A 57,671-nucleotide genomic window follows, 5' to 3' on the forward strand; every position below is an offset into this window, starting at 1 on the left:
AGCAGGCGCAACTCGCCGTCGTCCCCCAGCAGCAGGTTCTCCGGTTTGATATCGCGATGCAGAATCTGCCGTCGATGCAGGATGCCGACAGCCCGCAGCAAGCGTTCGGCCAGGTCCTGCCATTGCGCCAGTGGCAGCGTTGTGACGCGTTCATGCAACTCAGCCAGGGTCGACCCGGAATATTCACGCATCACGTAATACAAATGCTGACGCTGACTGGCGGCATGGACTTCAGGGAAATGCCGACCGGCCACGCGCTTGAGAAACCATTCCTCCGACAACAATGCCTGCCCGGCCTGGTGATCGTCACGCAGAGCAGCGGGCAAGGTTTTCAGCAACCAGCGCTGTTGTTGTGCATCGCGCACCCGGTAGAGCAGCGATTGCTGGCTCTGGCCGAGAATCCCTTCGACCTGCCAGCCTTCGAAGGTCTGGCCCGGTTTCAGTGCAGGCGGCAGAGGCCATTGCTGCAGGTGAATCAGTGCATCGCCAATGCTGGTTTCGCCAAGGGCATCGACCCGCACCAGCAGGGCGCTGGCATTGTCCTGACTGCCGGCCAGGTGCGCGGCGCTGACCAAGGTCTGCGCGGCACTGTTGAGGTCAGGTTGATCGCGCAGAATCGCCGCGATGGCGGTGTCGCCCAGCACGGCCCAGATGCCGTCGCTGAGCAGCACGAAACTCTCGTTCAGGCGCAATTCGCCGTCCAGAAAGTCCAGCACCAGATGTTGATCCAGCCCCAGGGCCCGCTTGAGCACATGCTGCATGCCCGGCTGGTCCCAGACGTGATCCTCGCTCACCCGTTGCAAGGTGTCGGCGTGCCAGCGGTAAACCCGGCAATCGCCGACATGCGCCAAAGTGAAACGCCTGCCGCGCATCACCAAGGCACTGACCGTGGTCAGCAGCGGTTGCCCGCCGCCGTTGGCCTGCAACCAGCGGTTTTGCGCCAGCAGCAGGCGATCCAGCGCCTGGGCGACACCCCAGGTTTCCGGTGTGGCGTAATAATCCAGCGCCAAAGCCTGCAAGGTCGAACGGGCCGCGAGACCGCCGTCGGCGCATTGGCTGACGCCGTCGGCGATGGCGAACAGGTAACCCTTGCTCGCCGCCAGTGCCGGGGCCGGAGTGACCAGGCGCAGAGCGTCCTGGTTCTCTTCGCGAGGCCCGATGGCGCTGGCTTCGGCAAAACTCAGTTGCAGGCTCATTCAATCCTCACACGCGAGCAGCGGTGACGGCTGCCGAACCCCAAGTGGTTCTCCAGCGACGTTTCACCCCGTGCAGACCGAACCAGGCGAGTACGCCGAGGCTGGCGAACAACCACAAGGCCATTTGATAGCTGCCGGTACTTTGCTTGATCGCGCCCATGCCGGCCGCCAGTGCGAAGCCACCGATGCCGCCGGCCATGCCGATCAAACCGGTCATCACACCAATCTCCCGACGAAAACGCTGCGGCACCAACTGGAACACGGCACCGTTACCTGCACCTAAACCGAGCATAGTGCAGACGAAAAGCGCCAACGCTGCGTAGGAACTCGGCAGATTGAAACCCACTGTCGCAATGCAGATCGCTGCCACGGTGTACATCACCAACAGGGTGCGAATCCCGCCGAAGCGATCCGCCAGCGCGCCGCCCAGCGGACGCATCAGGCTGCCACCGAACACGCAAGCAGCGGTGTAGTAACCGGCGGTCACCGGGCTAAGGCCGTACTGGTCGTTGAAGTAGCCGGGCAGGGCGCTGGCCAGGCCGATGAAGCCGCCGAAGGTCACGCTGTAGAAAAACATGAACCACCAGCTGTCGCGGTCACCCAGGGCCTTGAGGTAGTCGGCCATGGACTTGGCTTTCGGCCGCTCAGGGGCATTCTTGGCCAGCCAGGCGAAGACGATCAGGGTCAGGATCAACGGGATCAGGGCGAAGCCGAACACGTTGCTCCAGCCAAACGCGGCGGCCAGCACCGGGGCGATCAGGGCGGCCAGCACGGTGCCCGAGTTACCGGCACCGGCGATGCCCATGGCTTTGCCTTGGTGCTGCGGCGGATACCATTGCGAGGCCAGTGGCAGGGCGACGGCGAAGGATGCACCGGCCATGCCGAGGAACAGGCCCAGCAACAGCGCTTGCTCGTAACTGTGGATGCCGACTTTCCAGGCAACGAGCAGGGCGCTGATAACGATTATCTGGCCGATGATCCCGGCGGTTTTTGGCGACAGGCGATCAGCCAGCAGGCCCATCGCAAAGCGCAATACGGCGCCGGCCAGAATCGGCGTGGCCACTACCAGCCCGCGCTGTTGGGTGGTCAGGTGCAGGTCAGCGGCGATCTGCACCGCCAGAGGGCCGAGCAGGTACCAGACCATGAAGCTCAGATCGAAATAGAGGAAGGCTGCGAACAGTGTCGGGGTATGGCCGGATTTCCAGAAGCTTGAATTCATCGCGCACCTCAGCTGTCAGGCGTATCAAGAAGGAGTCATGAGCTTGCAGGTGGGGCGCCGCAACGGCCGCACCACCAGCCCCGGTCTCTGGGGCCAAAACGGAAAAACGCCGCTACCTGATTCGCAAAAGGGGGCGAATGAGGTGAGCGACGTCTTTGTCGTAGGTGGGGCAACCGCCGTTGGTTACCTTGCAGGGATTACTTAGCGAGATCTGTGCCAACACGTGAGATCGAGGCTTGCCCGCGATAGCGTCCTTCAGCCAAGCAACTCACTCATGGCAATGATTTGCTCCGCCACCTGTATCAGTTTTTGCTGGCGGCTCATGGCCTGGCGGCGCATCAGGGTGTAGGCCTCTTCTTCGTTGCAGTCCTTCATCTTCATCAGCAGCCCCTTGGCCAGCTCAATGCGCTTGCGCTCGGCCAGTTGCTGGTCGCGGGCGTGCAGTTGGGCGCGCAGGGCCTGGTCGCTTTCAAAGCGCGCCATGGCCACATCGAGAATCGGCTGCAAGCGTTGTGCGTGAATACCTTCAACGATGTAGGCACTGACGCCGGACTTGATTGCCTGGCGCATTACGCCGGGGTCGTGCTCGTCGGTGAACATCACGATTGGCCGTGGTTGGTCGCGGGTCACCAGCACCACTTGCTCCATCACATCGCGGCTCGGTGACTCGGTATCGATCAGGATCACGTCCGGACGCACCGTTTCGACGCGCGCGGGCAGGTCGATGGTCAGGCCAGACTCGTCGATGACCTCGAACCCGGCTTCGGTCAGAGCCGCCTTCAGACGCCCGACTTTTTTTGCGGTGTCATTGATCAGCAGGATACGCAACATATTCGTAGGCTCCTGTCAGCGGCTGGCGAGAAGGGGGGCGTTGTCGCTCATGGCGTGCAGCGTAAAACTGCGGGCATAGCCGGCCGGGTCCGAACCGTCCCAGATCTTGCCGTCGATCAGTTGGCTGCTGCGCATTTCCTGAGTCCGGGCGGGCACGCCGACAGCGGTGGCGGCCTCACGGTATAAGTCTAGTTGCTGGACTTGGCGGGCCACGCCGAGGTAATCCGGGTCGTCACGCAGCAAACCCCAGCGACGGAACTGGGTCATGAACCACATGCCGTCGGACAAGTACGGCAGATTGACCTCGCCGCCACCGTGGAAACGCATCGCGTGCGGGTCTTGCCAGCGATTGCCCAAGCCGTCGGCGTAGTCACCGAGCAAGCGCGGTTCGATGCAATCGAGCGGGGCATCGAGGTATTCGGGGGCGCTCAACAGTTGCGCGGTGCTGCGGCGATTTTCGCGGCTGGCTTCGATGAAGCGGCTGGCCTCGAGGATCGCCATCACCAAGGCCCGGGCGGTATTGGGGTATTGCTCGACGAAGGCGCGGGTGCAGCCGAGGACTTTTTCCGGGTGGTCGGGCCAGATGGTCTGGGTGGTGGCCATGGTGAAACCGAGATTCTGTTGCACCGCACTGGCAGCCCACGGTTCGCCGACGCAGAAACCGTCGATGCGCCCGGCTTGCAGGTGCGCGATCATTTGCGGCGGGGGGACGACCACGCTGTCGACATCCTGCAACGGATGAATGCCCTGGCTCGCCAGCCAGTAATACAGCCACATGGCGTGGGTGCCCGTGGGAAATGTCTGGGCGAAGGTCAGTTTTGGGCGACTTTGGTGCACGTGATGGTCCAGTGCTTCAGGACTGGTCACGCCCAGGGCTTGCAAACCGTGGGAGAGGTTGATGCTCTGGCCGTTCTGGTTCAGGCCCATGAGCACGGCCATATCGGTGGAGGCTACGCCGCCGATGCCCAGATGCACGGCGTAAATCAGGCCGTACAGGCTGTGGGCGGCGTCGAGTTCGCCGCTGACCAGTTTGTCTCGCAGGTTGGCCCAGGACGACTGGCGCTTGAGGTTCAGGGTCAGGCCGTAAGGCTGGGCGAAGCCCTGGGTGGCGGCGACCACCACTGAGGCGCAGTCGCTCAGAGCCATGAAGCCAAGGTTGATTTCGGTTTTTTCCGGGGCATCGCTGCCGTTGACCCAGGCCAGTGGGCCGGCTGATGGTTCATTCATCGATTTGCACCTTCCAAAAAAAACGTCGCCCCATGGCCTCTGCGCGAGCAGAGCCGGTGACGACGCCATTGTCCTGCCACTCATTCCGTCGTTGGCATGAGTGCTGATGACCATGTTGGTGCAAGGCATATGCCATCGCTGGCTGATTTTGTCGTGCGCCTCGCCTGTGGACTCGATGCGCGGCTATAATCGCCGCCTCTCATCGCCACCCGAGTCAAGCCTGCCCATGTACACCCTGGCCCGTCAGCTGCTGTTCAAACTTTCCCCGGAAACCTCCCACGATCTGTCCCTGGACCTGATCGGCGCGGGCGGGCGTTTGGGCCTCAACGGCTTGCTGTGCAAGGCACCGGCGAAAATGCCGGTGACGGTCATGGGCCTGGAGTTCCCGAACCCGGTGGGTCTGGCGGCCGGTCTGGACAAGAACGGCGCGGCGATCGACGGATTTGCCCAACTGGGTTTCGGTTTCGTCGAAATCGGCACCATCACCCCGCGCCCGCAACCGGGTAATCCGAAACCACGGATTTTCCGCTTGCCGCAAGCCGAGGCGATCATCAACCGCATGGGTTTCAACAACCTTGGCGTCGATCACTTGCTCGCTCGCGTGGCCGCGGCCAAGTACAAGGGCGTGCTGGGTATCAACATCGGCAAGAACTTCGATACGCCGGTTGAACGTGCGGTCGACGATTACCTGATCTGCCTGGACAAGGTTTACGCCCACGCCAGCTACGTGACCGTCAACGTCAGCTCACCGAATACGCCGGGCCTGCGCAGCCTGCAATTCGGCGACTCGCTCAAGCAATTGCTCGCCGACCTGGCCACGCGCCGGGCGGAATTGGCCCTGCGCCACGGCAAACATGTGCCGCTGGCGATCAAGATCGCACCGGACATGAGCGATGAAGAAACCGCGCAGGTGGCCCAGGCACTGATCGAAACCGGGATGGATGCGGTGATCGCCACCAACACCACCCTGAGCCGCGTCGGTGTCGAAGGCCTGGAGCACGGTGACGAGGCGGGCGGTTTGTCTGGCGCACCGGTTCGCGACAAGAGCACCCACACCGTGAAGGTGCTGGCGGCAGAACTGGCCGGTCGCTTGCCGATCATCGCCGTGGGCGGTATCACCGAAGGCAAGCACGCAGCTGAGAAAATCACCGCGGGTGCGAGCCTGGTGCAGATTTACTCCGGCTTCATCTACAAAGGCCCGGCGTTGATTCGTGAGTCGGTAGACGCCATCGCCGCGCTGCGCTGAAGGCAGTGTAGGGACCTTGTGCTGAGGGCTTTTGTGGCGAGGGGGCTTGCCCCCGTTCGGCTGCGAAGCAGTCGTAAACCCTGTGTCCGTGTTCTCTCTGATTCACCGCGTTGCCTGGTTTTGGGGCCGCTTCGCAGCCCAACGGGGGCAAGCCCCCTCGCCACAATGGTTTCTTCGCTGAATTTGGAGCAGGCATAAAAAAGGGCTCCCCGAAGGAGCCCCTGGGCCGAAGCCCGCCGTCCGGATAGGACGTGCGTGGTTAAGTCGTAGCGTAATCAGATTGTCGTGTCGGAGTGTGTGCCCTGTATTAGCCGACGGCGTGAAGTTCGTTGAGTCTGTGGATTCCCGCAGTGCCGGTCATACCGTCCCAATTGTCGCCGCGTCCTTCTCGCCAGCCATTGATCCAGGCTTGGCGTACCGACGGTAGAGTAAAAGGGCAAAGCTCACGGGATTTACCACCAACGCCATATTGATATCCGCGCAAAAATGCTCTTTCCAACGGATCACGCTTAAGTCTTCTCATAGGGTGTTTCCCTCACTTGTTGACTGTATGTATCGCGTCGACCTCAATCGAGGTCAGGCAGAAAAATTCTGCCGTTGGTGGCTCGCTGCCGGCGTCGCGAGCCAAGGTGTTGACGCCGTTGCGACGTCAACCTGAGTTGAGTTCTAACCAATGCGTCACATCGAGGGAATGACCGTTTTGTCATAAGAACGTAACCATAAAGATGCTATGGCCATAAGTAACACGATATTTGTGCCGTGTTGATTGGCCAAAGCCCGGTATGATCGGCCCTCCGCTGGATGCTGGGGGTTGTGCCTTAACGAGAATGACACCCGTTGCTCTTGGGTATTATTCGACGAAGGGTCGACTTATGACATTTTGTTTCATCAACTTTTTTATCTGCCCTGGCATCTAAGCTCTTTTAACCCGAGCAGTCAGGGTGGGACGGCACACCTTCGTGCCACGCGGGCGTTCTGTTAGAAAAACGCCTGATTGAAAACCGGATCGGCAACGCGTTGCCGGTTCACTTAGCTAAAGGCTCTGGAATTACCATGTCCGATCGTTTCGAACTCTTCCTCACTTGCCCCAAAGGCCTTGAAGGTCTGCTCATCGAGGAAGCCGTCGGGCTTGGCCTTGAGGAAGCACGCGAGCACACCTCGGCTGTGCGCGGCATGGCCACCATGGAAACCGCTTATCGCTTGTGCCTGTGGTCGCGTCTGGCGAACCGGGTGCTGTTGGTGCTCAAGCGCTTCCCGATGAAGGACGCCGAAGACCTCTATCACGGCGTGCTGGATATCGATTGGCAAGACCACATGCTCAACGACGGCACCCTGGCCGTCGAATTCAGCGGTCACGGCTCTGGCATCGACAACACGCACTTTGGCGCCTTGAAGGTCAAGGATGCCATCGTCGACAAACTGCGCACCCCGCAAGGCGATCGTCCGTCCATCGACAAGCTCAACCCGGACCTGCGCGTTCACCTGCGTCTGGACCGTGGCGAAGCCATCCTGTCCCTCGACCTGTCCGGGCACAGCCTGCACCAGCGCGGTTATCGCTTGCAGCAAGGCGCGGCGCCGTTGAAGGAAAACCTCGCGGCAGCGATTCTGATCCGTGCCGGCTGGCCGCGCATTGCCGCCGATGGTGGCGCGCTGGCTGACCCGATGTGCGGTGTCGGCACGTTCCTGGTGGAAGCCGCCATGATCGCCGCCGACATGGCACCGAACCTGCGCCGCGAGCAGTGGGGCTTCACCGCCTGGCTCGGGCACGTGCCGGCGTTGTGGAAAAAGCTCCACGAAGAGGCCACCGAACGCGCCGCGGCCGGCCTGGCCAAGCCACCGCTGTGGATTCGTGGTTACGAAGCCGACCCACGCCTGATTCAACCGGGCCGCAACAACGTCGAGCGTGCCGGCCTGAGCGAGTGGATCAAGATCTACCAGGGCGAAGTGGCAACGTTCGAGCCGCGTCCGGACCAGAACCAGAAAGGCCTGGTGATCTGCAACCCTCCGTATGGCGAGCGTCTGGGCGATGAGGCGAGCCTGCTCTACCTCTACCAGAACCTCGGCGAGCGTCTGCGTCAGGCGTGCTTGAACTGGGAGGCGGCGGTGTTCACCGGCGCCCCGGACCTGGGCAAGCGCATGGGCATCCGCAGCCACAAACAGTATTCGTTCTGGAACGGCGCATTGCCGTGCAAATTGCTGCTGATCAAGGTCACGCCAGACCAGTTTGTCACCGGCGAGCGTCGCACCCCGGAACAGCGTCAGGCCGAGCGTGAACAGGCGGCCTATGATGAAGCACCGAGTGAGCCGCAAGAGCGCAAGTACAACAAGAACGGCAATCCGATCAAACCGGCTCCGGCACCCGCCCCGGTGATCGAGCAGCCGCGCCTGAGTGAAGGCGGGCAGATGTTTGCCAATCGTCTGCAAAAGAACGTCAAGGCGCTGGGCAAGTGGGTCAAGCGTGAAGGCATCGACTGCTACCGCGTCTACGATGCCGACATGCCGGAATATTCCATGGCCATCGACCTGTATCACGACTGGGTCCACGTTCAGGAATACGCCGCGCCGAAATCCATCGATCCGGAAAAAGCCTCGGCGCGGATGTTCGATGCCCTGGCCGCAATCCCGCAGGCGTTGAACATCGACAAGAGCCGCGTGGTGGTCAAGCGTCGCGAACGTCAGAGCGGCACCAAGCAGTACGAACGCCAGAGCGCCCAGGGCAAGTTCAACGAGGTCAACGAAGGCGGCGTGAAGCTGCTGGTGAACCTCACTGACTACCTCGATACCGGGCTGTTCCTCGACCACCGGCCGATGCGCATGCGGATTCAGAAAGAGGCGGCCGGCAAACGCTTCCTCAACCTGTATTGCTACACCGCGACTGCCAGCGTGCATGCGGCCAAGGGCGGTGCGCGCAGCACCACCAGCGTCGACCTGTCGAAAACCTACCTGGATTGGGCGCGTCGCAACCTGTCGCTGAACGGTTTCTCTGACAAGAACCGTCTGGAGCAGGGCGATGTGATGGCTTGGCTCGACGCCTGCCGTGACGAGTACGACTTGATCTTCATCGATCCGCCGACCTTCTCCAACTCCAAGCGCATGGAAGGGATCTTCGACGTGCAGCGTGATCAGGTGCAGTTGATCGACCTGGCGATGGCGCGTCTCGCGCCGGGCGGGGTGTTGTACTTCTCCAACAACTTCCGCAAGTTCCAGCTCGAGGAAAACCTCACCGAGCGTTATGCCGTTGAAGAAATCACGGCCCAGACCATCGATCCGGATTTCGCCCGTAATGGCAAGATCCACCGTGCCTGGAAGATCACTGCTCGCTGACACTTGAGCCTGATTGGATCCACAGAGCCTTGATTTTTAAAGGCTCTTTGGTTCTTTCAGTGCTGGTCAAATTAGTGGCTAATAGCTATAACTCAACTCATGGCCAATGGGCTTTCCGGCACCTGGCGTTATGAGTTGCGTTTATGTCGTTACACGCCGTGCGCCCCAAGATCCTGGGTTTTATCAGCGAAGATGTCTCGGCCTGGCTGGTCGCGCTGCTGGTATTGCTCGTCGGCGGGATTCTTACGGGGTTACTGGCCTGGGCCACGCTCAATCAGTTTCATCAGCAAATGCGGCAACGTTTCCAACTGCTCGCCAGTGAACGCTACAGCCGTATCGAAGAACGTTTCGAAGATCAGGAGCAGCGCCTCGATGGCCTGCGCCGGTTCTTTGCCAATTCCGAGTCGGTGTCCCGCGAGGAATTCGACGGTTACGCCAAACCTCTTCTGCGGCGCACCCAAGCCTATTCCTGGGCACCACGGGTTTCCCGCGCCGAACGCCCCTTGCTTGAACGCTTCGTGCATGACGAAGGCTTGAGCAATTTCACCTTTCGCGAACTCACCGCCGACGGCCAGTTGCAACCGGCCGCGGAACGGGACGAGTACGTGCCGGTGCTCTATACCCAAACCCAGAGCCGACTGCCCACGCCGCTGGGTTACGACCTGCTGGCTCAGCCCCTGCGCCGTTCGACCCTGGAGCGTGCCGATCGAACTGGCCGCATGGCTGTCTCGCAACCATTGCATCTGGTAGGCATTGAGCCTGCCTATTCACGGGGGGTGTTGCTGGTGGCCCCCGTCAGCCGTCAGCACCTGCCGGACACCACGCCCGTCGGGTATGTGATGGCGGTGATCAGCATGCGCCAGCTGCTGGCGGACGGGCTGCCGGAAGAGAATCATGATTCTCTCTCGGTGCGCATTCTCGACTTGTCCACCGATGACCAACACGAAGTGCTGTACGAGTCGACCAACCCGGCGGGGGCCAGTGACTTGTCCTCCACGCGCTTGCTGCGCCTGGCCGACCACGATTATCAAGTGGATATGCGCCCCAGTGCTGCGTTCCTGCAAGCCAACCATTCCTCAGTGACCAGCCAGGTGGTGCTGGGTGGTTTACTCAGCTTGTTGCTCAGTGTGTTTCTCTATGTGTTGGTCAGCCAGCGGCAACGGGCGCTGAAAATGGTCGAGCAACGGACCGAGGAACTGCACGCCCGTGAGCAAGAGCTGCGCGGCACGCATGGCCAATTGCGCGGCGTGCTGGATGCTGCGACTCAGGTGGCGATTATCGCCACCGACCTGCGCGGGATCGTCAGCACTTTCAACGCCGGTGCCGAGCACATGCTCGGTTACTCCAGTGCGCAGGCCGTGGGCCACATGACCCTGGAAAACCTGCACCTGCCCCGGGAGCTCGAGGCGCGGTCGGCGGAGTTGAGCGCGCGCTATGGCAAGCCGATTCCGACCTGTCAGGCCATGTTGGTCGAAGGCGGGGAAGAGGGCGGTCACGAAGCTCGGGAGTGGACGCTGGTGCGCCGCGACGGCAGCCATTTGACGGTGAACATGCTGGCGACCCCCGTTCTCGACGAGCAGGGTTTGTGGGTCGGGCACTTGGCGATCTGTATCGACATCACCGAGCGCAAGCGCGTCCACGAGGCCCTGGCGGCGCGGGACTTGTTGTTGAAGAAACTCAGCGCCCATGTGCCCGGCGGGATTTACCAGTTCAAGATGGAGTTCGATGGGCGCTTCAGCGTGATCTATGCCAGCGACGGGATGCGCGAGATCTACGAACTCGAACTGGAGGTACTGTTGAGCAATGCCGAAGCGGTGTTCTCGCGGATTCATCCTCAGGACTCGCGCCGGGTCCGCGCATCGATCCAGGTGTCGGCGGACAACCTCAGCCCCTGGCGCGAAGAGTATCGCGTGCTATTGCCCGAGCGTGGCCTGCGCTGGGTCCGCGGCGAAGCGACGCCGGAGGAGCTGCCCGGTGGCGGTGTGCTGTGGCATGGCTACATTTCGGACATTTCCGACCTCAAGCGGGTGGAAGAGGAGTTGCGCGCACTGTCGGTGACCGACTCCCTGACCGGGATCCACAACCGCCGCTACTTTCAGGAGCGCCTGACCACAGAAATGGCCCGGGTCGAGCGCGGTGGTGGCGAGTTGTCGGTGATCATGCTCGACATCGACCACTTCAAACGCATCAATGACCAGCACGGCCATGCCGTGGGCGATCGGGTATTGCAGGCGGTGTGTGAGCGTATTGGCCGTCGCCTGCGGCGCACCGATGTGTTCTGTCGCCTGGGGGGCGAAGAGTTCATGGTGCTCTGTCCGGACATCGACGGCGAGCAGGCTCATGTGCTGGCCTTGGAACTGTGGCAAGGGTTGCGCAGTTCGCCGATCGACGAGGTGGGGATCGTTACCGCGAGTTTCGGGATTGCCAGCTGGCGGGCCGGGGAAGGCGCGGATGCGTTGCTGTTGCGGGCGGATTCGGGGGTTTACGCGGCGAAGCAGGCGGGAAGGGATCGGGTTGAGGGGCAGATGAGCTAGGTCTGCATACAGACCGTGTTGGAGATTCTATGTTGCAGGGTTGCCCTGCAACATAGAATCTCCAACATTGGATCTGAGGTGTTCTATGGATCCGGTTACAACACCGATGCCGTGGTCGGCAGCTTCGGCTGGCGATACAGGTCCAGCAGCACCTGATCCAGCACCGAAGACGCGCCAAACGGAGCCTTGTCGTTAAGAATCGCCACCACCGCCCAGGTATTGCCATTGACATCGCGGCTGAAGCCGGAGATGGCACGCACGGTGTTCAGGGTGCCAGTCTTGACGTGGGCTTCACCGGTCATGGCCGTGTGTTTCAGGCGTTTGCGCATGGTGCCGTCGGTGCCGGCAATCGGCATCGAGCTGATGAACTCGGCGGCGTACGGGCTGCGCCAGGCGGCTTGCAGCATTGCGGCCATTTCACGTGCGCTTACCCGTTCGGCGCGGGATAGGCCGGAACCGTTCTCCATCACCAGGTGCGGTGATGTGATGCCTTTCTGCGCCAGCCACTGACGCACCACACGCTGGGCCGCTTTCGCGTCATCACTGTCGGCGTCGGTGCGGAATTTCTGGCCCAGGCTCAGGAACAACTGCTGAGCCATGGTGTTGTTACTGTATTTGTTGATGTCGCGAATGATTTCCGCCAGGTCTGGCGAGTAGGCCCGGGCCAGCACCTTGGCGCTGCTCGGCGTCGGTGCCAGACGATCCTGGCCCTGGATGCTGCCGCCCAATTCCTTCCAGATCGCGCGCACGGCGCCGGCGGTGTAGGTCGCGTGGTCGAGTAGCGACAAATAGGTCTGGGAGCTGCAACCTTCGCCCAACTGGCCGCCGACGGTCACGGTGACGCTGCCATCAGCCTGGGTCACCGGGTTGTAGCGCACGCCCCCGGTGCATTGCTTGGAGTTGAGTGCCTTGACCTGATTGTCGATGCGGATGCTGGCAATCGGCGGCTCGACCGACACCAGGACCTTGCCCGAGTCGTTGCGGGCCACGAAACGCAGGGCCTTGAGGTTGACCAGCAGTGCGTCGGGCTTGACCAGGAACGGTTTGTTCTCGTCATTGCCGTCGTCGTTGAACTCGGGCAGTTGCGGTTGCACGAAGAAGCCGCGGTCGAGCACCAGGTCGCCGGTGACCTGGGTCACGCCATTGGCGCGCAAGTCGCGCATCAGCAGCCAGAGTTTTTCCATGTTCAGCTTCGGATCGCCGCCACCCTTGAGGTAGAGGTTACCGTTGAGGATGCCACCGCTGAGGGTGCCGTCGGTGTAGAACTCGGTTTTCCACTGATGGTTCGGGCCTAGCATTTCCAGCGCCGCATAGGTGGTGACCAGTTTCATGGTCGAGGCCGGGTTGACCGAAACGTCAGCGTTATAAACGGTTGGGGTGCCCGGGCCGTTAAGCGGGATCATCACCAGCGACAAGGCGCTGTCCGGCAATTTGCTGGCCTTGAGGGCCTTTTCAACGTTGGGCGACAGGGCGGTGTTGATCGGCGCGGCGGAAATGGGGAGAGCCAGGGGCAGAAGAAGGCTGGCCAGCAGCAATGGACGCAAAGATTTGATCATCTGAAATAAAACCCTACAGCCGAGGGGGAAAAAGACGAGGGCATGGTGATAAATTCCCTCAGCGGTCATGAAAGTGTCGGCATTATGCCCCAAGGTGCAAGGGCTTGTGCCGCACCTTGGTCGACTAATCCGCTATTTTTTTACCGACGGTAGACGTCGCGCCGTTCTGAGGCGGGTAATCGGCGCCTTAAACTGCTAAAGTGCCGCCCGTTATTACTTATGAGGATTGTTCCAATGGCGACTAACCGTTCCCAGCGTCTGCGCAAAAAACTGTGCGTCGATGAATTTCAAGTTTTGCTAATTAGCAAAAAATAGTCCGAATGTTGTCAAAAACGCTTTATCGCTTTTTCCCCTAATTTCCCCTCCCCAGCATTCTGCCGCTTTCAGCCACTCCCACCCTCGGGATGTGACACGGTAGCGCAGTGACTCCCGCAACACTTGGCAACACTCCAACCTCTGTCACCCAGACATTCCGCTCACATCAGTAAGCCAAGATGGTCGTACGTTTGAAAGCTGACCAGGCCAGCAAGAACGCGGTAGAAATTTACGGTGTGCCTAGCGTTCTTTACCCTCACATCGTCCCAGAGTGAATACCGTGAGCATCTGACCTTGCCCGCTGCGTTTGAGCTCCGTTTTCACCCTTGGTAACCTCTCCTGCGCCTGCGATCCCCAAACCGCGTTACTCGGGCGGTGTATTCTGATTGTCGCCTTGTCGCCTTGTCGCCTTGTCGTCATTAGTTTTTAGTCATGCCGTAGTGGAGAGGTAACGTATTGGAAGTTCCAGAGATTGGTTCGAATATCAACGATCAGCCAGACCCCCCCCTCTCAAAAAACCTATTTCACCGGCTAATAAACAGGGCCATGGATGCGGCGGGCCTCCAGCAGACTTCCGCGTGGCAGGCTGGTAGATCTTTTGGGCATCAGAATGGGTATCGACTAGGGTTTGATGCGGGGCGCCAGGCGGGTACCGAGACAGGCAAGGTTGAGGGGCGTGCTCTAGGGCTGCGTGAAGGCAACGTCTCCGGACATCACGAAGGCCGTATGGTCGGGTTTGATGAGGGCCATATTGCTGGTTTTGATGAGGGGCACAAGAAAGGTTACGAGGAAGGTAAGCTTGTCATTGAACTGCAGCCTGGGCCATCTCCTACAATCGGGGCTCCTGGTGTACGTGAGGACGTACTGTTCAAGGACTGGAGCTTCCCCATCACCGATGAGTTGGCGGAGCAGATCCGCGCAGATGTCATAGCTCGACTTCCCAAACAGATCCCGTCTAAATCCCAATGGGAAATGATCCTCTCCAAAACGCCCACCACTTCTGTGGTGGCAGGGGCCGGGAGCGGAAAATCCACTACCATGGTGCTCCGCCTGTTGGTGCTGCGTCACTACCTTGGGATCGAATTTAAGAATATGACCGTCGTAACCTTCACCGTTGAATCCAAATTGGATTTCGCGAAAAAGGTGAGGGAGGTGTTTAAGCACTGGAAGTACGACATTACCGTCGAGGATTCGCTTAAAATCGTTCGAACCTTCCATTCGAGGATTCTTTCGTTTGCACGCTGTTTGCCGGGCATGAGCGATGTAGCACCGTTCGAGTTTTTGGAAAAGGACGGGAGTACCAAGGAAAAGGGGTCGATGTTCCAGGTGAAGATGGGGGAAGCCCAGCTAGCACTGATGAACGATTGCTACATGAAGTTGTATGACTCCAACCCGGAATTCAAAGCACTGATCGGCAAGTTGTACAGCCATTCGCTTGCGATAGAGAAGATGAGTGCTGAAAGCCCTGAAGCGCTCAAGGCGCAGCGGCAGGCTCGCGATCTAGCCAAGGCAGACGAAGACATCTGCGACACGCTGGAGCGCACCTGGCGAGCAGCAGGCAAATGGCCCATTCAGGGAATCGAGCCCTCTCGGAAAGTGATCCGACTCCTAGGGCAGGACTTTCAGGTTAACGGCTACATCTCTGAGATCGATGCGTTCGTTATTCTAGGCGTAGACCGCTCTGAGGATAGCGAGCTGAGGGCGAAGGAAGGGCGCTGGCAGTACCTCACGTATGACGTCAAAAATAAGCTCATACTTTTCCAGGCGCACTGTTCCCGGCCTGTAATCTTCCTGCGAAGCTATATGGATGCTGACAAGTCGATTGAGGTGATCAAAAACCTCGCGAACACTTGCCCGAAATTTAACTACAAAATTGAGGGGGATATCGTCCCTCAGTACATCACCGAGGCGTTTTATAGCGCAGCGTCGTACATGGAAAACCTGGGGCTGGACGTGTTCGAAGCCATCCGAGCAATGCGTCTTCGCAAAGACGATCCGGATCGGGATTTCTTCCATGCGCTGGCGATCTACTGGAGCAGCTTCACGCGAATGCTGTTCCACATGTCTCCGCCGATCATGACATTCAACACCATGTTTGCATTGTTCAGCGAGCGCAAGCCTCACAACCTTCGGGTGTTAACACCCGGTGTCCTCCAGCCGATGACGACCTTGCTAGTTGATGAATTCCAAGACGTAGGCGCCAATACGATCTCATGGATTCGCGCAACATTTGCCGAGATCGAGCGACGTAATCTGGTCGTCCCTACGAAGGGGCGGGCGGCACATGCATCAGTCATGGCGGTTGGCGATGACTGGCAAAGCATTTATGGCTGGCGCGGCAGCTCGCCTCACTACTTGCTTGAATTTGACAAGGTCTTTGAATCACCAGTACCTAATCAAGTTTTGATGCAGGAGAATCATCGTTCGCATCAGATGGTGATCGATGCCGCCGAGGAAATTGTGAAGCGCACCCCGGGACTCGATAATAAGCATGGCACCGCTATGAACCCTGAGGTCACGGAGCACCAGGTACCGGTCAAAATCCAAGATCTGGAATGGAAACAAATAGCTGCCGATGTCGAGCGTCATTACGATGCTGGCGACTCCATTCTCGTACTTACGCGTTCCAACTCTGTGAAGGAAGAGGCACGTGATGAGTTGAAGGAACTGGTTGAGCGATCCCGATTTGAGAAACGCTCCACCCAAATCAAGTTCTTGACGTACCATTCCGCCAAAGGCCTGCAGGCCAAGGCGGTTTTCCTGTTAGGCGACTGCGACTTGAAGACATCGTCGCCGTCAAAAAATGATCTCTATGCGCAAGCCGGGCTTAGCAGGCCGGGAGATCCCTGTGGATACGACACGGCTCAAAGCGAGGAGGCCTTGCGCACAGCTTATGTCGCCATTACGCGGGCGATCACGTACTGCTACTGGTACCTGGAAAAAGATGAGTCGAGGCCTGCGCTTGAGAAAGCGAGCCGCCATATCAAAAAAACTGAGCCTTATTGGAAGATGGGCTAAGAGACGATGCAGGGTTTACCCGAAGGTTGAGCGATCAGCAGAATATTTGATACAGCTTGAAACGTTGGGCAGTGCTGTCGTGGTTTCGCTTTGAGTACTAGCCTCAGCGGCGCAGCAAGATGCGCGGAGATGAGACCAAGCGCCAAGTGGCGCCTGGCTTGTGTCGCTTGATCAAATCATAACCACTTCGTCAGCAGTCAGCCATTCGGCCTCTATCACCGAGGCTCTGGCCACTTCCGGTTGAGCTGTATACACCACGATCGCCAAACTTTCCTCGGCACGACTGCAGGTGACGTAAAGCAGGCGGCGTGTTCGAGAAAGGGAGCTGTCTTTGCCATCGCGCTCGTTTCTGATATCAATTTCAGAGGCAGGCTTTACGCCCAGCAGTTTGTCGTAGCTGAAGAGGAACCCGCCAGCTTCTTCGTCATTGATGATCACCATGACGCGTGGAAATTCCAAGCCTTTGACGCCTTGGTGTGTGTCGAATGGCGAGAGTTCATCGGCGTAATCAGCAAGGGCAGCCATCTCTGAATAGGGGCGCCCTAACAGCATGCGATAAGCGTGGGTTTCCAGCGCTTCACGATCTGTCGTCTCCGGTGGGGCCTCATCGGTGGCACCTGCCAGCATCGCCTCGATCAACCGATCTGGAAGATCAAGCAGGCTGGTTTCAAAGAGTACTTGGGCTACGGCTTCGATCAGTGGGTCGTGATCGTTGCTAAACAACTCACACAACGTTTGGACTGCGCTTCCGACTTTTTCTAGTAGGGCCAATTGGTCTGGCGCGTCTTTCATATAACTCGGGTCAAGAAGGGGGGAGCGGAGTCGTACGGCCTCCATGAGCGTAAAGGAATCTTTCTGAGCTGCCTGGAGAATGGGGGCGACGCGCTCAAAAAATAGTTTGAGGATGGGCAGCGTCCCATCCAACAGTCCCGTGCGAAGGTGATCTACGTTGTAGAGCGGCGTGAATACACCTTCAAATCCCATGCGGCGTCCGGCCATCTTGTGTTCGAGAATGAGCGTCTTCCTGCCCGCAGTACCGCTTGCCCAGGTCGGATCACCCGTAACCTCTGCCATACGCTCAGCGATTCTAGCTTCCAAGCTGAAGTCTTGGCCGGGCGCTTGCTGAGTGCAGAACATCCGCACAGTTCCTTCAATGGCACCAGGCTTTGGTTTCTGCTGGTGAGTGTCGGCATTGGCACGGATGACATTGATTAAGTCAACAATGCGAGTAGGACAACGCCGGTTCATGCGCTTTTCCGGCTTGGCCCAATCATCAGGAATTGATTCGTCTAGGCGCTCCTTACCGTCGTTGTAGATGCGTTGCATCATGTCGCCAAGCAGGCCGAGGCAAAAACGATCTGACACTTGGGCTTGGACTCGAAGAAATGCGTCCATGAGTGGGCCATTGGTGTCCTGACTTTCATCAATCAGCAGAACAGGATGACGATCTGCGAGAATGTTGAGCAATGGCGGCTCAGGAATGAACTGCGCTGCCATCTGGATGACCTCGGTGTGGTTGAGGGCTTGTCTGCCCCGATTATCTCCCGTCGGACTGTAAGTGAAGGTTGGGATGTTATCGAGGTCATTCAGGCGACGAGCTTTGCTGTCTCGACTTGCCTGGTTTGCCAATGAGGTCTTGTTGGGCTGTCTAGCCCGGCGAATCTTGTCGTCCAGCTCTGCGATATCGTTTGCCAGCTTGACCCTCAACCACTCACGTATGTCGTCGTTGAAGCCTTGAATCATCTTCCAAGAAAAGGCATGGATGGTGGAGACCACTACCAGCGGATCGAACTCAAGTCGACGCGCGATCTCATCGCGCGCGGCGTTGGTGTAGGTGATGATCGCAATCTGACGCCCCTCGAACGTGAGGCGTTGCCGTTCTCTGTCCTTGAGCGATTTCACCGCCATGACCAACGAGTACGTCTTCCCTGATCCTGCCCCTGCGTACAAGAAAAAACTGCGTGGTTGCTCAAGGTTCAGACATTGCTCGATGATGCAATCAGCGCTCGGTGCATCATCCATTTCGATCTCCGTCGTGACGATCATTGGGCGGTTACCTCAATGCTGGCGGAGGGAATGATCAGAAGCTCTTTGCTCTTCTTCTTGAGCTTGTCTTCGAGCCATGTCAGGCCTTCGCGAATGTACTCTGGCACCAAGAGCTTGGCGAAATCAGGGTCTTCCAATACCTGCAGCGCGAACTCCGCTTTATCTCCGCCTCGGAGTTCATCGAACAGCGCAGTTCCCAAGCCCAATGCTGTTTCGGCTTCGCGCAACGCTTTGGCGAATGATCGTGTCAAACCGCGACCACTCTTATTCGCAAAATGCTCGGCATTGCTCAGTACCAAGCTGTCCTCGAACGTATTCGGGAGAGTTTCCACTTCTTCATTCGTAAGGGGGAGGCGAATTGTGATGGGCGTTTGATAAGCGATCCTGATCGAGAACAGATCGTCGATCTGCTGAGCCTTGTCATCGAATGCTAAATTCAGCAAGGTGTCGACGTCATGGCCAAGATTGCGAGCCATCATCCAGTGGCGCACGGTGGGATTGTTGGTGCGCTGCTGCGCATTGCGCTCGACCGGTTTCGCCACCTTCAATAAACCTGCATCCAGGTCGGTGATCACCAGAGTGATAATTCCCAAGGCGTCGACCAGTGGGCGCAGCCGGTGCGCATGACTTCCGCCAATGTCCAAGATGGTGATGTAGCAACGATCCAGGAAGGGGAAATGCTTTCTCAGGACATGAGGCAGCATCATGCGTTCGGCAGCGCCTTCAACGAGAATCACTGCGTCCGCGAAGAAAAGATCGGCATGCTGAGCGCGCAGGTAGCGGGTAACAAATGCCTTGGTCTGGTTCTTTTTACCGAACACGGAACTTAGGTTCGAGACGGTCGAGACTGGGATTGGTATACCCGCCATCCCTGCTGGGAGTCGGCGGAAATAGCGCAGATTTTCGTATTCCGTCTCATGGGCGACATGGCTTGAGTGGGAGCTGACAACCAACTGGGTTTTTAGGTTCGGGTATTTCTCAAGCAATGGGTCGGAGCACAGCACATGGTAGGCGTGCTTGATGAATGCTTGTTGCACCTGAACGTGCAGGTGGGCTTCAGGCTCTTCGATGAGGATAAGGTGGATGGGTTCTACGCCCGAGGCAGTTTGCTCTTCCACATTCTTGTATTTTTTAAGCCATTCATCACGAAACGCCATGAGCTGGAAAATCATTGAAATCAGGTTTTGATAGCCCAGGCCGTTGGAGGTCTCGGGCAGGCGCAGTGCCGGAGCACCAGGCGCCCCCGCTACTGAGTCAAGCTCGAACAACACTGCAGCTTCGTGATTCATCCCGTCGGTGGGGGCAAGCCGGGTCTCTACCTTGATGGCTGGATCGGAATGGTTGGGGTAGCCCAGGCCAGCAACTTCTCGCAGGGCAGGAGCAAAGCTTGAAGTTAAACGGGTATCAAACGCTGACTGGGCAGCTTGGATCGCCGTGAGCGCTTCTAAGTCCGAAATGTCCGGACTGTCGCCAGGATCTAGATGTCGAGTGTAGTAAGCGCGTAGTTGTTCGGTGAGCCGTTTACCCGATCCCCCTTTTCCTTCAGTCACGCGTTCATCAGCACTGTCACCAAACCCGCGTTGAGCATTGATCTCATGCACGCGTATGAGGTTGTCTAAGGGGTTGCGCTCAAGTGGAATCGCACTCGTAGCCAATGGCTGCTGATTGGCATGGCGAGTGTCGGGATCAGGATCCCTTAGCTGAGAGGGATCGAGGCGATACCATCGCACTACGAAGGTGTTGCCTAGACGCCGGTTGAGGTAGTCGTGCAGGCCCTGTGGCCAAAGGGGTAGAACAGGCGGTGATTGGTCAGGTTTCGTTTGATTAAGGATCTCCTGCTGCAATTGCTTTACCCGAGTGCGCTCTTTGCGATAGTCGGTAAACAGCGCGGGCATATCCTTGGGTTCGAGCCGGAATCGCATTCCAACGTGCCCACCTTTCCAGGCAAAATTCGGGATTAAATCCCGAATGAAATGCAGTTCACCTTCCTCTGCCTTAACCCAGATATCCAGCGTGGGCAGCCATTCTGCCCAGTCGTTTGCCGCCGGGATCTCGAAATCGTCGCCCGCGACCTCCCACGCCTCGCCAATGGCATCAATAGCCGCAAGGTGTGAGAGCGTCAGATCCTGCAAACGAAACGCTGATGCCTTGGAGAGCAGAAACTTTCGCAGTGCCAGCATCGCGGAGGACTTACCGCTGTTATTAGCGCCGACAAGAAGGGTGGTGGTGCAGGCGAGATCGATTCGAACAGACAGGAGCTTGCGGAAGTTCGCAATTTCCAGATGCTGGATGTTCATGGTTTCTTCCCTGATGACTGCTCAGCGGCGGTTTGCCTGGCTGATGGGTCATAAGACTCTAGCTGAGCCAATTCTCAACTCCAACTAGATGCAGGTACTCCTTCTGAAGAAGACATTCCTGAAAAGGTGTTTCGATTTTCCTAGTCAGCGATCAGTGCTTCGAACAGAAGCTCGCTCGTTGCGGCGCATCGGAGTTTTTTAGCCTCTGTCATGCCAATCACTATGTGGCGAGTAGCAGATCGTTCTGGACGTATGGATGGGTTTCTTCACTAGTACTTCAGGCTACGAAAGCTGACGAGGTGGAGAGCCAGAAGCCTTCCAGGATTGCCGCTGAGGTTCATGGTAGAAAGTGTTCGTTGCCTGTGGCTGTCGCCTAAAGTCTGAGCCTGCACGCTTGCAATTTGTCGGTTATGTCAGCAACCTCGACAGCTGAAACTATTATATTGCCATCATCCTGAAGACGGTGAGGTCATCCATGGACGGTCGCATCAGTGCTGCTCTCAGCCATGAAATCAACTCGCATCGGGCTCGCTTGGCGCCCTTTTTCGATGGCAATAGCAAACCCAACCCGTCCGTAAGCTTTGCCAACGATGGTACTGGGTTCGGCAAGTCCTATAACGTGTTCGATCAGTTCGTCGAGCATTCCGCCGTTCGTAACGAAAGCGGTGGTCATCGCAATCTGTTCTTCATCACGCCACACAAGGCGCAGATCGACGTTTCCCAGGTCACTCAGGATAAAGCTGCAGAGCGCGGCGTCAGTATTTTGAGCTTCTTGGCTGAGCGAGACCTATCTGATCTGAACTTCGTCGGCTGGGTTTCCAAGGTACGCAACGAAGACCTTTACATCGGTTGGATCAGTGCCCTTAACTCCGACTACTACCGGGACGCAGTCAGCGAACTGAGCAGTGCGATCAACGGACTCAAAGCGGCAGAAGCTGAGCACACGCGCTACCTAAAACTGGAAGATCCTGACCACCTGCGCGACATAGAATTGCGGCGCCGAATTGACGCTTCGAAAAGCCGTCTGCTCTTTGCGCTACAGGGGCTGGCTAAAGCGGTTATCAGGGAGAAAGTCGGCTCTCAATTCGTGGCCACTGAAGACCGCTTTAAGGGGCCTCAGAATCATCGGGAGCGTGCGAAGATTGAGGTGATCGACCATGTGCTGCCGTTCGAGCGGGCCAAGGTAGGGCCAACCATCTTCATCGCTACCACGGCCCGATTTTTGAAGCGCGCGTTCATCGCCTACACCGACAAAAGGCGAGAGCCGAACATCAAGAAGCTGAGCTTCGATGCGATTCTGGGAGCTAAGCGTTCACCCACGAATGCCGAGGAAGAGGCTATCGCGCCCATTGGTGCGGCCTGCAGCTTGTCGCACAATGAGCAAATCGGATACCTCAAGAACGATTTTTTCATCTCGGACGAGGCAAATTTTTTCAAGATTCACGGCATCACGTTCAACCTCGTCGTGGATGAAGAACACGATAGCTACGACAGGATTTTCGAGGAGAGCAAGATAAAGCTGGTCAACGAGAGGGTGAAGCCACCTCATGTGATTGCTGGCCTGCATCGCCTCATGGAAGTGATTTCAGAAGAATATGGCCCCGACGATGACGAACCCATCGCGTTCGACGAAACGGCTGAGTTAATGCAGGATCTGCGTCAGCACTATGAGGAGGACTGCCAAGCTAGTGTCCCTCTCAATACCATCCTGAAGATGTGCTCTGGCAACGTCGGCCATATCACTATCGACAATCGCGATGTCGAACAGATCCTTTCGCTGTCTCGGAATATTTTCAGCCTCACTCCAAGGCGTTTCTACAACGAGGATGCGCTCAAGCGAATCAGGATGCGGTCGGTGTGTGGTAACAGTGAGATCCGTCTGTATTTCGATGATGGGAGCCCCTCTGAAGACCCCACCTTGCACGACTTCCTGCAGGTCATGCTCTGCGCCCTGTATGCCTGCTCCAAAGTCCCTCAGAAGAGTCAGCTGAGGCAACTCTTGGAGCTTGGCCACGAGGCCAGTCAGAACGCGCCGTTACTGGAGTTCATCAAAACCTCCAGGCAGCATCGTTCTTACGTAGCCTCGGTTTTCGATCGTGCTAAGGACGCAGAAATATTCGTCGATGCGTTCTTCACCTTTTTCGCACCGAAGATTGTCTTCTCGCTCATCAAGGTCGAGGAAATCCCTTTCGGTGGTGAGGCGGTGAAGAACCGGGTCTTTGTTGATTTCCATCTTGACCTGATCCTTGAGCTCCCCGAGGTCAAGCTGCTGCGTATTCTGCACGCCACTCAGAACAGTGCGATGTGCTTGAGCGCGACTACGGGTTTCAGGAATTCCTATTCCGGCAATTTCTCAAGAAGGATGCTGTTCCGATACGGTGAGGCTCAACCTGACAACTTGGATGTTCGCGTCGTTCAACGCTCCGAAGCTGATGTAGGCGCGATGTCAGATCTTCGGGCTGCCCGTGCCAAAGCCAGGACGATGGAGGTGAGGCCGTTCCACAAGACATCGGCTGATGACATCAGTGGGTTGCGTAGTGAACCAACCTTCAAGAGCGTTTTCAGCTTCTGGTCAACCAACCTGTTGCCGCCAGGCTTTCGCGATAACAAGTATCGGATGTCCGCCTACCGCCGGCAGATCGAGGCCATGCTTATGGCAGCGTGGGACGGCAAAAATACCTTTGTTCTCTCACTCAACAATCGCTTTGCCGAACTTTTCAAAAGGCTGTTTGCACAGGGGATCGAAAGCCGCATCAAAGGGCTGTCCCGTCAGTATCAGGACAAAATTTTCGAGCTAAGGCCATTCGATGGCAGAGCCAAGATACGGGTCATCTTGTTCAGCGCTCAGCTGGCCAAAGAGGTCAATATTGATGAGTATCTCAAGGTGGATGCCGATACCCGTATTTGCCTGATTTCCTCATACGGCAGCGCTGGTACTGGTCTCAACCTTTTCGTTGAGCGTGCCGAGGATGGCTTCCACCACGATTTTGATCGACTCATCTTGGTAAACACGCCTTTCTACAGCGCCATCCGTGAGAAGGACACCGGGCTCAATACCGTCAAGAACCACATTCTGCTGCTCAAGCACATTGCTTCGGGGCAGAACGAGGCCGTTCGATTGTCTCAGTTCGATTCGAACCTGATGCAGCCCAAGAACCGACGTATCTTGAATCAGGAGCACGACCTTGCAGTGCTCAAAGCCATTATCCAGGCTGTCGGGCGTGTTGAGCGGCGTGATACCCATCTTCATACCGAGATATTTCTACCAAGTGATGTCATTGACGACCTGGTGGTGAGGTACAGCAGACTTCGGCGGGAGGGCAATGACCTGCTTATTAACAGTCTGTCGCTGCTCAATCATAGGCTCATGCAGTTTTGCCTACAGCAAGCGGAGGGGCGCTGCTTCGCCAATCAGGAGGAGCGTGAGCTGTTCACCGCCAAGGTTGCCGCTGACGCTGCGGACATCGATAATTTCTTCACCGGTGCCTTCCGGAACAAGATCCTCAAAAGCGCCCGGGAAGGTGATCGCGACGCGATGATGTTTAACGAGATGCTCAGATCTCCCGAGAGCATCACGGCACCTGAGAAATACTTACGTAAGCTGCAGTCGTCGCCACTGGTGAAAGCCTCCAGTTACTACCAAGACGTCATCAAGGCTTTCTACTTGCCAAAGGCGGTCACGGAGCGCGTCACCGTCTGCACGACCTCCGAGAGCTTCAATCACTTGAGCGACCTGCTGCATGGTCACACCGTCTACCAGCCTGGGAAATGGCTTGTCCCAGATTATGTTCGCAACGATGGCGACGACCGAGATCCGGGAACAGGCATCATCAACCTCGCCTGCAACATGGCTACTGAGGGAATTGATGTTCATCTCCCTAATCCCGCGCTCATCCCACTGCTCAAGGGTAACGTAGGGGAGTTCATCTTCTCCAAAGTGCTTTCTGCGCTCGGGATTACACCTCTCAGTCTCGATGAACTCATCGAGCTATTGGGCCCGGCGGTTTACGAAAGCTACGACATTTTTGTAAGGGCCCAAGATATGGTCATCTGCATCGATGTGAAGCGATGGTCGGCCAGTCTGGATAGCGAGGAGCTTTCTCTGAAAACGCTTCACAGGGCAGAAACCAAGCGCTTGAACATGCAGGTACTGTGCGATCGCCTGAAGCTCACTCCTCGCTTTCTTTATGTCAACACACAACCGGATGACAATGCTCTTAACGCCGAGCGAGAGGCTACTCGCGGCGAGTCGATCCATTTCCTCAACGCCTTCAAGGTCATCACCCGGTACGTGCCGCAGAGCGAAGTGGGAAGCACCCACAGGGTGGATGACCGTCTGATGATTAATCCCACATTGGTACAGCTGCTAAGGAACGCGCGATGACTCCAATAAACCGTCTGGAAACTGGCTCTGCCGGAAAGGCACGCACCAACATGCTGAAGCTGCCTGGCGACCTTAGCGGCATCATTGACCGTTTGTCAGTCCTTGAAGAGGGACACGGGCACATCCAGGCAGCGGTGGTTGAGGTGACCAGACAGTTTGGTGAGGAGCCTGAGGTGTATTACCCACGGGTCGATGCCACCATCAAGGACTTCATCCGCAAAATGCTGGGTGTGCCTGCGTCGACCCAGGTGCATTACAGCAAGTTCAGCGGCAAGAAGGGGATCTTTGGCTTTCTTTACCTGAGCATCCATGCGCCGGCACCTGGCCACGTGCGCCAAGTGATAACCGAGCACTCACTCAACCCCAGTTATGCAATCCAGGCATTGCTGGATCTAAAGCTGAAGCTCTCGTACCTATCGGATGTGCACAAGCATTACGAAATCGCCCCGGTCGAATACAACGCGAATCTGTACCTTGGCTTGGTGTTCAGTCGTACTGCCAAAAACGGTAACGACGTCTTCGAGGCTTTGGAATACGATCTGTTTTTCTCGAAGGAGCAGGAGCTCGTAGTCAACCTCAGACGGGCAGTCATGGAGTGCGCCGCGTCTGCAGACTCTGTGAGCAGACCAGTCACTGACTCCGGTATGTTGATGTTCGATTGGAGTGGGAAACGTTACCAGCGTGTACGTTCCCTCAACGCGACCACGAATACAGATCGCAACTACATGGCGTTCGCCACTAGCAATCCCGAGGCGAAGGCACTCGACCTGTATCACAACAGCATCAATTACCACCAAACTGACTGCCTGAATCGCATAGAGCGCCTTCTGATCCGCGCCGGTATTGAGTTCAGTCCGCTCGTGTATGAAGCCACCCATCAGGTCAGGGCGTTCCTGGAAGGACTGACGAGCATGTCAAATCCGCTCTGGCTGCTCGATACAGCTCAGGCGGGCAATGAAGCTTGGGAAAGCACCATTGCCACCCTGGCCGATCAGTTCGGTGCGTGTAAGGTGCTAAGTGGTGAAGGCCTGCCTCTACCCACTGAGCTGGCGGTCGGCAATACCAACTACCTGGTCGTTAGCGCAAAGGTTAAGACAGCCGGTAAGAGCAAGAACGGCTCCAGCATTTTCCAGCCCAAGGGGGAGGAGATGGAGGCCTACAATAGCTTCTGGCAAGCGCTTCGCGACAGCCAGCGTACTCCTGGTGCGCAGTTCGATTACTACACGTCGGTGAAGCTGCATCGCTTCAAAACATCCGTCGATACCATCTGCCAAGGCATCGACGTCGACCTCAAAAAGAAGCCTTCCGCATCGGCTATCGAGAAATGCTTGCAGGAATTGGCACTCAAAGAGTCAATTTTCCGAGACAAGTCCGTGACCATCAGCGGCGCAACATTGCCTGATCATGCGCTGCAGTTGGTGAGCTGCCGAAGGGACTGGAACGAGAACGTCTACATCCAGGTGCTCGATGTGACCGTAAGCGGCGAGACCATCAAGATCGAGCGCTCGCGCCGGTTTGATGATACATGCAAAGGTGAGTTCAATTATGAGTACAAGCAGTTGGGCGCCGTTTTCGGTAAGGAAGATGCCAAGGCTTTTGACGTCCTTTGGAACAAAGCGTTTTTGATTCGAGACATGCGCTCGAATACATGGCTGAATGCGTACAACACCATTCGCGTACCCTCGATTATCGGTAACACGCTATTCGACAATCAGGAGCGCCAAGATGATGGTACGTCACCGTCCCGTCAGGTTCGCGCCGAGGTGGCTTCACTGCCGTACTACATCACACCCACCAAGCAGAACCAGCGTCACAGCGTGTTCATCCAGGACAACGGCTTGGAAGGGGCTTTGTACTTCGTGGCGTCAAATAAAGCCACAAACGGAACCATTGCAAAGCAAAGCTTGCTGTACAACGTTGTGATCACCGACGAGGTCGGTACCCGCATTCCTGTCCTGAACAACCCATTGGGCGAGTTGTTCTTTTCAAGCTTCACCTACGACATCGTGAGGCTACGGGAGGCGGCCAAAAGCTCAATCTTCCAGAAGATTGTCGAGGTCTGCCTACACAACTAGCTCGGGGAGCAGCAAAGTTGGGCGAGGGGCGCGCGAGCTGGCGGCTTTTTGCGACAGGCACAATGGCTACTGACTTGAGTCGAATAGTGATCAGCGGTTCAGCTCGAACAAGCAGCGCCCCCATGAGCTCTGCGCAACGTTTGGTATCACGGCATTTTTTCGAGAAAAGTCAGGTTCAGCAGGGCGATTGGCAAGGGGGCGGCGCTAAAACGAATTTTCGTCGTCTCTCGATCTTTCGATTTGGTACGCTTCAGATGCGACAAAGCCAAAACTGCCAAAGCCAGTGCGACGATTGAGTGGATATAGGTATCTGGAGGGGGTGTTTCCTTGGGGAGCGTGCCGAGAATGGCCTGGCACTGCATGAGGATCGGAGAGCTGCAGATGGAGATGTACCCAGCGCTTAACACTGAAACCAGCGTCAGGATGATTGAGCCAGCTGGGTTTGCAAAAAACTTCGAAATCGCAACCCTGCTTCTACTGTCAACGGACATAACCTGAGCTTCCCTTCATTGGATCGACGCCGCAGGCGGAGCAGCGCTTATATGAGAGTGGCCATCATATTGTAATCATGGGTAAGTCATCTAGCGGGCGAGACCAGGGTTCCAAGCGCAGTATTTCGTTGTGAGGGGAATGGAGAGGCGGTAATGCCGGCAGGCAATGACAAGAACCGGGGCGTCCCCCGTGATTGATCGCGGGCGGTGGCGGGCTCGAATACGGGAGGGATTCGGGGAGGACTCAATTTGGTGGTAAAAAGCGCGTTTCATGAGCCAGAAACAAAAAGGGCCATCACGATGGATGGCCCTTTGAACATCAAGCTACCGGATTGATCGGCTTTTCCGGGTACCAGACGTCCAGCAGTGGGCTGACTTCAACGCTGGTCAGCTCGGTGCGGCCTTTGAGCCAGGCTTCAACGGCAGCGCGTTGTTCGGCGCTGACCGAGCCACGCTTCTGCAGGCAAACCAGACCGTAGTCGTCGCCGCCAACATAGCCCAGACCGTTGGCTTCCATGGCTTCTTTCAGGAATGCGTCGAGGAATGCATCGATTGCCTCGTCAGCCAAATCTTCCTTGAAGTCCAGGTTCAGCTCGAAGCCCAATTCCTGGAACTCGTCTACACAGAGCTTTTTGCGCAGACGCTGGGAACGGTTAGTGGCCATTGAAACAATCCTCTTAAGTAATAACGCCGCGCATCTTACCAGCTAAGCGAGATGCCTGCCTGATTGAGTGACGCTGATTGTAGGGGGAATCGGCTCGCTGACATGGTGTATCTAGTCAAGCGTGTCTTACAGGGCGCGTCATTGTGCGTATTTGCTTTTGAGCGCTGAGAGCCTGGTGGCATCTCGTTCGGTAAATGAGCCGGCATCAAATAACGGCTTTCCATCAGCACCATCAAGTCGTTCGACAGTTACAGTGAAAATCGCGTCCTTTGGTGGTTCCACCTTGCCCCAGTCTGAAAACTGATTAGGTGCGAGGTTCCAAGATTGGGTTTCGCCTGGTTCCAGACCACCATTGATTGAGTAGTTGAACGTTTCGACAAGCCAAGGCACTGAGCGTCTCGGAGAAGCAATAGTACCTTTGAAATACGCTCGCGATACGGCGCTAGCAGTTCCGTTGGTCACCGTTATTTCGATAATAGGTTGGTTGCCAAGGCCATACTCCTTGGCCTTTTGATAGAAGCGAGACTTCGAAACCTCAAAGCTTGCTAACTCGGTTTTGGCTGCTTCGGATTTTTTCTGCTTTTCGGCAAGCTCCTGAATTTCCGTCAATGCCTGCTGCCGCTCTCGCTCTGCACGTGCTTGACGGACTTGGTTCGCTTCATCAGAAATCTGCTGGGCTGTCTTCCCGTTAAGAGCGGCAAGCATGTCTGCCGACACGTCTTCAGCATTTTTCTTACCCTGAAAAAACTGAGATATATCGAGCCCTTGGAATGCAAGTACCATTACGTCAGAGGCGAATTGCTTGCGCTTGTCCTCAGGCAGGCTCGCGGCAACCTTTGCCGCAGAGTCTTTAAAAGCTTGCTGTGAACTACCGTCGAGCTTCGGCTCACCGCAACCAGCCAATATCCCCGCCATTAGTGCTACACACATCAACCGACGCATCTGCATTCCCTCTCAGAAAACTGAAGGGCAGCATATCAAAATGATGTCGAAATGCGATTGGCGCGGGGTAAGTCAGATGAGTATTTTGTGGCAGTCGTCGCGAACTCCCTCTTAAAGATCAGTATAGGGACGTCCCCGCATCTCCCCCCAACCTCGCAATCCCTTGCTTGATATGCCCGGCGTTCTCACCAATCCTCTCAAGCGCAACGCGCGCATTCTCACAAGCCTCAGATGACCCCCGCTGCTCCTCCACCAGGACGAGCTCCATCAGCGCTGCTTCGATCGCCAGTTGATTTTCGTACATTCTTGCCAGTACGTCGGGAAGGGAATATTGCTCGGCCATGACTCGACTCCGTTCGAATGGAGAGCAAAGCATAGCAGTGGTTCGATGGTGGCCAGGAATGGCCAACGGGCGAGGGCGTCAGCAAGAAAGAACAAAAAGCTTATTCCGAGCGATGCCAATGACGCTGAACCGTGGTCTTTGCCATCCCCAGCTTCCTCGCGACTTCAGCCCGCGAAAAGCCTTGCTCCTTGAGCGCCTGGACGGTCTTTCGTGCCTGGGTCGCAGCAGTAACACGAGGGTGAGGTGTTTGCTCAATTTCCAGCGGGATCAAGACCTTCAATAACGCGAGCGATTTCAGATCCTTTTCAGCGATCTTCAGGACGTCACCGGCGCTCAGTTCGTCCTGCGCTCCACAAACGAGTGCCATCAGCGCAACGGGACTTATCTCCAAAGCGTCGGCGAGCTCAATGATGGCGTCGAGACTGGGAGAGGTCTTTTCATTTTCGATACGGCTTACATGCGATTGATCGACCTTTTTACTCAGCTCTTGCTGTGTGAGGTCTCGCTTTGCTCGCAAAAGCTTCAGCGCTACGGCAAATGCAGTGCGGACAGACATTTTTCCGTTCCGTAAAAACAGAGCTGTATGCCGTGATTGCCATGATCCACTCAAATGTATATATTCATATAAGTGGATCTAGCGGCTCATTTGTGCGTTAACAATCTATGGGGGCTCAGCCACGCACCTGTCGTCAGGTATTTCAATTTAGCTGTAAATCGAGATCGGAATACAGATGAAGCTTTACGTGCTTTCAGATCTGCACAACGAATTTTCTCCGTTCGAGCCTGTGCCAGGGGATTACGACCTGGTCGTGCTGGTGGGTGATATCGATGTCAAGGCGAGAGGGGTGAGGTGGGCCAATGAGGTCTTTGCGCGCCCGGTGATTTACGTGTGCGGTAACCACGAATTTTATGGTGGGCACATTGATTACACGCTGCAAAAAATGAAGGAGCAGGCTCTACCGAATGTCCATGTTTTAGAGAACGAGACCTTTGTTTGGAACCAAACACGGTTCCTTTGTGCAACGGGCTGGACTGACTTTTCGTCCAGCGGGAACATCGCTGCAGCCACCCAAACTGCATGGGATTGGATGAATGATTTTCGAGTCATTCGAACTGGAGAAAATTATCGTCGGTTGCGCCCGTCCGACCTGATCAGTCGAAACCATGCGTCATTCGCTTGGTTGACCAAGGAGCTTGATGAGCCCTTCGATGGCAAAACTGTCGTCTTGACGCATCACGCGCCCGTTCCTGAAGTCATGGGTGACAAACACGAAGGACACTTGAGTGCTGCTTACTCAAACAGTTGGCACAGACTTCTGGATAAAGCGGATCTTTGGATTTTTGGACATACCCACCGTTCAATCGATGCCATGTTCGGGCGATGCCGTGTGGTCTCGAATCCTAGGGGTTATCCAGGTGAAAAAACGGGTTTCAATCCAGGCCTTGTCATCAGCCTTTCGTGAGCTCACTGAGATGGCCGTCGACTTCGGGCTTCTATCAATCTGCTCAACGATTTTGACGCGCACACCGTTTAAACACTTGTCCTCAATGAAGTGTGCAAGGGCAGCCAGTGACGGTGTAAACAATATGGGGGGAGGGACACGTGCACACAAAAACTTGTTCCATGGAGGCTCAGCCTCAGCGCTCAGGTGTAACCCCGCATGAATGAGCCTCTACCGAGCATTCCCGCCGCAGTGACAGCAGCAATGGCGATCGACTTCGGAATGCCTATCACGGCTTATCTGGTGGCCGCCGTTGATACCCCACCGATACTCATGGGAACGGTGTTTGGCGATACGAAGGGGCGATTTAGAGAAGGCGCCAGTATCAGGACATCAAGGATACAAAAGGCGTTCTTCATCGAGGGCTACTCGTTGTTCAAGACGGTCGGTGGAAGCCTCTACGTCGTAGTGAGCTGGGTACCTCCCGGGAACAATCTTTACATGAATCGCGTTTACCACTGATCGATCAGCGGGAGGCAGGTTTCTGGCTGGAAATTGAAGCTATTGCGTGCGATCGGAAACGACGCAGGAAAATTAATATCTGCTTGGGCTATCGAAAGGACGAGCAGATAAGGGTGGTATTGAGAAATATGGTTGTTTCAGATGTTGAGCTATTAGGTGAGTTGCTATTCGGATCAGCACGAGCCCTGGGTGGCTCAAGGCTTGAAGACGATGAGTTGATCGAACTGGCCACCGTAACCTTCACAGAAAAGCCATTCTGCATCGTTCGGCAGTGGCTGTTGTTGGATGTCATGCTCCCGGAATTTCAAGAGCAGGAAGTGAAAGCACAAGACCTTGAAGCAACGGTCTTGTATGCGCAAGCAGTGGTGTTCGACAGCAATAACAAGCTCCAACCAGGCGACAGCGTCCTCAGCGATTTTCAGAGCGATTTTGAGGACTGCATTTTTGAAAGCAAAAACGTGTTGTACATCTTGGCCGGCCGTGGCGCGAGAAAGCACGTGAGTGCGCCTGCTGTTGCAGCGTTACGTGCTTTTAAAAATGCTGACGTTAATGAAGATAGAAACGCTGTATGAAAATCTGCCAGGGCTCGCCTAGTCGGTTTGCGGGAGATTGGGAAAAACTCCCTGTTTAGGCGGAATGCCTTGCTCGCCCTTGGATTGAATCAGAGACGTTGATCGAGAAATTATTCCCCGCTGTCCAGGTGCTCGGACAACACCCCAGAAGCTCTTCGGACTCAGATTGATCAAGGCACAGTGAGGCTTCGGTAATTCGCCGAGACGTATGGAATCCATCACTCTTCAAATTCACTCGAATGGCCGTTGGCGCGATGCATTGGTGGTCAGCTTCGATTCACCTAGAGATAGTCTGCGAAGTCGGTGCAACATCAACTATGTGCCCGAATACCTTGTGGATCAGTTCATTCAACTGGGTACGGTTAAGGCGCCGGCCGTCAGTGCGAATCTCCCACTGGAATGGGATATTCGGCGAGAGCTCGCTCCAGCTTTTCTGCACGATATAATCCCGGCCGGTGCTGCACGTCGGCACATATTGTCTAGAGCGGTAGTACCGCCAGGGATGTCGACTGACCTCTTTCTGCTGCAGCAATTCACCGCTGCTCCCATTGGACACATGCGCGTAAAAAGCGCGGGCGAAACGTATCCCGCAGGCAAAGTATCTGGTGGGGTTACGCGAGCAGAGGTTGTCCAAGACGGTATGGGCTTTCTCGACCAGGCTAGGGAATCGGGAATGTCAATAAACGGTGCCCTAGGGGTCGGTGGTCAAGCTCCAAAAATGCTCTTAGCCGAGGATGCTTCGGGTCGGCTTTATCCCGACGGAGCCCTACGCGACGCAGATGCGTGCCGGAATTGGTTCGTAAAATTCCCGCGAAACAACGCAATCAAATTAGATCGAGACATCCTGCATTCCGAATACTGCTTTTACCGCGCGTTGGGCGAGTTGGGGATCGACACGATCGCCGCCGAGGGGCTGGCATACGAAGAGGCGAAGATGCCAAGTTTTTGGATGCAAAGATTCGACCGAAAAGTCTCTTCGGGAGGGATTGAGCGTATTGCGGTGGAGTCAATGTACTCGCTGTGTGGCGTCACCAATTCGTGTATTCGTATGGATCATATCGATGTCGTGGATCGGCTAGCGAAAGCATGGATTGCCGCTGGACAAGAATCTGAAATACCGGACATGGTTAGCGAATACCTGCGACGGGATTTGATCAATCAGGCCCTCGGGAACACCGACAACCATGGCGGAAATCTCTCGATCCTTCGGAGTAAGGAGCGAGTGAGCTTTGCACCGGTTTACGATCTTGCACCCATGCTGTTGGATATTGAAGGCATTGTGCGAAGTACCCGGTGGCCAACGACGATGGAACGTTTAGGTTCGGTCGATTGGGCGGCTGTTTGTGCTCACTTTGCTCATTGGGCAAATCCGGAATGGCTGTTCGATCGCTTACGGGCGGATGCTCGTTTGCTGCTGGCGTTGCCGGATTTGCTGCTGGATCTAGGACTGCCCCAGGAGGCTTGGCGCTCACCGCTGATTCCGTTGAGTCGACTGGAGGCTACGTTTCGTAGTTGGAAGTTGCTGTGATTGATCCATATCGAGGCAAGCTGCGTGACTGCATGGACTTGTCCACACATTTGCATTTGACCTAACCAGTCATTTGCATCGGATTTAAACAGCAAAATTCGTGGTAATGGCCGGTAAAAAGCGTCCTATAGCTGCCTATCGCGGATGTCGAAAATCGGCGAATAGCGGACGCACTCAAGGGTTGAGTTCGGCCAAAATGCCAGTCGTGCCAGGCAAGCACATTTCCATTGCATCCTGCCAGTCCCGACAGAGAATGACGGTCGTTCTCGGCCGAATCTAAATCGATGTGCGGACTTGTCTAGAAAATTCGGTGCAATTCACGACATCTGCCAATCTCCGTAGCATTTCAGCCAGACAATCCGCAGGCGGTCGGCAGAAAAGCTTAAGCATTTATGGCAATGTGCCCTCATATTGAGTATAAGTGCAAATTTTTTTGATCGGTGGAACAGAAAAGGAGATGTGCGTGAGCGGATTGAAATGGCTTCACTTGTCCGACTTTCACTTTGGGAAAAAGCCTGAAAGCACCTATCAGCAACCATTGATCAGTAGAAAGCTTATTGAGCACATCATCAACCAGAGTGCAAAAGAAGGCCCGCCCGATCTTGTTTTCATAACAGGGGACATCGCAAATTCGGGTAAAAAAAGTGAATACGCACTTTTCAATGATCATGTAATATTTCCGCTGCTCGCGCATTTTGGCGACGACTTCGTCGACAAAATTTTTTTGGTTCCAGGCAATCACGACGTTCAACGAGACGTCGAACGAAATTTTGGGCGCAATGAGCACCTGTCACTAGATAACGGAAATTTCGAGCCCACGCCGCAGTCTAGAAATGATCGATCCGCACTCATCGAACGCTTAAAGGGCTTCATTACTGCGCCTTTTGCTAGCGAGCTTTCAGTGTTCGAGCAGGACGAAGGTGTTTATAGTAGAGAGCTGAATGTAGGCAATGAAAAGATTGGAATACTCGGAATAAATACATCCTGGCTTTGTCGGGACGGACAAGATAAAGGAAATCTCACACCCGGCGTACCCCTCGTGAGAGATGCACTTGAAAAAAGCGCCGACTGTGATCTCATGTTCGTTCTAGGGCATCACCCTATAGACTGGTACTCCCCCGATCATGCAGAGCCGATAAAGACTCTATTTGCTAGGCACAATGTGATTTATCTACACGGCCATATGCATAAAGTTTGGGGGAAGCCAGAGTATGTGAATGGCTCAGCCTTTATGACTATTCAAGCAGGTGCTTCATTCCAAGCCGGAGAGGCCAGTGTTTGGAAAAACAGCATACTATGGGGTCGGGCAGATCTAATCAGTAAGTCACTTGCACTTAAGCCATTCACGTGGAATTTCGACGAGCAAATCTGGAAGCTAAACTCCAACGGCTTTCCAGAAGAGCATCGAATTGATGATGAATGGCACTTCAATTTCCCACGATCATTTACTGCTGGAAACTTACAGGCTCCAAAAAAAATCACACCACCTGGAGGGTGGGAGGTCACCAAATTTGAGGACTTACGGAATTACAATAAGCCTATATCTGAAGATTTAGCGGTTTATTTCTTTGACGGTGCGAGCCCAACTTGGGAGGTTTCATTATCGACCTCAATTCCGAGAAGGGAGATCGTTGGTGAGGTCGTAAGTACCTACAACAAATTAATTGATAAGGCGTCTGGCATGCCGTGCGTTTGCACTTTATTGGCAGCAGGATGTGAAGGAAAAACAACCGCATTACTTCAGGCTAGCTATGAAATAATTAAAGGAAGCCCATCTAAGCGAATTCTTTACAGAAAAAATAATCTTCGACCGTTTGATGTAGATAAATTCCTCCCAGTATTGAATACTCACAATGATTGGCTCATCGTAGTTGATGAGGCAGATCAAATTGCAACGCAAATTCAAGGCTTTGCAGAGTCCGGCCTTGCTGGGTACACTGGCAAAATAGATTTTTTGCTAGCTTGCCGCGATTCAGACTGGCGATCAAACGGCGCTGACACCATTCCTTGGGGCTTCTCCTGCACTTACAAGGAAATCGTTCTGAAGGATTTGAATAAAGCAGACGCTGAAAAAATTATTCATGCCTGGGAGGCATTTGGTGATCGTGGTCTTGGTGAAGGCGGTTTGGCGAATCTAGATACTGCAAGCCGAGTTGAAAAACTGCGCTTCTTTGCGAAACAGGAGTCCAAACGTACCTCCGGCGCTTTCTTCGGCGCTCTACTGCTAAGCCGGCACAATGGCAATCTACTTGATCATGCTGGAGCAATGCTTTCTAGGCTAGACGAAGCAGAAGTTAGCTTGGGAAAAACCCTCAGAGATGCACTGGCCTATATTGCTGCCATGCATGCCGAGGGCTTCGAAAAGCTTACTTATGACGTACTAGCCGCCGCGATGGGCATGACAACATCAAAATTGAAAATTGTCGTAATTAACAAATTAGGCCAAGAAGCAGCAGCAACTGGAACGGCGACTACAGTATTTACTAGGCACAAATATATCGCCGAAGCAATTGTCGAAGTTCTAGAGGCAAAATTTGAAGTCGACACTGCTACACTATTCATTGATTTGGCGCTAGCCGCAGAGAGAGCATCAAAGACCGAACGTGTAGCGAATTTGGAATTTTGGCGTTTCAAAATGGCCGACTTCTTCTTTGAAAATAATAAAAACACTGTCGCAACCTCGCTATCACAGGCATTACTCGAAACGGATACGAGCAACTACAAGCTTCTCACGAAGCTTGCCAGTTTTTACAGGAAAGAAAAAAATCCGGATGACGCATTGGAATTATTCAGGAACTATGATGGAGCCTCCCCCGAATGCGGATTTTATTTTGAGTGGTCGCTGTGTGAATTGGAAGCACGCAACGCAGTAGAAAGTGCTACGCTGGCCCTGTTTTCAATATCTGATGAAGGTGAAGTTTCACAACTCGACATTTCAACCGTATTCAAGTCTCTCGGAGGACTTACGGAAATATTGTCTACCCTTCATAGAGACTACGCTGATGAAGTTTTTGTTAATGCTTCTGATGCCGCATGGTCTATGATAAGTATATTCGCATCAGTTCGGCCTGACCTTCAGCACGCAGGGCTCAAAATTTTTCTAAATAAAGTCGATAAAAAGCGAGCCAATCTATATAAAGGCTTGGAGGCTCATCAAGTTCTAGTCGCCCTAGCGGAGCGCCTCGGAGGCTATAAGTCACAGCTAGCCCTTCCAAATAACATCCTAGTGCAGCATCTTACGTTTGAATCTATCAAGATGCTGATCAGAAATACTTCTAAATAGACAAGATTTTTATATAAATTTAAGGTGCCCAGCCATATAAGCTAGGCACCTTTATCCAGACTACTGACAACTACTGAACATTCCCTCGCTGAATCATGATAGGCCCGCTACATCACCACACCACTCAGCAGTAAAAGACGACGCTGATCACCCAAATGGAGTGGGTTTTTACTACTTTAAGGGGGCGGGTCGTTGCCATATGAATCCCGAGTGCCGGTCTAAAGAACCGTTCGCACTAAACTTGGCCAGCACGCGTGATAGCGAACACCGACAGAGAATGGCCTGCTTAATCGAAATGTCGAACAGCAGTATTGGTTTTCAGCCGTACTCGCCCGGCGGCTTTTGGCCGTTCTCTACCGCTCATTGCCACGAAGCATGCTAATTAAATCCGATTCAATTGACTGGTCAAGTCGAATGAAAACGGGTGGTCAAAAGGAGTGCGATTTCGCATAAGCGCCACATTTTCCGTTGATCATCTCCTGCCGGCACGAAACTCTCGCGCAATGCCGGATTCGGGACTCACAATCGTTTGTGTTCAAATCAAACTCGATCATTTTGACTCCACTCTCGGTGAGCTTTGAGGTGCTCCATTTCCCGCATCCACACGCGTAAAAATCGCCGCCAATCACTTGCGTAGCTTCCGTCTGGGAGCCGGGTAGATAAGGCACTAGCCGCTTCGAATCGTGCATGCCAAGGTTGTGGGATGTGCTGGTCGAGTACGATAACGAAAAGGTGGCCATCGTTTCCCCTGAATGGGGTTTCTGGAACGCGTTCGCGCAACTCATCGATCGACATAGAGCAGGCACCACCGATTGGGTTTTGGAGATCCTGGTGATCGATGTCATCAAGCTCGGCAAGCAGTGGTTTTGCTTCTTCCGAACCAGGGCGTAAGTGTTCTAGCGTCCACAGCAGCTCGCGCCGCTTCCGCTCGCGTAGCCATAAGGTCTTTAGATCGGCTTCCAACATTGATTCCTTATCACGGTATACGTAGATCAGTTCGCGGTTCGTGTTGGCTACGCTATCAGCATAAGGGCAATTGGGTGCACCGAATTTTACTGGATGGACGCGCGCGTGAAGCGAGCATTAAAGCTTTGAATCAACTATTGGTAGTTGCGCAGATTGCTCACTCGTTTCCTCTGCGTTCGGATGCTTTTCATTTGAGGCAGCGAACGTAGCGCGGGTGTGAATCGGTCAATGACTCAGCCTATTGCCGCATCGGATCGTCATAACGTTTAGGCTAGGATGACTTAGCAGCAGCCTACTTCCTGATCACCTTTCTCGAAGCGCCTATCCATGGAAGACACGCCAGAATCAAACATTCCAGCCGATGACTCCTCCGAAGACGTGGTGACAAGAGAGTCGTTGTACGAACTAGCCTGGTCGATGCCAATGACCAAAATTGGGGAGCGATATGGTGTTTCTTCCAGCTACCTGGCTCGGATCTATTCCAGCCTGAATGTACCCCGACCGCCGGTGGGGTATTGGGCTCAGGTTGCGGCGGGCAAAGGAAAGCCACGCCCACCTCTGCCAACGGCGTTGCCAGGCACTCTCATTGCCTGGAGTCGAAATGGCACGCCTCTCAAGGTTTCACAGACCCTACCGAAAGCACCCCGGAAGCTGGGTCGGCAAAAAAATAAGATCGATGTGGAGCTACCTCGGAAACACCCATTGTTGCTGGGTATCGAAGAGCATTTCCTGAAGGTGAGGGAAAGCGAAAACGGTTATTTACGACCGACAAAACGTTCCATGGCAGATCTCATCGTGAGCCGCACCGGACTCACTCATGCCGTGGACTTTGCCAATCAGCTGTACTTGGGGCTGATGAAAAAAGGTTTCTCCGTAGCACTCTCAAATGCCGAAACATACATGAATCGTGAATCCGTGGATCACCGAGAAAAGGAGTCGAAAAGGTACGTTCATCCTTCACTCTGGAAGCCGCAGCGACCTACCGTGGTTCACATTGGTAGTTTCCAATTCGGGCTGACCATCTACGAAGTCAGTGAATACGTGCCAGTGAAGAGTGTTGGTAAGCAATACGTTCGACTGAGCTCGCTTCCTACGAGTCAACGACGATCTCCGTTTCATGATGGTTGGGTGATGAGCGATGACATGCCTACTGGCCGTCTTTGCCTGCAGGTCTACTCTCCCTACTACGGCGCAGAATGGGTACGTCGTTGGATTGAGGACAAGCCTGGCGACTTAGTCAGCAAAATTGCTGGCATCATCAAGTTGTTGATTGCCGAGGCTCCGGTGCTTGCCAACAAAGTCGAAGTCGAGCGTGAACGGAGGGAGCGCGAGCATCAGAAGTTTTTATTGGAGTGTGAGGAGAGGCGCAGACAAGAAGAGGAAAAGCGCCGACTCAAGGTGATCCAGGAAAGCCGTGATCGACTTGAGTCTGTGATTCAGACTTGGGCGAAGGTGAACAGTATCCGCGCCTTCTTCGACGACATTGAGCAATCTGCACAGAGATTGGGGGATGCCGATCGTAAAGCTGTCCTAGAGCGACTGACCAAAGCGAAAGAGTTAATCGGAGACTTGAACGCACTGAAGCATTTTGAGAGTTGGGAGCCACCAGCCCACTAAACGTTTTTGCTTTGCTTCAGAAGCAGAAATGAAATTGTCGGCGTGTTGAATATTCTGTATTTACCGAATCTCCTGCGCCAGCGTCTTACGCTGCTCGGGCCTACATAGAGGCCGCGTGTAAGCGCGAAATGTGTTTCAAACGCATCTACGGCGTGGCCACGCCATTCTGCTTAGCCAAAGACTGGCGTTGTGCAAAAACGATAGCAGTCGAGATATCCAGCGATATAGAAGCAAACGATTTCATCAGCAATGACTCCGGCAATGCCCAATCCCATTTCTCGCGCAGCATGTTCTCCACATTCGCAAGAATCGAATCGAGATCGCCTGCATCCAATCTACCAACATCCTCCAGCGCTGCCTGGGTTCGACTGAGGCTGGCGTCAATCTCAATGGCAAGGCCTGAGTTATCGCAAGATAGGCCTACATGATTGAGCAACAGACGCAGTGCATCGTTGGCATGATCACCTAGCCAGCTGATCAGATAACACTTGCTGCCCGACTCGATGATGTAGCGTTCACCGAGGCCTAATGAGACAAATGTCTTTCGAGCCTCGTCGAGCAGATCATGGGCGCCGCGATCAATAAACTGGCAGGGAGTTGTATCTGCCAGCACTGCACGCATTTCTTCACGGACGGTGTCATGCACCATTGCACCCAAGCCATCGAACTGGGGAGGAGCACCGCCGCGTGCGGCAGTAACAATAATGACCTTGGCCTGGAGATCAACGTCACGCACTTGCCATCGTCGCCCCCCAAAGATGATTCGTTGATCCTTGGTAAGCGGGCGGCTTACCGGTACTGACCCCAGGGCTTTCCCATCACACACGAGGCGAAACTCTTCATCGCTGGTGAATGCGCTGTAAAACTCATAATGGTTTATCAGACGCTCTCCAACTGTCCCTGGAAGCAGTAATCCCGAACTGTCTTGAACAATGAGTTCATGCTCTCCCAGTGACCTGAGCAGCTTTACGAAGTCGGGCTTTTCGACTTTGGAAAATGCCCCTTCGGCGATCAAGCTTTTCCATAGATCTGCAGCTGATGCGCCTCCACACTGGGCAATGATGGAAAGGATTTGCTGAACCAGGGTGGAGGCGTGAACGCCTTGGGCTCTCGGAGGTTCGAACCACCCTCGAATCAGCAGGCGAACCATGGCAATGGTCTGTACCAGGCCTTGGCGCAGTTGGTCGGAAAGGCTCGATCCATCTATGAGTGGCGACTCTTTGCAGTACGCACGCAGTACCGCATTCTCTCCTGGGCGTCTTCCCGAACGACCTAAGCGTTGACGTAGACTCGCCACCGAGGGAGGGGGGCCAATCTGCACCACCGTCTTGATGCTGCCGATGTCTATTCCGAGTTCAAGCGTAGTGGTGCAGATCGCCGATGCCGCCTGGTTGCCGGCCTTCAGTGCGTGCTCAGCTTGCTCACGTAAGTCCTTTGAAAGGCTGCCGTGATGGGGCCAGAACTCGTTGGGCGCACCGTCTTTCTCGCAGCGTCGACGCAGTTGGTCTGCGTACCATTCAACTTGCCGGCGGCTGTTCGGGAAAATCAGGTTATTGCTTCCTCGCAAAACCTTGTAGAGGTGATCGGCGATCGCAAAGTCAGGGGTTGCCTTGTTTTCCGTTTCGTCTTCATCGCCGTCCTCATCAGGGGACTGGATGGGAGTCTTTCTTAGCTCGCTCATCGGCGGTTGGATGTAACCACGGATTTGCACCTGGAGAGTCTGATTGGAGTTTTTGGACTCGATCACGGTTACCGTGTCGACGCCGGCCGGACGAAGAAACTCCGCCGCCAATCTCATATCGCCCAATGTTGCTGATAGCCCAACTCGGGGAAGGCGACGTCCTGCTACGAGCTCGACCCGGTGCATCAGGGACTGCAGCTGTTTGCCTCGCTCACTACCAATGAATGCATGGAGTTCATCAACGACGATGTAGCGCAGGTTTTGGAAAACTCCGGCCAGGCTTGAGCCTCGGTTGACAAACAATGCTTCAAGGGACTCAGGTGTGATCAATAACACACCCTCCGACGACTTCAGAAATCGATGCTTTTTGCTCGATGAGATGTCCCCGTGCCAGCCGACTACAGGTATTTCCAGTTGCTCACAAAGTCGACTCAATCTGCCCCATTGATCGTTGATCAAGGCTTTGAGTGGGCTGATGTAGAGCACAGAGCCGGGAGGGTCATTGTGGTTGAGTAAATGGGTGAGGATGGGGAGGAACGCGGCCTCGGTTTTCCCCGCCGCCGTTGCAGCGGCGATGATGACATCCTGGTCTGCGTCCACTAGAACAGGTACTGCCCATTCCTGGGCGTCACGCAAGGACGTCCAGCCTTCAGCCCAAATCCATCGCTGGATACGGGGTTCTAGCTGGTCGAAACCCGATGACTCAGAGTGAGAAGGTGGCAAGTTCATCGTCCGCGTCGACCTTCGTATCGTCTTCTCCGCCCAGATCTTTGGCTACCTCGACACCTCCCAGCAGCGTCCGCCAGTCAGCTCCCGGGTTTTGCTCCAGAATGGCCAGCAGATTGATGAACGCAGTGATAGTGGTGCGGGGTGTACGGAAGTAGGCTTCACCCATGCGCTGGTTACAGTGCGCCATAAACAATGGGAGTGCTTCGTCAGGCAGTAGATATTTTTCAGCATCGCCGCCTGCGTAGACATGACGAAGCTTCTGAAGCAATACATAGAAGTCTTCAGGGGTGAGGCTGGTTAGGCGAATAACAGGGCCCGAAAGATCAACCAACCCTGTTTTTGCGAACGAGTTTTCGGCTAGTCGCGATTGTAGGGCAGGGTAGCTGAAGAGGCCTCGGCGAGTGTCCATCAAGAACTCAGGGGTGCCACCCAAGACGAATCCAAGCCCCTCAGCCGATCCCTGCAGCGAATCATTGAGGACGCGCAGGATCTGCTCGTAGTTGGCATTGCGTGCCTGCGTGTTGGCCAGCTTGTAGAGGTTGACCAGCTCGTCGAGGCAGATCATCAGACCACCAAAACCTGCAAGCCTAACGAATCTCGATAGCAGCTTGAGCTGATCGTAGACGGAGGCGTCATCAATGATCGTTCGCACACCCAGAGCCGCACGCGCATCGGTCTTGGTGGTGAACTCACCACGCAGCCAGCGGATGGCGTCAGCCTTGAGTTGCTCATTGCCGTCCTCGAAACCTCGGTAATACGCAGCGATCACCTCAGCGAAATCGTAGCCGTTGACCATCTCGGTCAACTCAGCAAGGTGTGTATGGATGACAGTCTCACTGTCAGTACCCGCTGCCTTGGCTTCTGTTTTGGCTTGGGAGATGAATTTCTCGACGATGCCTTGCATAGCCCCACCGTCAGGCTTTGTGCGTGTCGACATGTTCTTGGCCAGCTCGGAATAGAGTGAGCGTGCCTGTCCCCCAGTGGCATGCAGCCTGCGATCGGGGTTTAAGTCAGCATGCATGGTTACGAGTTTGCGCTCCATCGCAATGGCTCGTACCAGGTTGAGAAAAAACGTCTTGCCGGCGCCGTACTCGCCAATCACGACGCGAAATGCTGAACCGCTTTCAACCAGGCGGTTAACGTCGGTGATCAGCGCATCGAGTTCGCCCACCCGGCCGACCTGAATCAAATGTTGGCCGACACGAGGAACGACGCCGGCGCGTAGCGATTGGATGACCGCGTCGCGATCCTTGGCTCTGATAGTGGTCATAAGGCTAGCTCTTCCAGAATGTCTTTATTGATCTCGATGGGATCATCACCTTCGGTGATGGGCATGTCGAAGCGGTCAAAGGCCATGTCGTTGATTTGCTCCAAAGCACCATCGAGCATTAGCTCCATGTCGCTCGCAGCGGACTCAAGTTCAGATCGACTCCACTCTGGACGTGAGACCAATAGGCGTAGGAACGCCGAATGTTCCAAGTCGAGACCCGCAACGTCGGCACTCGACGCTGAAGTCGATTCAGCATCCTCAACAAGCTGGTCAGATTCCTCAACCTGGTCATCAGTGAACACCTGAGCGAGTAGGGCGGATACCTCAGCTGTTTCTCGTTGCAATTCAGCAATTCGCTCATGATCGAGCACGAACCCTTGCTTGGCATTAACTGGGAGGGGCACCCCAGGCTCGGACTGAATGGTGTTGGCGGGTGGTATGGCGGATGCAATCCTTGCTCCGGATGCAGCACCGTGAAGATCGCTGTAGAGCAGTTGACTGTCGAGTTGCAACGCTTTGTACACTCGCTCCAGAAGCTTCACTTCAGATGTGCTGACGGTGCCATCGGCTTGTGCGAGGTGGGCCAGGAAGCTGGCAATCGCGCGCTTTGCTTCGACGGTCAATGGGTCGAGCTTTTTCTTCAAACTTGCGAGTGTTGGAGGTTGCTGAGTTTGGATTCGTAAATGCGCCTTTAGACGTTTGCGATGGGCAACACTCAGGTGACTCCATGAGTCAATGTGCTGACCCAGCATGGTGACTTCTTCATTTGAAGTATCCCCATCGGCAGATGCCACTGCACTGGCTAGGTCAAGAGTGACCGAGGCCGCGTTATAGGCCTCCGAAGCTCGTAGTGATCCGTCCTCTGGTTGGGTGTAAGGGGCCGGCGAATACACCTTCCGAACTCCAGCATTAAGGACGATGGTGTCCGCGTATTTTTAAGCGGACGCTATCGCCCTTAACGTCAGGAATTCCATGCGCCAACGAAGCTCTTATCCCAAATCGTTCAAAGCCCAGGTTGTTCAGGAATGTCTGCAACCAGGCGCGACCATCTCCGGTGTAGCCATCAGTCATGGCATCAACGCCAACGTCATTCGAAAGTGGATGCCGCTGTACCGGGATCAGCCGCCAGCGGTGCTACCTGCTTTTATTCCAGTGAAATCTACGCCAAAACGGCAGAGTGAAACGTCGGCGGTAATCGATCTGCCGTTTGGCGATCAATCGATCACAGTGAAATGGCCAACTTCTGATCCTGAAGGATGCGCCCGCTTTGTCCGTGGGCTCACGCAATGATTCGCATCGACGCCATCTGGCTCGCCACTGAGCCCATGGACATGCGTGCAGGCACTGAAACTGCGCTGGCCAGAGTGATTGGGGTGTTCGGTGCGGCGAAGCCGCACTGCGCTTATCTGTTTGCCAATCGCCGCGCTACTCGCATGAAAGTGCTGGTACATGACGGCATTGGCGTTTGGCTGGCTGCACGTCGATTGAACCAAGGCGGGTTTCATTGGCCTGGTATTCGACAAGGCTGCGAAATGGAGCTGGATAACGAGCAACTTCAGGCCTTGGTGCTCGGTCTACCTTGGCAACGCGTTGGTGCAGGCGGTGCAATCACACTGCTTTAAGAAGCTGTAATTAGCGCCTTGGCCTACTGCCGCAAGCGATCTGCTTTGGTAAAATCCACGGCATGACTTCCTCGCCCAATCTCGATCAAATGCCCCCCGAGCAACTGCGTGCATTCGCTGCGCAGTTGCTGTCGCAGGTCGAGACCATGGGCAAGACGGTCGAAACGCTGGGCAAGAAGATCAACCGCGATCAAACGGTGATCGAGAAGCTGACCCACGAGATCGCACAACTCAAGCGCTTGAAGTTTGCCAAGCGCAGCGAGCAGATGAATCCTGAGCAGGCCAGCCTGCTTGATGAGCTGATCGATACCGATATCGCGGCGATTGAGGCCGAGCTTCAAGCCTTGCAAATAGCGCCAGCGGCGACCGAGAAAAAGCAAAAGCCCAAGCGCACGGCATTGCCGTCAGAGTTCCCACGAACGTTGATCCACCACGAACCGGACAACACCCACTGCCTATGCGGCTGCGCACTCAAGCGAATCGGTGAAGATGTCAGCGAAAAGCTGGACTACATGCCGGGCGTGTTTACCGTTGAACGCCATATTCGTGGCAAGTGGGTTTGCGATGATTGCGAAGCGCTGATCCAGGCACCCGTACCGGCGCAGGTCATCGACAAGGGCATCCCGACTGCCGGATTACTTGCCCACGTCATGATCGCGAAGTTCGCTGATCATCTTCCGCTTTACCGTCAGGAATCGATTTTTGGTCGCGCCGGCTTGGCGATTCCACGCTCGACTTTAGCTCAATGGGTGGGCGTTACGGGCGTGCAGTTGCAGCCCCTGGTCGATGCCCTGCGTGACGTAGTGATCGGGCAGCAGGTCGTGCACGCGGATGAAACACCCGTGCAAATGCTTGCTCCGGGCTCGAAGAAAACCCACCGTTCTTATGTTTGGGCTTACGCCACGAGCCAATTCTGCGAAACAGCCGCTGTCGTCTACGACTTCAGCCCCAGCCGCGCCGGTGAGCATGCTCGCAACTTCCTGCAAGGCTGGAAAGGTAAGTTGGTCTGCGATGATTTTGGCGGCTACAAAGCCAGTTTCGAACTCGGCGTGACTGAAATCGGCTGCATGGCCCATGCGCGGCGCAAGTTCTTCGACCTGCACGCCACGAACAAAAGCCAGCTCGCCGAGCAGGCTCTGCGTTACATCCAGTTGCTGTACGAAATCGAGAGCGAAGTGCGCGACCTGGAGCCGGATTTACGATGCCGAATACGGCAAGAAAAAGCCGTACCCGTGATGGATAGACTGCATGCTTGGATGATCGCCCAGCGTGATCTTGTGCCCGAAGGCTCGGCTATCAGCAGAGCGCTGGATTACAGCCTGAAACGCTGGGCAGCGCTTTCACGCTACCTCGATGACGGGGCCGTACCCATTGATAATAATTGGGCAGAGAATCAGATCCGACCATGGGCTCTTGGCCGCAAGAACTGGCTCTTCGCCGGATCGCTACGCAGCGGAAAACGGGCGGCGGCGATCATGAGCTTGATCCAGTCGGCGCGGCTCAACGGGCATGATCCGTATGCCTATTTGAAGGACATCCTCACGCGCCTGCCGACGCAGCTGGCTAGTGAGATTTCCGAGTTGCTACCGCACAGATGGACGCGAGCGTAATCAAAAAGCTTAACCGCTACGCGGCAAGCTCAACGTAGCTAGACTCCCCACCTCCAGTCGCGCCTGACAACCAGCCCCATACGAACATCAGAGTGGTACGTCCTGCGTGATCAACGCCTACCGTGCCACGAGACCAGCCAGCAAGAATCTCACCATCCGTAGTTAAACAATGATAAAGAAGCTCAATGGTATCGGGGCCAGTCACGCGTCCGACTTGATGACCCATGCGGATCCGGCCACCTTGGTAAGTACCCCAAATGGAATCTTCTTCGACATGGTAGTGAAATACTGTGCCGGCACCGGATAGCCCGTGAGCGTTACCCGCTACCGTAAATCGGCGATTGTTCAAACGTTCCCTGATTTGAGCAAGGGGGATTTCCATAAAATGTCGCGTCCTTTTAGTCGAGATGTTCCATTACAGTCTTCGATGATCTTAAGCCATTTTGTCGTGCCTGATGAGAGGTCTGCTTGCCTATCCCTGGAGCCGCAACTCACGACGAGAAAACGCAAGATGTGTTCACCGCCCGCTTACGGTTGGGTCACGAACAATGCAATTTGGTCTTCGGCTTTCGGTGTTTTGCTGCCTGCCAGAACGTCAGGTTCCATACCAATATGGAGTGACTCCAGCGCGCGGGCAAGTGCCAGTACTTTGTCGCGAGACAACGCCCCTGCGCTCTTGAACCGTCCAGCGAGTTCGCCAAAACTCATGGCAATCAGGTCATCACCGATCCTGTGTTGAAGATCGTCCAATTCTGCACGGGCCGGCGCCGGCCATAGCGTGACAGGAAGCTGCAAAAGGCCCTCCAGCGCTTCTGCGTTTTCAGCGTTTCTCCCCAGATAGCGGCTATAGGGTTCCAACTCGCTGGTGCAAAGCTCAACAATCAATTGCAGGTTTTTACGCGTTCCTGACGTAGCCATGACATCAGGAAGATCCCCCAGGTTAACTGCGGGTGCCATTAATACTGCGGAGGCCGGTCGATAGCTTGCTTTAAGCTTGGTCTTGTTTTGCGCGAGGATTAGACCGGTAGGGTGGGTACTCGCGTACTTGAGTTTGAACAATGCAGCGAAGACTTCCTTACACCGAGTTACCGGGGTGCGCTTGCTGATGTTGGGGTCGGCTAGTGCCCATGCCAATGCCCAGTTGGCATCAAGTGGCCGTTTGTTTGCGGCGTGTTGCCCTAACCCTATGCGCAGTGGAAGCGGCATTTCGTAGCTGTAAGCAACGGCATCAGGAGGTGGGCCAAGGTAAAGGTTAGGATTGAGCGCTTGATTGCTCAGGTAGTCCAGAAAGCCCTCCGCGTATCCCCTGAACGATCGATTGTCCCCATAGATATCTAGCAGCCGTTGGACTTCTTTGGTGATCAGAGGAATCTCGGCCTTCACCTGCGGATCGCTTACTGCATCAACGAGTGCACGGCGCTCAAGGCCATAAAAAAATAAGAAGACATAGCCGGTGTCTGCCAGCGGATCACGACGTCCGCCTTCTAGCCACTGCAGGTATCCGCGCCGAGCTTCTGGCGAAATGGAGTGAAAACTCGGCCAGTAGGGCATCAGCCGCTCTTCGATATCAACGTACGATTTGGTTATCCGCAGTTTGGGATTGATCAGTGATGGTTCTTGCGCATCGTATCGACCCAGTGCGCTTCCTACATAGAGCATTCCACCGGGAAGTGAAAAACCAGACACAGTGACCGATTCGCCCGCCGGAACCCAGCGGGTATCGGATTTCTGCTTGCTTGCATCTGGAATTTTAAAGGACGCTGAAGGGGGGGAGCCGAGTTGGACGGTAAAAAAATCGGAGGGTTCTTCAGACATATTGCTCGACGCAACCTCATGCATGGAGAAGGTCACGTCTTTACTGCGCGGCTCCCGCAGGTGCGTTGTCGCTGAAGCAGACCTTTGAATCTGTTCAAGCTGTCGTTTAGTGCGAGTGGCTAACAACCACATTATGGCGACGATGCAAGCGACGATGCCAATAGCGATCCACGCATTCTTCGGGATCGAAGCGAATGCACCAAAAGCCAGTGCAAAAATGATCAGGATGCCGGTGCCGGTCGAGTTTTTTGCCTTCTTCCTTGCCATGAGTATTTCAACCTTGAAAGGTGGGGGCTGGCGCAATGGCGGTATCCGATAAATGCATCTCTAGAACTATGGACTACCCAGCGCTACTGATCGGAAAAAATGCCCATCAACGAACCCTACAGCGCTAGCTGTCACAGTCACTCCAGTGATCGAAAGCTTAGACCATGGATGTTTTGTCTACCGGGATACGTTGTTCAAACCAGTGATAGAGAAGTTCGGTTGACCTGAGCAGCCATGAACTCGGGGGCACGTAATAGGCCGGATGATTGAGGAAGCGTCCGGGTATGCCCAAGCTCCAGCCTATCGCAGCTCTGTCGTTTACACAGAGTTAGGCGGTAGAGCGGAACCTATTTTTTCTTTGCTCCGATCGCGTCAACAGAAATATTTTTTCAGAAGACCCCTTGAAAAAATTTTTGAGCGACGGATCTTTTAATTTGAGAGCAACAGAAAAGCAGCGATCTCGGCGCTCCTCCTTCCGCCGTTCCTGCTGACGAAACGGTGTGAGTTTTTGCTTTAGCAGTGCTTCTGCTTCTGGCTTTTTTCCTGCGATTTATCCTGCTGACGCTGACGTATGGCCTGCCTTATGGGCATAGCAAAATCGCCACTTCGCGGCGTAAGCCGCTGCTTCCCCGTTTGATTTCAAACAACGAGTCATTTTTTTAAAAAATACCCGTGTCGGACAACTTTCACGTGCGCGGAGTCTCGTATGAATCGGAGAGAGCAGATGGAAGATGAGTTGGAGATTAAGATTTGGCGCACAGCTCAGCAGGCATGTGACGCGCCAGCGTTTGTGCGATTGGTTGAAGAGGCTGTCGGTAGTTTCAAGAGAGATCCTGGGTTCGATCCTAGCGTGCGGCTGCACGCGTCAGGGATTGGCACTGAGAGCGTCAGGGTGCTGCGTGACGTGATGAAACGTCGTGATATCTATGCAGGCCCATCTGCCGACTACGTCGAGCTTAGGTCTCGTCTGAGAATGCATTTGCGCAACCAATTGCAATTGCACCTCATGAAGGTTGGTCTTGCCACAGATGAAGTGAAAGCGGATCAGTTGGGTCGAGATCTAGGGCTGTGATTTCAACCAGCCAAAAGTCGGTGCATGAGCTCAAGCTTTGGAAAGCAAAGCCAACATAGGACAATTCCCTAAAAACAGTTCCATTGACGGCGGATGAGCGCGCGATTGTGGAAGGCGATTTAGAGAAGCTAGACGGCCTAATTAAAAACTTAACAACGTGCCAGCTTTGGATAACAGAACACCCTGTGAGATCGAATCTAGAAAGGGCAGGACATGAGCGTTTCTAAATGAAGGCTTGGCAAACAGGGGGAGCCCATTCACGTATTCGAGAGTACACCTTCCGATTTCGTTGGACTGCGTGATTTCTGCTTACCAGAACAGCATCCTCAATGCCAATGCGATCACGACTATATTGAAAACTGACTCCATCCATTGGTCGCCCTTCTTTAACGCAAACTTCGCGCCGGCATTTGCACCCAATAGCGTGCCAATAACCAGACACCATCCGTACTGCCAGTTAATGATGCCGCTGACGCCGAAAATTATTAGTGAGCCCACGGAGAGGACGAGCCCGCCGACTTTGCGGGTACCCACCGATTCGCTAATGGTTTTTCTGAAAAAGATAATGAATAAATACGTCGAGAGTTTGGCTTGTCCACCCAATAACCCGCCGATCATTCCTACTGGGATGAAAAGAATATAGCCAAACAGACGCCTGATCGCTGAGGGAGGTGTTTCGCCGTTACGAGGCTTTTTTATAAGCGACAGTGCGACTAGCAGCAGTGTCAGCCCGCCAATTACTTTGTGCAGCAGCGCGGGGTCTATTCGAAGAAGAAGGCTCGCTCCTCCAAGAGCCCCGGCCAGCCCAAGTACCGCTGCCGGAACGGCCAACGCATAATCGACCTTTCCCTGATTATGGAAGTGCCGCAGTCCGGCAACCATAGTGCCTACCGAAGCCAGGCGCGCTGTGGCGATCGACGACTGAGGCGGAATCCCCAACCAGATCATCACTGGGACGGTTAAAAATACACTCCCACCCGTGTTGGTTCCGACGAATCCCGTTATTATTCCGAGGAAAACCAGACCGACGCCTGTCAACCACTCATGGCCCATCATGTTGAGGTGCTCGCATAAGATTCAAGTTCGCGGTTTATTCGCTCAAGTAAGCAGGGTCTATCCAGTGATAGCAATTTTTGTTTCGGGAATTGGCGGTCACATGAAGCTTTGCGGTATGTACGAAGCTGTACTCGCCGATAATCGGGCGCCGTCGGTCAAAGGCGTCGCCCAGCTCTTTCGAAACGATGCTGCTGAGCTTTAAGACTTTCGAGGCTTTACCGCTGCAAAGTATTGAGTTGAAGTGCAGATTAGTAATCAGAAGACATGTTTCGGTGATGCCGCATCGTTCGCCGATGCCATTGACCGTGCAGGAAATAAAAGTAGCGCCTGCCTCTATGGAGGCTAAGGTATTCGCCATCGCCAAACCTCTGTCGTCATGGAAGTGCACTTCGAGATCAATGTCAGATAATGATTGCCTGATTAGTTTAATAGTGGCCTGAACCTTGAAAGGATCGCAAACCCCTAATGAATCTGCATAGCAAATTCGATCCGCACCGGCAGCTTTAGCAATTTTAAACGTCTCAATCAAATCATCAGATGGCGTCCTGGAAGCGTCCTCAATAGTGTAGCGAACTTTCAGGCCGAGTGATTTTGCATACAGCACACTTCGTTTAATTAGATCTTGTATCTGTGCTTTTGATTTTCTAATGCGATACTTCTGTGACGTTTCATTGATGCCTGCAAATATTCCTATCCAGTTTGCCCCTGTCGCCGCAACGGCATCAATGTCGTCTTGGTGAGCGCGGGAGTGTGCGAGTATGTTTTTGGCGATTTTTGATTTTACAAGAGCGGTGACTCTGTCGAACTCTTGTTTCGACGCGTACGGGTGGCCTGCTTCGATAAAGTCGATACCCGCGTCCGCGAGTGCGTAGGCTATGGTCAAGGTCGATTTGGTTGTGAGTTTAACCCCTGGGGCTTGATTTCCTTCGCGCAGCGTAGAATCGACGAGCGTTATAAAAGTCATAAAATACAATCCATTGCCTTAAAGGGGTTATACGGCTTTTGAGCGCTCGATTGATTTATAGAGTGAGGTATATGAAAGTAGTTTTTCTTCATTAACCTCTACGCCTAATCCTGGCTTATCGATGGAAAGTGTAACTTGACCATCACGAAATGAGTAGCAACTCTCGTCAATTATATCGTCTGCAAATCTCTCAGTAGGGCACCCGTATCCTGTGGTTGCTACATTTTTTAGCGTAGAAACAAAATGATGAAGGGCAGCGGTGCCAATACCAAATGGATGCATACTACCGGTGCTCACTTGCAAATCGGCGATCTCCGCCGCGGCGCATAAGCGGCGAGAGGCTAATATGCCACCGGACTTGAATGGTTTCAGGCAGATTACATGCGCGGCGTTAAGATGAATTATCTCCTTGAGATCTCTGGCATTGAAAACGCTTTCATCGGCAATGATAGGGGTGCAGACATTGCGTTTGACCTCGGCCAAGCCGGCGATATCGTGGCCAGGTGTTGGTTGCTCGACAGCAAAAACGCCGTGCTGTTCTATGCGCTTTATAAACTGAATAGCGGTGGAAATGTCATAGGCACAGTTGGGGTCTACTTCCAACTCAAAGTCATCTCCTAAAGCTTGCCTGACAGATTTAAAACAGGTGTAATCGTCTTTCAATACGCCGGATCCCTTGAGTGTCAGTCGCTCGTAACCAAGCCCCTGTAATTCAAGAGCACGTTCAGTGACGACTTTCGCGCAAGCAAACGGCAGGCTGCGGCTTACCTTGTAGCTAAGTGCATGCGCTCCTCCTAACAAGTTGCAGACTGGAACGCCGTATGCTTTTCCCGCAAGATCTAGAAGTGCATGATCTATCGCGCATTTGGCAAAAAGATGGCCTTTAATTACGCTATCGAGTTCATTCATTATTATTTCAAACATGCACGGATTTTTACCGATTATTGCTGGGCATAAATAATTTTCCAATACCGCCAGCATCGTTTCGGGAGTGTCACCCTGCGCAGGATACCCTCTCGATATAATCCCCGACTCTCCCCATCCAACCAGCCCCGTATTTGTCGTCACCCTCAAGACTACATGTCGACCTTTGGCGGTTATATTGGTTGCGGTTTGATAAGGACTTTTATATGGCACTTCTGTTAAGAAAACTTCAGCTTTAGCAATGAGCATGGGGTAACTTCCTGTTGGCGACCATCGATATTGGAAAGCGAGGTGAATGTACTTGGTTCACTGCGCCAGTATCAAGCCCCGAAAATAAGGCGATCCAACCATCAACATGAAGTAAATTTCATACTGCTCCATATTGACTTTCTTGAGATTGATGATCATTTGCTATTCGCTATTGAATTCAAAGCAATTTTATTTATTACACTTTTCGCACACGATTGGTTGTTAACAGTTTTTTCCACTTATTTATAACTTTGAACGATTTCGCGCCAGCTAGATTATCGAAATATAGTCTAAGGAAGATCTGAGGTATGTTGGTGCGTACTAAAAACTGCCCACACACGCCCACTACACTTTACTAGGGTAGTTTTCGGTCTGCGGTAACAGCTGGAACATAGTTAGGGGCGCTGGGGCAGGGGAAGCAGTGGCATGAATTAAATTTTCGGTTCCCGATTGATTTTCTACTCCACATAAACGGCGATATGAGCGAGGGTGTGATGAGTATGATCGAGTCGCTGGTGCTCAACGTTCATGTCTACAGATGAAGCCTTTTCTGATTTAGCTGGCGTTCCAGGTGATTTTAAGGCGTTAGGACGTCGGATCCGTGCGCAGGTTTATCGGCGCACTGGTATCCCGGTCGGCGTTGGGATCTCTAGTACGAAAACCCTCAGTAAGCTCGCCAATCATGCAGCCAAAAAATGGCAATCGCAGAGCGATGGAGTCGTCGACCTTCGCGATCAAACCCAGCGCAACTGGGTGCTGAAGAAATGCTCGGTCTCGGATGTTTAGGGTGTGGGACGGAAGATGATGCTTCACCTTGAAGGCATGGGCATCAAGACCGCCTGGGATCTCTCCAAAACCGATCCCTGGATGTTACGCAAAAAAATCAGCGTGGTGATCGAGAAAACTGCGCGTGAGTTGGCCGGCACGCCATGCCTGGAGCTCGATGAACCTGATCCACCGAAACAAGAGATTTGCTGTTCCCGAATGTTTGGCAAGCGCCTCACCGATATCGCACCCATCAAAGAAGCTGTGGCCACCTACATGCAACGTGCGACTGAAAAGCTCCGAGCCCGACACTCGCTGTGCAAGAAGATTCGGGTCAGCATACGTAACGGCATTCTCTTCACCTCCGAACGACTCGATGATCCCTTTGACAACTCGAAACTCACTGGCAATTCGTTTGCGTGTAGCCTCAATGACCCTGTCCTTGTTCCGCTCGAATTCTGTACGTACAAGCTCGGGTACTAGGAGCTTAATTACTCCTTCTTCGACCAGATGCTCTAGGGCAGTGAGCATTGGTAATTCTGCTTTTTGGGATGAAATATCCAGCCACACGCAGGTGTCGAGCATTACTAAATGCATAAAAATCCTTTTTTGATCCCTTGGCTAGACTTGGAGTCGGGCAGCCCCCGATAATGGCCTATCAATATGAAGGAGACAACGATGTCGAAACTCGCCGAATTCCGTCAATTAGAAAAACACCTCGCTGAACAGCTTCAGGCGCTCGAAGCCCTGAAAGACGACGCTGGCCTCAAGAAAGAAATAGAATTTGAAACCAAGCTGCGTGCTCTGCTTGCCGAGTACAGCTACAGCCTGCCGAAAGTGATCGCTCTGCTTGATCCTCAAGCTGGTCGTCGCGCTCCAGCCGTTGAGTCCAAAGCCGGCAGCCGCAAGCCGCGCCAGGTAAAGGTTTATAAAAACCCACACACTGGCGAAGTAGTCGAAACGAAAGGCGGCAATCACAAGACTTTGAAGGAGTGGAAAGCACAGCACGGCGCTGCGACCGTTGAGTCCTGGCTGACCAAGTGATCTTGGTTTGAGTACAAAGGGCCCCTTAGGGCCCTTTTTTGTTTATGCAGTAGGACTGTGCTATGTCGGCCGTTGAAGTCGTAAAGGCAAGAGGTGGGTCATGAAAGTGGATTTTTTTGAAAATGGGCTGTGTTTTTACTGCGATTTAGCACAACGAGAACTTCAGGAATTTGCGGATTTCCACTTTCGGACTGAAAAGCTATGGCGCCGTGAGGATGAAATTCTTCAGGAGGAAATCGAAGGGATTCTTGAAAAATATCCAAAAGCCAACCAAGAGGATATCGTCGATTCCTACGCTTGGGATTTACATCTCAATCAATACAAATATCCCGATATACATCGGTCGACTCTCGTTATCTCCATCTATATCTTCATCGAGGATCAGCTGAATGGTCTTTGCGAAACCCTGGCTACTTCGATGAGTACACCTCTCAAGCTCACGGATTTGAGTGGGCAGGGCATAGAGCGAGCGTGCTTATTCCTGTCGAAGGTCGCAGGGTTTGATCTTGGCGGGGTTTCAGGCTTGTCATTCGTGAAAGAGGTAAATCGCCTACGGAATAAAATGGTGCACGCAGGCGGGGTTTTAGCTGCAGATGGTAACGACAGGCTCAATAGGTTTGTGCAAGGCACAGTGGGTTTGCGGGGTGAGCCAGGCCATCGTGTACATATTCATCAAGACTTCATCACTCATTTCATAGCTGAGCTTGGGACATTTTTTGATGAGTTAGACATCGAGGTTCAAAAATTCATGGCTCGGTTTGGAGCTGCGGGAGCAACGTAGCCATTAATACGTTGATTAAAAAAGCTCCCAGCACCTTCGCACTGACGTGGCGATTTCCTCCGTGAAAGAGGACAGCGTAGCAAAAAGGACAGGAAAGCCTGGCACGGCTCCGACACCGTCGAGTCCTGGCTGACCAAGTGATCTTAATTTGAGTGCAAATAAAGGGCCCAGTCGAGGCCCTTTTTTGGACATTGGAGCCTGTCATAGCTTTGATTGCTTGCTCGCAAACCGGAGCTTCTGTTCCGGATTCTCAGGTATCAATGCTTGCAGAGTTAACAGAGAATTTTGTGCCCGGCCTCAGTTAACACCCACAGTCCTTTCTCGAAGTCGGTCTCTTTGAGCAGCATGTAATCGCCGTCGAACGTGGACACCACAAACACGCCGAAACCGGCTTCGGTAAGTGGGCGGATTACCGAGAGGATGATGCCTGTCTCATCGAAGGCGAACGGGCCCACGAACTGAAAGCACCTCCAGTCTCGATCAACCTTTATTCCTTCAGGTACCCGTGATTGCAAGCATACGATTGACAGCTCCTCAGACGAGCGTGAGATGCTGACGAATCCTGCGCCATCTGCCCAGGATGGAAGCTTTTCGTCCCCGGGGAGGCGGGAAATACTGTAGGTGTGGGGCAATACTTTCAGATTGATGCTTTTTGCGAATTGCATGCGGTTCCTTAAGATTTATGACGCGACCGTCTACCGTTGGTAATTGCCAACCTGTAGGAGTTTTGAGATCAGCTAGCACCAGTTGCTAAACGCTTGTCGCTAAGCACCAAGCCAATTCCTCCTAACACTGCCAACGATGTCAGTGCTAAGCGAACGGTGAGGTGCTCACCCAGGATGAGTACCCCAGCGAGAGACGCTAAGACAGGAACGCTCAGTTGGATGGTTGCTGCTCGGAATGATGAAAGCGAGCGTATCGCCGAGTACCAGATCGCATAACCAACACCTGAGGCAATCGTCCCAGACGCGACCGCACAAAGAGCTCCCAAAAAATCGATCGAAAAGTCATTAACGAAGGGGATCGAAGCTAGGAGCATCATAGGTACGGCTCGCAAGAAATTTCCTGTTGTCGATGCGAGTGGATCATTCGATTGCTTGCCAATTAGGGAGTAGCCGGCCCATGCAACGCCTGACAACAGCATAATCCCAGCGCTACCAAGCGCAGGCGCGCTTGTTCCGGGTAATAACAAGGCCACAAGACCTCCAATCGCAAGAAGTAGCCCTGCAATTGCGACTCCTTGCATCCTCTCGCCTTTGTAGTACCCGTAACCAAGCATGGTGAGTTGTACTGCGCCGAACAACAATAGTGCGCCAGTTCCTGTTTCCAAGTTCAAATATGCGTATGAAAAAGCAAACGCATAGGCGAAAAGAGTGAAAGCACCAAACCAGGTTCCTGAGGGGTGGGAATTAGTACCTTTAATCGCTAGGAGCCCCCAAAGCATGATAGCTCCGCTCACTAGGCGTATAAGTGTAAAGGAAGTAGGATCAATTTCTGTATGACGTAGTGCGAGCCGGCAAAGTACCGAGTTGGCTGCAAAAGCTAGCATTGCTAAAGTAGTCAACAGGACTACTTTTTTGGCGCCTTTGAATTGCGGTATATCAAGTATGTGCTGTGACACTAGCTGTTCCCCACAGTACGTATAGGTTACTACAGACTTGTAACGTTACCTCGAGCTTGGGGTGTCCAGCTGCTGCGAACCAGAAGCAGTTACTCAAGTCCAGCGAAATTCATGAAATATATGGTCGGTGCTATGATTAAGGCTACCGTTCAGTTGGTAGGCTTGCAACAGAATTATCTAAGATTGTGGAGTCGACTCCCTCTATTCGTAGTCTTTTTTTTGCTCTGTATCTGGGGGGCCATGAGGCAAGCAAAAAATCTCTGTCACTGGCGGGGGCAGGGAGAGGGGGCAGGGAGCTCAATCAAATCAAGGCTGCACGTCTATGTCCCCTGATCGCAGTCGGTGGGAAGCCAAATCTATCTCGAAATCTGACAGCAAATTGAGACGGCGTCTGGTAGCCCACGGAAAGTGCTATCTGCATCACCGGCTGAGCTGTCGATTGGAGCAGCTGCAGGGCAAATGACATACGAGCATCGATCAGCAGGTTGCTTAAGTTAGTACCTTCCTCAGCCAATCTGCGACGCATTGTGGCCTCGCTCATCGCAAAGGATGACGCAACGGCT

General features: G+C 54.3%; 42 protein-coding genes and 3 pseudogenes (2 of these 45 only partly in view). 20 read left to right on the forward strand and 25 right to left on the reverse strand.

The genetic code is table 11. From position 1 onward, the window contains the following. The 4 genes from AF70_RS00545 to AF70_RS00560 all read right to left on the reverse strand — a co-directional run. Window positions 1-1,196 carry the 5' portion of a bifunctional protein-serine/threonine kinase/phosphatase gene (locus tag AF70_RS00545; protein ID WP_019579757.1) on the reverse strand. Its footprint begins 475 nt before the window's first position, so 1,196 of the gene's 1,671 nt are visible here — the first part of the coding sequence; it begins with the start codon at window positions 1,194-1,196; its stop codon lies beyond the left edge, outside the window. 7 nt (window positions 1,197-1,203) lie between these two features. Beyond that, window positions 1,204-2,415, reverse strand: coding sequence for a NarK/NasA family nitrate transporter (locus tag AF70_RS00550; protein WP_028941085.1), 1,212 nt, complete (start codon window positions 2,413-2,415; stop codon window positions 1,204-1,206). Window positions 2,416-2,670: 255 nt separating this feature from the next. Then, window positions 2,671-3,246, reverse strand: a complete 576-nt coding sequence (locus AF70_RS00555) for an ANTAR domain-containing response regulator (RefSeq protein ID WP_018925269.1) — start codon at window positions 3,244-3,246, stop codon at window positions 2,671-2,673. Between the two features lie 15 nt (window positions 3,247-3,261). Next, window positions 3,262-4,473: a CmpA/NrtA family ABC transporter substrate-binding protein gene (locus AF70_RS00560; RefSeq protein WP_028941086.1), complete on the reverse strand. Its 1,212-nt coding sequence runs from the start codon at window positions 4,471-4,473 to the stop codon at window positions 3,262-3,264. A 226-nt stretch (window positions 4,474-4,699) separates the two neighbouring features. On the opposite strand from AF70_RS00560, the gene AF70_RS00565 reads away from it, so the two are divergent. After that, on the forward strand, window positions 4,700-5,719 hold the full coding sequence (locus AF70_RS00565) for a quinone-dependent dihydroorotate dehydrogenase (RefSeq protein WP_026331742.1): 1,020 nt from the start codon (window positions 4,700-4,702) through the stop codon (window positions 5,717-5,719). 307 nt (window positions 5,720-6,026) lie between these two features. On the opposite strand, the gene rmf is transcribed toward AF70_RS00565, so the two are convergent. Continuing rightward, window positions 6,027-6,242 carry a ribosome modulation factor gene (gene rmf, locus AF70_RS00570; RefSeq protein ID WP_003223300.1) on the reverse strand — a complete coding sequence of 72 codons (216 nt, stop codon included), beginning with the start codon at window positions 6,240-6,242 and terminating at the stop codon, window positions 6,027-6,029. 530 nt (window positions 6,243-6,772) lie between these two features. On the opposite strand from rmf, the gene rlmKL reads away from it, so the two are divergent. Then, window positions 6,773-9,043 carry a bifunctional 23S rRNA (guanine(2069)-N(7))-methyltransferase RlmK/23S rRNA (guanine(2445)-N(2))-methyltransferase RlmL gene (gene rlmKL / locus AF70_RS00575; protein ID WP_019579762.1) on the forward strand — a complete coding sequence of 757 codons (2,271 nt, stop codon included), beginning with the start codon at window positions 6,773-6,775 and terminating at the stop codon, window positions 9,041-9,043. A gap of 143 nt (window positions 9,044-9,186) precedes the next feature. Next, window positions 9,187-11,577, forward strand: a complete 2,391-nt coding sequence (locus AF70_RS00580; RefSeq protein WP_028941087.1) for a diguanylate cyclase — start codon at window positions 9,187-9,189, stop codon at window positions 11,575-11,577. 95 nt (window positions 11,578-11,672) lie between these two features. On the opposite strand, the gene dacB is transcribed toward AF70_RS00580, so the two are convergent. Further along, window positions 11,673-13,133 (reverse strand): D-alanyl-D-alanine carboxypeptidase/D-alanyl-D-alanine-endopeptidase, encoded by a 1,461-nt coding sequence (gene dacB / locus AF70_RS00585; protein ID WP_028941088.1) that lies wholly within the window; start codon window positions 13,131-13,133, stop codon window positions 11,673-11,675. A 771-nt stretch (window positions 13,134-13,904) separates the two neighbouring features. Here dacB and AF70_RS00590 point away from each other — a divergent pair. Beyond that, window positions 13,905-16,466 carry a UvrD-helicase domain-containing protein gene (locus tag AF70_RS00590; protein ID WP_050438326.1) on the forward strand — a complete coding sequence of 854 codons (2,562 nt, stop codon included), beginning with the start codon at window positions 13,905-13,907 and terminating at the stop codon, window positions 16,464-16,466. Between the two features lie 171 nt (window positions 16,467-16,637). Here the strand turns inward: AF70_RS00590 and AF70_RS00595 are convergent, their stop codons facing one another. Then, complete coding sequence (locus tag AF70_RS00595) at window positions 16,638-18,512, reverse strand: UvrD-helicase domain-containing protein (protein WP_028941090.1); 1,875 nt, start codon at window positions 18,510-18,512, stop codon at window positions 16,638-16,640. Then, window positions 18,509-20,809 (reverse strand): AAA family ATPase, encoded by a 2,301-nt coding sequence (locus AF70_RS00600; protein WP_028941091.1) that lies wholly within the window; start codon window positions 20,807-20,809, stop codon window positions 18,509-18,511. The genes AF70_RS00595 and AF70_RS00600 overlap by 4 nt, the downstream gene beginning before the upstream one ends. Window positions 20,810-21,284: 475 nt before the next feature. Between AF70_RS00600 and AF70_RS00605 the strand changes: the two genes are divergently transcribed. Together AF70_RS00605 and AF70_RS00610 are read left to right on the forward strand one after the other, a co-directional pair. After that, a complete protein-coding gene (locus AF70_RS00605; protein ID WP_028941092.1) occupies window positions 21,285-25,193 on the forward strand; it encodes a hypothetical protein in 3,909 nt (1,302 codons plus the stop codon). Continuing rightward, window positions 25,190-27,268 carry a hypothetical protein gene (locus AF70_RS00610; protein WP_028941093.1) on the forward strand — a complete coding sequence of 693 codons (2,079 nt, stop codon included), beginning with the start codon at window positions 25,190-25,192 and terminating at the stop codon, window positions 27,266-27,268. The genes AF70_RS00605 and AF70_RS00610 overlap by 4 nt, the downstream gene beginning before the upstream one ends. 146 nt (window positions 27,269-27,414) lie before the next feature. Here the strand turns inward: AF70_RS00610 and AF70_RS00615 are convergent, their stop codons facing one another. The 5 genes from AF70_RS00615 to AF70_RS00635 all read right to left on the reverse strand — a co-directional run bounded on the left by AF70_RS00615 (window position 27,415) and on the right by AF70_RS00635 (window position 30,264). Continuing rightward, the gene (locus AF70_RS00615) at window positions 27,415-27,759 is read right to left on the reverse strand and encodes a hypothetical protein (protein ID WP_028941094.1); all 345 of its coding nucleotides are present in this window, start codon (window positions 27,757-27,759) and stop codon (window positions 27,415-27,417) included. A 319-nt stretch (window positions 27,760-28,078) separates the two neighbouring features. Then, window positions 28,079-28,423, reverse strand: a complete 345-nt coding sequence (locus AF70_RS00620; RefSeq protein ID WP_007971486.1) for a YggL family protein — start codon at window positions 28,421-28,423, stop codon at window positions 28,079-28,081. Between the two features lie 138 nt (window positions 28,424-28,561). After that, window positions 28,562-29,365 carry a DUF6694 family lipoprotein gene (locus AF70_RS00625; RefSeq protein WP_028941095.1) on the reverse strand — a complete coding sequence of 268 codons (804 nt, stop codon included), beginning with the start codon at window positions 29,363-29,365 and terminating at the stop codon, window positions 28,562-28,564. Window positions 29,366-29,483: 118 nt separating this feature from the next. Beyond that, window positions 29,484-29,708 (reverse strand): hypothetical protein, encoded by a 225-nt coding sequence (locus AF70_RS00630; protein WP_028941096.1) that lies wholly within the window; start codon window positions 29,706-29,708, stop codon window positions 29,484-29,486. 100 nt (window positions 29,709-29,808) lie between these two features. Continuing rightward, the gene (locus AF70_RS00635; RefSeq protein ID WP_028941097.1) at window positions 29,809-30,264 is read right to left on the reverse strand and encodes a helix-turn-helix domain-containing protein; all 456 of its coding nucleotides are present in this window, start codon (window positions 30,262-30,264) and stop codon (window positions 29,809-29,811) included. Window positions 30,265-30,439: 175 nt separating this feature from the next. Here AF70_RS00635 and AF70_RS00640 point away from each other — a divergent pair, with 175 nt between their 5' ends. The 7 genes from AF70_RS00640 (at window position 30,440) to AF70_RS00670 (ending at window position 39,638) form a co-directional block, all read left to right on the forward strand. Then, window positions 30,440-31,171, forward strand: a complete 732-nt coding sequence (locus AF70_RS00640) for a metallophosphoesterase (protein ID WP_028941098.1) — start codon at window positions 30,440-30,442, stop codon at window positions 31,169-31,171. A 198-nt stretch (window positions 31,172-31,369) separates the two neighbouring features. Continuing rightward, on the forward strand, window positions 31,370-31,672 hold the full coding sequence (locus AF70_RS00645; protein WP_050438327.1) for a hypothetical protein: 303 nt from the start codon (window positions 31,370-31,372) through the stop codon (window positions 31,670-31,672). A 128-nt stretch (window positions 31,673-31,800) separates the two neighbouring features. After that, window positions 31,801-32,244: a hypothetical protein gene (locus AF70_RS00650; protein WP_032831187.1), complete on the forward strand. Its 444-nt coding sequence runs from the start codon at window positions 31,801-31,803 to the stop codon at window positions 32,242-32,244. A gap of 208 nt (window positions 32,245-32,452) precedes the next feature. Continuing rightward, a complete protein-coding gene (locus tag AF70_RS00655) occupies window positions 32,453-33,772 on the forward strand; it encodes a type II toxin-antitoxin system HipA family toxin (RefSeq protein ID WP_028941099.1) in 1,320 nt (439 codons plus the stop codon). Between the two features lie 463 nt (window positions 33,773-34,235). Then, window positions 34,236-37,055: a metallophosphoesterase gene (locus AF70_RS00660; protein ID WP_169342451.1), complete on the forward strand. Its 2,820-nt coding sequence runs from the start codon at window positions 34,236-34,238 to the stop codon at window positions 37,053-37,055. A 705-nt stretch (window positions 37,056-37,760) separates the two neighbouring features. Next, window positions 37,761-37,946: a hypothetical protein gene (locus AF70_RS00665; RefSeq protein WP_155954670.1), complete on the forward strand. Its 186-nt coding sequence runs from the start codon at window positions 37,761-37,763 to the stop codon at window positions 37,944-37,946. 402 nt (window positions 37,947-38,348) lie between these two features. Next, on the forward strand, window positions 38,349-39,638 hold the full coding sequence (locus tag AF70_RS00670; RefSeq protein ID WP_028941101.1) for a hypothetical protein: 1,290 nt from the start codon (window positions 38,349-38,351) through the stop codon (window positions 39,636-39,638). Between the two features lie 145 nt (window positions 39,639-39,783). On the opposite strand, the gene AF70_RS00675 is transcribed toward AF70_RS00670, so the two are convergent. The 3 genes and pseudogenes from AF70_RS00675 to AF70_RS00685 form a co-directional block, all read right to left on the reverse strand. Then, complete coding sequence (locus AF70_RS00675; protein ID WP_028941102.1) at window positions 39,784-41,979, reverse strand: DEAD/DEAH box helicase; 2,196 nt, start codon at window positions 41,977-41,979, stop codon at window positions 39,784-39,786. A 43-nt stretch (window positions 41,980-42,022) separates the two neighbouring features. After that, on the reverse strand, window positions 42,023-43,318 hold the full coding sequence (locus AF70_RS00680) for an ATP-binding protein (RefSeq protein ID WP_028941103.1): 1,296 nt from the start codon (window positions 43,316-43,318) through the stop codon (window positions 42,023-42,025). Then, window positions 43,315-44,190: pseudogene (locus AF70_RS00685) on the reverse strand (tellurite resistance TerB C-terminal domain-containing protein); the annotation flags it as partial. The pseudogene AF70_RS00685 and the gene AF70_RS00680, both read right to left, overlap by 4 nt. A 100-nt stretch (window positions 44,191-44,290) precedes the next feature. Between AF70_RS00685 and AF70_RS00690 the strand changes: the two are divergent. From AF70_RS00690 to AF70_RS00700, 3 genes are all read left to right on the forward strand, one after another. Beyond that, the gene (locus tag AF70_RS00690; protein ID WP_081625541.1) at window positions 44,291-44,608 is read left to right on the forward strand and encodes a transposase; all 318 of its coding nucleotides are present in this window, start codon (window positions 44,291-44,293) and stop codon (window positions 44,606-44,608) included. Continuing rightward, window positions 44,605-44,940: an IS66 family insertion sequence element accessory protein TnpB gene (gene tnpB, locus AF70_RS29705; RefSeq protein WP_019578429.1), complete on the forward strand. Its 336-nt coding sequence runs from the start codon at window positions 44,605-44,607 to the stop codon at window positions 44,938-44,940. Before AF70_RS00690 ends, tnpB begins: the two co-directional genes overlap by 4 nt. 62 nt (window positions 44,941-45,002) lie before the next feature. Beyond that, on the forward strand, window positions 45,003-46,550 hold the full coding sequence (locus AF70_RS00700) for an IS66 family transposase (protein WP_026331588.1): 1,548 nt from the start codon (window positions 45,003-45,005) through the stop codon (window positions 46,548-46,550). 16 nt (window positions 46,551-46,566) lie between these two features. Here AF70_RS00700 and AF70_RS29710 read toward each other — a convergent pair whose 3' ends face one another. Together AF70_RS29710 and AF70_RS00710 are read right to left on the reverse strand one after the other, a co-directional pair. Further along, on the reverse strand, window positions 46,567-46,932 hold the full coding sequence (locus AF70_RS29710) for a hypothetical protein (protein ID WP_058886542.1): 366 nt from the start codon (window positions 46,930-46,932) through the stop codon (window positions 46,567-46,569). Window positions 46,933-47,078: 146 nt separating this feature from the next. Then, a complete protein-coding gene (locus AF70_RS00710) occupies window positions 47,079-48,632 on the reverse strand; it encodes a TerB N-terminal domain-containing protein (protein ID WP_231508984.1) in 1,554 nt (517 codons plus the stop codon). Window positions 48,633-49,356: 724 nt separating this feature from the next. Between AF70_RS00710 and AF70_RS00715 the strand changes: the two genes are divergently transcribed. Then, entirely contained in the window at window positions 49,357-49,704 is a 348-nt protein-coding gene (locus AF70_RS00715) for a hypothetical protein (protein ID WP_028941104.1), read from the forward strand. Between the two features lie 309 nt (window positions 49,705-50,013). Here the strand turns inward: AF70_RS00715 and AF70_RS00720 are convergent, their stop codons facing one another. The 3 genes from AF70_RS00720 to AF70_RS00730 are packed head-to-tail and all read right to left on the reverse strand — an operon-like array spanning window position 50,014 to window position 52,897. Then, the gene (locus AF70_RS00720; RefSeq protein WP_028941105.1) at window positions 50,014-50,760 is read right to left on the reverse strand and encodes a sulfite exporter TauE/SafE family protein; all 747 of its coding nucleotides are present in this window, start codon (window positions 50,758-50,760) and stop codon (window positions 50,014-50,016) included. Window positions 50,761-50,794: 34 nt separating this feature from the next. Beyond that, window positions 50,795-51,724, reverse strand: coding sequence for a LeuA family protein (locus AF70_RS00725; protein ID WP_050438330.1), 930 nt, complete (start codon window positions 51,722-51,724; stop codon window positions 50,795-50,797). 27 nt (window positions 51,725-51,751) lie between these two features. Further along, window positions 51,752-52,897, reverse strand: coding sequence for a mandelate racemase/muconate lactonizing enzyme family protein (locus tag AF70_RS00730; RefSeq protein ID WP_081013812.1), 1,146 nt, complete (start codon window positions 52,895-52,897; stop codon window positions 51,752-51,754). A 449-nt stretch (window positions 52,898-53,346) separates the two neighbouring features. On the opposite strand from AF70_RS00730, the pseudogene AF70_RS00735 reads away from it, so the two are divergent. After that, window positions 53,347-54,031, forward strand: a pseudogene (locus AF70_RS00735) (DNA polymerase V subunit UmuC); the annotation flags it as partial. Window positions 54,032-54,094: 63 nt separating this feature from the next. On the opposite strand, the pseudogene AF70_RS29945 reads toward AF70_RS00735, so the two are convergent. Then, window positions 54,095-54,259, reverse strand: a pseudogene (locus tag AF70_RS29945) (PIN domain-containing protein); the annotation flags it as partial. Window positions 54,260-54,340: 81 nt separating this feature from the next. Between AF70_RS29945 and AF70_RS00745 the strand changes: the two are divergent. Both AF70_RS00745 and AF70_RS00750 read left to right on the forward strand, forming a co-directional pair. Further along, entirely contained in the window at window positions 54,341-54,706 is a 366-nt protein-coding gene (locus AF70_RS00745; RefSeq protein WP_019579188.1) for a histone-like nucleoid-structuring protein, MvaT/MvaU family, read from the forward strand. 100 nt (window positions 54,707-54,806) lie between these two features. Beyond that, window positions 54,807-55,487: a hypothetical protein gene (locus AF70_RS00750; RefSeq protein ID WP_019579187.1), complete on the forward strand. Its 681-nt coding sequence runs from the start codon at window positions 54,807-54,809 to the stop codon at window positions 55,485-55,487. Window positions 55,488-55,759: 272 nt separating this feature from the next. Here the strand turns inward: AF70_RS00750 and AF70_RS00755 are convergent, their stop codons facing one another. The 3 genes from AF70_RS00755 to AF70_RS00765 all read right to left on the reverse strand — a co-directional run. After that, window positions 55,760-56,152, reverse strand: coding sequence for an ACT domain-containing protein (locus AF70_RS00755; RefSeq protein ID WP_019579186.1), 393 nt, complete (start codon window positions 56,150-56,152; stop codon window positions 55,760-55,762). Between the two features lie 68 nt (window positions 56,153-56,220). Further along, on the reverse strand, window positions 56,221-56,931 hold the full coding sequence (locus AF70_RS00760) for a DMT family transporter (RefSeq protein ID WP_028941107.1): 711 nt from the start codon (window positions 56,929-56,931) through the stop codon (window positions 56,221-56,223). Window positions 56,932-57,409: 478 nt separating this feature from the next. Next, window positions 57,410-57,671, reverse strand: partial view of an AraC family transcriptional regulator gene (locus AF70_RS00765; protein ID WP_019579184.1) — the 3' portion only. It continues 581 nt past the right edge of the window; the window shows 262 of its 843 coding nt (coding positions 582-843); its start codon lies off the right edge, out of view; it ends in the stop codon at window positions 57,410-57,412.

It is taken from the genome of Pseudomonas sp. KD5, from assembly GCF_012932895.1.
In the GTDB taxonomy this organism is placed as follows: Bacteria; Pseudomonadota; Gammaproteobacteria; order Pseudomonadales; family Pseudomonadaceae; genus Aquipseudomonas.

Coding starts and splice junctions, on each gene's coding strand:
- AF70_RS00560 (WP_028941086.1), bottom strand. CDS start 4,473: ATGAATGAACCATCAGCCGGCCCACTGGCCTGGGTCAACGGCAGCGAT.
- AF70_RS00610 (WP_028941093.1), top strand. CDS start 25,190: ATGACTCCAATAAACCGTCTGGAAACTGGCTCTGCCGGAAAGGCACGC.
- AF70_RS00600 (WP_028941091.1), bottom strand. CDS start 20,809: ATGAACATCCAGCATCTGGAAATTGCGAACTTCCGCAAGCTCCTGTCT.
- AF70_RS00645 (WP_050438327.1), top strand. CDS start 31,370: ATGAATGAGCCTCTACCGAGCATTCCCGCCGCAGTGACAGCAGCAATG.
- AF70_RS00720 (WP_028941105.1), bottom strand. CDS start 50,760: ATGATGGGCCATGAGTGGTTGACAGGCGTCGGTCTGGTTTTCCTCGGA.
- AF70_RS00750 (WP_019579187.1), top strand. CDS start 54,807: ATGAAAGTGGATTTTTTTGAAAATGGGCTGTGTTTTTACTGCGATTTA.
- AF70_RS00580 (WP_028941087.1), top strand. CDS start 9,187: ATGTCGTTACACGCCGTGCGCCCCAAGATCCTGGGTTTTATCAGCGAA.
- rmf (WP_003223300.1), bottom strand. CDS start 6,242: ATGAGAAGACTTAAGCGTGATCCGTTGGAAAGAGCATTTTTGCGCGGA.
- AF70_RS00655 (WP_028941099.1), top strand. CDS start 32,453: ATGGAATCCATCACTCTTCAAATTCACTCGAATGGCCGTTGGCGCGAT.
- AF70_RS00615 (WP_028941094.1), bottom strand. CDS start 27,759: ATGTCCGTTGACAGTAGAAGCAGGGTTGCGATTTCGAAGTTTTTTGCA.
- AF70_RS00635 (WP_028941097.1), bottom strand. CDS start 30,264: ATGTCTGTCCGCACTGCATTTGCCGTAGCGCTGAAGCTTTTGCGAGCA.
- AF70_RS00670 (WP_028941101.1), top strand. CDS start 38,349: ATGGAAGACACGCCAGAATCAAACATTCCAGCCGATGACTCCTCCGAA.
- AF70_RS00650 (WP_032831187.1), top strand. CDS start 31,801: ATGGTTGTTTCAGATGTTGAGCTATTAGGTGAGTTGCTATTCGGATCA.
- AF70_RS00690 (WP_081625541.1), top strand. CDS start 44,291: ATGCGCCAACGAAGCTCTTATCCCAAATCGTTCAAAGCCCAGGTTGTT.
- AF70_RS00755 (WP_019579186.1), bottom strand. CDS start 56,152: ATGCAATTCGCAAAAAGCATCAATCTGAAAGTATTGCCCCACACCTAC.
- AF70_RS00730 (WP_081013812.1), bottom strand. CDS start 52,897: ATGCTCATTGCTAAAGCTGAAGTTTTCTTAACAGAAGTGCCATATAAA.
- AF70_RS00550 (WP_028941085.1), bottom strand. CDS start 2,415: ATGAATTCAAGCTTCTGGAAATCCGGCCATACCCCGACACTGTTCGCA.
- dacB (WP_028941088.1), bottom strand. CDS start 13,133: ATGATCAAATCTTTGCGTCCATTGCTGCTGGCCAGCCTTCTTCTGCCC.
- AF70_RS00640 (WP_028941098.1), top strand. CDS start 30,440: ATGAAGCTTTACGTGCTTTCAGATCTGCACAACGAATTTTCTCCGTTC.
- tnpB (WP_019578429.1), top strand. CDS start 44,605: ATGATTCGCATCGACGCCATCTGGCTCGCCACTGAGCCCATGGACATG.
- AF70_RS00625 (WP_028941095.1), bottom strand. CDS start 29,365: ATGCGTCGGTTGATGTGTGTAGCACTAATGGCGGGGATATTGGCTGGT.
- AF70_RS00630 (WP_028941096.1), bottom strand. CDS start 29,708: ATGGCCGAGCAATATTCCCTTCCCGACGTACTGGCAAGAATGTACGAA.
- rlmKL (WP_019579762.1), top strand. CDS start 6,773: ATGTCCGATCGTTTCGAACTCTTCCTCACTTGCCCCAAAGGCCTTGAA.
- AF70_RS00680 (WP_028941103.1), bottom strand. CDS start 43,318: ATGACCACTATCAGAGCCAAGGATCGCGACGCGGTCATCCAATCGCTA.
- AF70_RS00745 (WP_019579188.1), top strand. CDS start 54,341: ATGTCGAAACTCGCCGAATTCCGTCAATTAGAAAAACACCTCGCTGAA.
- AF70_RS00725 (WP_050438330.1), bottom strand. CDS start 51,724: ATGACTTTTATAACGCTCGTCGATTCTACGCTGCGCGAAGGAAATCAA.
- AF70_RS00715 (WP_028941104.1), top strand. CDS start 49,357: ATGGAAGATGAGTTGGAGATTAAGATTTGGCGCACAGCTCAGCAGGCA.
- AF70_RS00605 (WP_028941092.1), top strand. CDS start 21,285: ATGGACGGTCGCATCAGTGCTGCTCTCAGCCATGAAATCAACTCGCAT.
- AF70_RS29710 (WP_058886542.1), bottom strand. CDS start 46,932: ATGGAAATCCCCCTTGCTCAAATCAGGGAACGTTTGAACAATCGCCGA.
- AF70_RS00760 (WP_028941107.1), bottom strand. CDS start 56,931: ATGCTTTGGGGGCTCCTAGCGATTAAAGGTACTAATTCCCACCCCTCA.
- AF70_RS00620 (WP_007971486.1), bottom strand. CDS start 28,423: ATGGCCACTAACCGTTCCCAGCGTCTGCGCAAAAAGCTCTGTGTAGAC.
- AF70_RS00700 (WP_026331588.1), top strand. CDS start 45,003: ATGACTTCCTCGCCCAATCTCGATCAAATGCCCCCCGAGCAACTGCGT.
- AF70_RS00595 (WP_028941090.1), bottom strand. CDS start 18,512: ATGATCGTCACGACGGAGATCGAAATGGATGATGCACCGAGCGCTGAT.
- AF70_RS00555 (WP_018925269.1), bottom strand. CDS start 3,246: ATGTTGCGTATCCTGCTGATCAATGACACCGCAAAAAAAGTCGGGCGT.
- AF70_RS00565 (WP_026331742.1), top strand. CDS start 4,700: ATGTACACCCTGGCCCGTCAGCTGCTGTTCAAACTTTCCCCGGAAACC.
- AF70_RS00710 (WP_231508984.1), bottom strand. CDS start 48,632: ATGGCAAGGAAGAAGGCAAAAAACTCGACCGGCACCGGCATCCTGATC.